The sequence below is a fragment of the Chryseobacterium sp. FG46 genome (assembly GCF_057809135.1).
The window spans coordinates 1-43769 of record NZ_JBMDJJ010000032.1 but is presented as its reverse complement, the minus strand read 5'-3'; the positions used below and the strand labels follow the sequence as shown (position 1 = coordinate 43769).

At 34.8% G+C, this 43769-nt stretch carries 35 protein-coding genes and 1 tRNA gene; 27 read left to right on the top strand and 9 right to left on the bottom strand.

The features are described from left to right. Nucleotides 1-282: 282 nt before the first annotated feature. From ACODR7_RS18755 to ACODR7_RS18680, 16 genes are all read left to right on the top strand, one after another. Nucleotides 283-2175 carry a polysaccharide biosynthesis protein gene (locus tag ACODR7_RS18755; RefSeq protein ID WP_488841452.1) on the top strand — a complete coding sequence of 631 codons (1893 nt, stop codon included), beginning with the start codon at nucleotides 283-285 and terminating at the stop codon, nucleotides 2173-2175. A 346-nt stretch (nucleotides 2176-2521) separates the two neighbouring features. Then, nucleotides 2522-3232, top strand: a complete 711-nt coding sequence (locus ACODR7_RS18750) for a polysaccharide biosynthesis/export family protein (RefSeq protein WP_488841450.1) — start codon at nucleotides 2522-2524, stop codon at nucleotides 3230-3232. Nucleotides 3233-3235: 3 nt separating this feature from the next. Then, nucleotides 3236-5566, top strand: a complete 2331-nt coding sequence (locus tag ACODR7_RS18745; RefSeq protein ID WP_488841448.1) for a GumC family protein — start codon at nucleotides 3236-3238, stop codon at nucleotides 5564-5566. Between the two features lie 59 nt (nucleotides 5567-5625). Further along, nucleotides 5626-6921 carry a nucleotide sugar dehydrogenase gene (locus tag ACODR7_RS18740; protein WP_488841446.1) on the top strand — a complete coding sequence of 432 codons (1296 nt, stop codon included), beginning with the start codon at nucleotides 5626-5628 and terminating at the stop codon, nucleotides 6919-6921. Between the two features lie 10 nt (nucleotides 6922-6931). Continuing rightward, complete coding sequence (locus ACODR7_RS18735) at nucleotides 6932-8098, top strand: nucleotide sugar dehydrogenase (protein ID WP_488841444.1); 1167 nt, start codon at nucleotides 6932-6934, stop codon at nucleotides 8096-8098. Between the two features lie 11 nt (nucleotides 8099-8109). Continuing rightward, nucleotides 8110-9630, top strand: coding sequence for an oligosaccharide flippase family protein (locus tag ACODR7_RS18730; RefSeq protein WP_488841442.1), 1521 nt, complete (start codon nucleotides 8110-8112; stop codon nucleotides 9628-9630). A gap of 2 nt (nucleotides 9631-9632) precedes the next feature. After that, the gene (locus tag ACODR7_RS18725) at nucleotides 9633-10697 is read left to right on the top strand and encodes a polysaccharide pyruvyl transferase family protein (protein ID WP_488841440.1); all 1065 of its coding nucleotides are present in this window, start codon (nucleotides 9633-9635) and stop codon (nucleotides 10695-10697) included. Then, nucleotides 10690-11676 carry a glycosyltransferase gene (locus ACODR7_RS18720; protein WP_488841438.1) on the top strand — a complete coding sequence of 329 codons (987 nt, stop codon included), beginning with the start codon at nucleotides 10690-10692 and terminating at the stop codon, nucleotides 11674-11676. Before ACODR7_RS18725 ends, ACODR7_RS18720 begins: the two co-directional genes overlap by 8 nt. After that, entirely contained in the window at nucleotides 11673-12875 is a 1203-nt protein-coding gene (locus ACODR7_RS18715) for an O-antigen ligase family protein (RefSeq protein ID WP_488841436.1), read from the top strand. The genes ACODR7_RS18720 and ACODR7_RS18715 overlap by 4 nt, the downstream gene beginning before the upstream one ends. Then, the gene (locus tag ACODR7_RS18710) at nucleotides 12865-13782 is read left to right on the top strand and encodes a glycosyltransferase (RefSeq protein ID WP_488841434.1); all 918 of its coding nucleotides are present in this window, start codon (nucleotides 12865-12867) and stop codon (nucleotides 13780-13782) included. The genes ACODR7_RS18715 and ACODR7_RS18710 overlap by 11 nt, the downstream gene beginning before the upstream one ends. Then, nucleotides 13766-14866: a hypothetical protein gene (locus ACODR7_RS18705; RefSeq protein ID WP_488841432.1), complete on the top strand. Its 1101-nt coding sequence runs from the start codon at nucleotides 13766-13768 to the stop codon at nucleotides 14864-14866. Before ACODR7_RS18710 ends, ACODR7_RS18705 begins: the two co-directional genes overlap by 17 nt. Further along, a complete protein-coding gene (locus tag ACODR7_RS18700; RefSeq protein WP_488841430.1) occupies nucleotides 14866-15975 on the top strand; it encodes a glycosyltransferase family 4 protein in 1110 nt (369 codons plus the stop codon). Before ACODR7_RS18705 ends, ACODR7_RS18700 begins: the two co-directional genes overlap by 1 nt. Further along, complete coding sequence (locus tag ACODR7_RS18695; protein ID WP_488841428.1) at nucleotides 15972-16508, top strand: CatB-related O-acetyltransferase; 537 nt, start codon at nucleotides 15972-15974, stop codon at nucleotides 16506-16508. The genes ACODR7_RS18700 and ACODR7_RS18695 overlap by 4 nt, the downstream gene beginning before the upstream one ends. A 5-nt stretch (nucleotides 16509-16513) precedes the next feature. Continuing rightward, nucleotides 16514-17701 (top strand): glycosyltransferase family 4 protein, encoded by a 1188-nt coding sequence (locus ACODR7_RS18690; protein WP_488841426.1) that lies wholly within the window; start codon nucleotides 16514-16516, stop codon nucleotides 17699-17701. A gap of 328 nt (nucleotides 17702-18029) precedes the next feature. Next, nucleotides 18030-18103: transfer RNA gene (locus ACODR7_RS18685), tRNA-Asp, on the top strand. A 203-nt stretch (nucleotides 18104-18306) separates the two neighbouring features. Next, the gene (locus ACODR7_RS18680) at nucleotides 18307-19335 is read left to right on the top strand and encodes a L,D-transpeptidase (RefSeq protein ID WP_488841424.1); all 1029 of its coding nucleotides are present in this window, start codon (nucleotides 18307-18309) and stop codon (nucleotides 19333-19335) included. Here the strand turns inward: ACODR7_RS18680 and ACODR7_RS18675 are convergent. The 3 genes from ACODR7_RS18675 to ACODR7_RS18665 form a co-directional block, all read right to left on the bottom strand. After that, nucleotides 19328-19855, bottom strand: coding sequence for a hypothetical protein (locus ACODR7_RS18675; protein ID WP_488841422.1), 528 nt, complete (start codon nucleotides 19853-19855; stop codon nucleotides 19328-19330). The genes ACODR7_RS18680 and ACODR7_RS18675 overlap by 8 nt on opposite strands. Before the next feature lie 4 nt (nucleotides 19856-19859). Then, nucleotides 19860-21179: a PDZ domain-containing protein gene (locus tag ACODR7_RS18670; RefSeq protein ID WP_488841420.1), complete on the bottom strand. Its 1320-nt coding sequence runs from the start codon at nucleotides 21177-21179 to the stop codon at nucleotides 19860-19862. A 119-nt stretch (nucleotides 21180-21298) separates the two neighbouring features. Further along, on the bottom strand, nucleotides 21299-21937 hold the full coding sequence (locus ACODR7_RS18665; RefSeq protein WP_488841418.1) for an alpha/beta hydrolase: 639 nt from the start codon (nucleotides 21935-21937) through the stop codon (nucleotides 21299-21301). A 245-nt stretch (nucleotides 21938-22182) separates the two neighbouring features. On the opposite strand from ACODR7_RS18665, the gene ACODR7_RS18660 reads away from it, so the two are divergent. Next, on the top strand, nucleotides 22183-22614 hold the full coding sequence (locus tag ACODR7_RS18660; protein WP_228402587.1) for a hypothetical protein: 432 nt from the start codon (nucleotides 22183-22185) through the stop codon (nucleotides 22612-22614). A 78-nt stretch (nucleotides 22615-22692) separates the two neighbouring features. Here ACODR7_RS18660 and tyrS read toward each other — a convergent pair whose 3' ends face one another. After that, on the bottom strand, nucleotides 22693-23988 hold the full coding sequence (gene tyrS, locus ACODR7_RS18655; RefSeq protein ID WP_488841416.1) for a tyrosine--tRNA ligase: 1296 nt from the start codon (nucleotides 23986-23988) through the stop codon (nucleotides 22693-22695). Nucleotides 23989-24183: 195 nt separating this feature from the next. On the opposite strand from tyrS, the gene ACODR7_RS18650 reads away from it, so the two are divergent. Together ACODR7_RS18650 and lipA are read left to right on the top strand one after the other, a co-directional pair. Continuing rightward, complete coding sequence (locus ACODR7_RS18650; protein ID WP_488841414.1) at nucleotides 24184-24744, top strand: RNA polymerase sigma factor; 561 nt, start codon at nucleotides 24184-24186, stop codon at nucleotides 24742-24744. Between the two features lie 271 nt (nucleotides 24745-25015). Continuing rightward, on the top strand, nucleotides 25016-25882 hold the full coding sequence (lipA, locus tag ACODR7_RS18645; protein WP_076596790.1) for a lipoyl synthase: 867 nt from the start codon (nucleotides 25016-25018) through the stop codon (nucleotides 25880-25882). Between the two features lie 268 nt (nucleotides 25883-26150). Here the strand turns inward: lipA and ACODR7_RS18640 are convergent, their stop codons facing one another. Further along, a complete protein-coding gene (locus ACODR7_RS18640) occupies nucleotides 26151-27044 on the bottom strand; it encodes an AraC family transcriptional regulator (RefSeq protein ID WP_488841412.1) in 894 nt (297 codons plus the stop codon). 184 nt (nucleotides 27045-27228) lie between these two features. On the opposite strand from ACODR7_RS18640, the gene ACODR7_RS18635 reads away from it, so the two are divergent. Continuing rightward, a complete protein-coding gene (locus ACODR7_RS18635; RefSeq protein ID WP_488841410.1) occupies nucleotides 27229-28431 on the top strand; it encodes an MFS transporter in 1203 nt (400 codons plus the stop codon). A gap of 67 nt (nucleotides 28432-28498) precedes the next feature. On the opposite strand, the gene ACODR7_RS18630 is transcribed toward ACODR7_RS18635, so the two are convergent. Next, a complete protein-coding gene (locus tag ACODR7_RS18630; protein ID WP_034692101.1) occupies nucleotides 28499-28879 on the bottom strand; it encodes a SpoIIAA family protein in 381 nt (126 codons plus the stop codon). Nucleotides 28880-28993: 114 nt separating this feature from the next. Between ACODR7_RS18630 and ACODR7_RS18625 the strand changes: the two genes are divergently transcribed. Next, nucleotides 28994-30199: an NAD(P)/FAD-dependent oxidoreductase gene (locus ACODR7_RS18625; RefSeq protein ID WP_488841407.1), complete on the top strand. Its 1206-nt coding sequence runs from the start codon at nucleotides 28994-28996 to the stop codon at nucleotides 30197-30199. A gap of 263 nt (nucleotides 30200-30462) precedes the next feature. Here ACODR7_RS18625 and ACODR7_RS18620 read toward each other — a convergent pair whose 3' ends face one another. Further along, on the bottom strand, nucleotides 30463-31650 hold the full coding sequence (locus ACODR7_RS18620) for a vWA domain-containing protein (RefSeq protein WP_488841405.1): 1188 nt from the start codon (nucleotides 31648-31650) through the stop codon (nucleotides 30463-30465). 204 nt (nucleotides 31651-31854) lie between these two features. Beyond that, nucleotides 31855-32529: an SIMPL domain-containing protein gene (locus ACODR7_RS18615; protein WP_488841403.1), complete on the bottom strand. Its 675-nt coding sequence runs from the start codon at nucleotides 32527-32529 to the stop codon at nucleotides 31855-31857. Between the two features lie 138 nt (nucleotides 32530-32667). Here ACODR7_RS18615 and ACODR7_RS18610 point away from each other — a divergent pair, with 138 nt between their 5' ends. The 3 genes from ACODR7_RS18610 to ACODR7_RS18600 all read left to right on the top strand — a co-directional run bounded on the left by ACODR7_RS18610 (nucleotide 32668) and on the right by ACODR7_RS18600 (nucleotide 35896). After that, a complete protein-coding gene (locus tag ACODR7_RS18610) occupies nucleotides 32668-34461 on the top strand; it encodes a tetratricopeptide repeat-containing sensor histidine kinase (RefSeq protein WP_488841401.1) in 1794 nt (597 codons plus the stop codon). Between the two features lie 85 nt (nucleotides 34462-34546). Next, the gene (locus ACODR7_RS18605; RefSeq protein WP_488841399.1) at nucleotides 34547-35281 is read left to right on the top strand and encodes a LytR/AlgR family response regulator transcription factor; all 735 of its coding nucleotides are present in this window, start codon (nucleotides 34547-34549) and stop codon (nucleotides 35279-35281) included. 75 nt (nucleotides 35282-35356) lie between these two features. Beyond that, entirely contained in the window at nucleotides 35357-35896 is a 540-nt protein-coding gene (locus tag ACODR7_RS18600; RefSeq protein WP_488841397.1) for a lipocalin family protein, read from the top strand. A 66-nt stretch (nucleotides 35897-35962) separates the two neighbouring features. Here ACODR7_RS18600 and ACODR7_RS18595 read toward each other — a convergent pair whose 3' ends face one another. Further along, the gene (locus ACODR7_RS18595) at nucleotides 35963-36436 is read right to left on the bottom strand and encodes a DUF7832 domain-containing protein (RefSeq protein ID WP_413928934.1); all 474 of its coding nucleotides are present in this window, start codon (nucleotides 36434-36436) and stop codon (nucleotides 35963-35965) included. A 113-nt stretch (nucleotides 36437-36549) separates the two neighbouring features. Here ACODR7_RS18595 and ACODR7_RS18590 point away from each other — a divergent pair, with 113 nt between their 5' ends. The 3 genes from ACODR7_RS18590 to ACODR7_RS18580 all read left to right on the top strand — a co-directional run bounded on the left by ACODR7_RS18590 (nucleotide 36550) and on the right by ACODR7_RS18580 (nucleotide 43526). Next, the gene (locus ACODR7_RS18590) at nucleotides 36550-37800 is read left to right on the top strand and encodes a CinA family nicotinamide mononucleotide deamidase-related protein (RefSeq protein WP_488841395.1); all 1251 of its coding nucleotides are present in this window, start codon (nucleotides 36550-36552) and stop codon (nucleotides 37798-37800) included. A gap of 89 nt (nucleotides 37801-37889) precedes the next feature. Beyond that, on the top strand, nucleotides 37890-41288 hold the full coding sequence (locus ACODR7_RS18585; RefSeq protein ID WP_488841393.1) for a trifunctional glycoside hydrolase family 18/polysaccharide deacetylase/glycosyltransferase family 2 protein: 3399 nt from the start codon (nucleotides 37890-37892) through the stop codon (nucleotides 41286-41288). 180 nt (nucleotides 41289-41468) lie between these two features. Then, nucleotides 41469-43526, top strand: a complete 2058-nt coding sequence (locus ACODR7_RS18580) for a M13 family metallopeptidase (protein WP_488841391.1) — start codon at nucleotides 41469-41471, stop codon at nucleotides 43524-43526. Nucleotides 43527-43769: the final 243 nt, after the last annotated feature.

Here is a 43769-nt window from a genome sequence, read left to right as displayed (position 1 = left end):
GAATGCCGCCCTGTCACGGCGGAGGTCGCGGGTTCGAGTCCCGTCCGGATCGCAACTACAATATCAAAGTAGTCAAAATACTGTAAAATGCATATTTTACAGTATTTTTTTTTGTGTACGCATGTAAATTAAATGTTAGAATATCTCAAAACGGAAGATTTGTATTTTGAATAAAAATTTACGTATGCTATTAAAAATATTAATAATAATTATTATCTTCGCTCGATAATAAAACCACCAAATGTTGAATTAATGAAAAAGATACTTTAGGTTTATTTGTGTATGGGGAATGTTTTTAAAATCAGGGAGGTAAGATATATACCCAGGTGGTCGGTTTTTCTTATTGATATTTCAGTCATTTTTTTTTCAGTTTTAGTTTCATATTTTCTTTTGAATAGTCTAGAAGTAAAACTTAACTTCATTAAGTATCAAAAGGAAAAGATATTTTCAGTGGTTCTTATTAATATTTTGTGTATAGTTATTTTCAAAACGTATGCAGGAATTATCAGACACTCTACTTTTTTTGATTTCTTTAAAATTGTATGGTCTTCAGGAAGTGCTCTTATTGTCTTGCTGGGGCTGAATTTCATATCGGAACTGATATTGGGTAAACCAGTATTTTTATACCCTGTTCTTTTTTTATTTTTCTTTATCTCAATTTTTCTGATGTTCTTTTTCAGAATGATAACAAAAGAACTTTTTGGTGTCTTAGATAGTAAGGGTACTCCATCCAAAGCCAGAATTGCTATTGTAGGGGTAGAGGATACTTCTGTGTCATTAGCAAAGGCTATTATTCATAATCCCGATCATCCATATCAGCTGGCAGGATTTCTTAGTGCAAGATCGGATTCTAAAAAAGCAATGTTGCTTGGTCATAAAATTTATAATAAAAAGAAATTTCTTAAGAGCGATAATCTTAAAGAACAGTTTGATGCGGTTTTAATCAAAGATGTGATGACTAAGCAAGAGATAGAAGAATGGACTAGCTTTGCATTGGATAAAGGATTGAAAGTATTAAAAGCACCGGTAACCAATATAATAAAAGAAAATCATAAAGTGGAAGACATTCGTCCTCTTCAGATTGAGGATTTACTGAACCGTCCGGCAATTAAAATAGAGAATGATGAAGTAAAATCTTATCATGTTAATAAAAATATTCTGGTAACCGGAGGAGCCGGATCTATAGGAAGCGAAATTGTAAGGCAGGTTGCTCAGCTAAATTCATCGCTTATTGTAGTCGTAGATCAGGCAGAATCTCCTTTATATGAGTTGCAGCTTGATTTACTAGAAAAATTCCCCAATCAAAGGTTTAAATTTATACTGGCGGATATTTCAAACTATTCCAGAATGGAAAAATTGTTTGATGACTATCAGTTTTCAATAGTGTATCATGCAGCAGCATACAAACACGTACCTTTAATAGAAGATAATCCGCATGAAGCTATTTTTGTAAATATCGGAGGAACTAAGAATGTAGCGCTATTATCAAAAAAATATGATGTCAATCGTTTCGTGATGATATCTACGGATAAAGCTGTAAATCCCACTAACGTAATGGGTGCTTCCAAAAGAGCTGCTGAACTTTTTGTGCAGTCTTTACAAAATTCTTCAGATAATGCAACAAAATTTATAACAACACGTTTTGGAAATGTATTAGGTTCCAATGGCTCTGTAATACCGCATTTCAAAAAACAAATTGAAAAAGGAGGTCCGGTAACAATTACTCATCCCGATATTATTCGTTATTTTATGACGATTCCGGAGGCTTGTGAATTGGTACTTCAGGCCGGAACAATGGGGCAGGGAGGTGAAATTTATGTTTTTGATATGGGGAAACCGGTTAAAATTCTGGATTTGGCGGAAAGAATGATAAAATTATCAGGATATACTCCGGGTATTGATATTAAAATTGATTTTATTGGTTTAAGACCTGGTGAAAAGCTGTATGAAGAACTTTTAACAGATAATGCTACAACAATTCCAACGCACCATGAGAAAATCATGATATCAAGAGATCCATTAATGAAGTTTGAAGATATAGAGAATTTGAGCACACAAATTATTCTGTCAGCAATGAATAAAGATAGTTTACAGATTGTGAGAATATTAAAAATTATTGTTCCTGAATTTATAAGCAATAATTCGGAGTTTGAAATTCTTGACTGCGTATCTTAGTAAAAGTGTATGACGGAAATTAAAGTATAAAATCCGTGAAAAAAATAATATAGAATAATAATTTAGCAATTTTAATTCCAAACGGAATGAAAATTGCTAGAGAATGAATTAATTTAAATATACAGATTAAAATACGCTTCACATAAGTAAATATCCTAATAAATATAGTAAATTATGTGTGGTTAGCTTTCTTACAATAATTATCTTAAATTTAACTCAGATAAATTTTAAATAATAACACAAGTAGACTTAGAATAAATAACATATGAATAAAAAGATTATTACATATATAACCCTTTTGTCGGTTATTTTATTATCATGCCGGCCGAAGCAGAATATGGTATATATGTCAAAAAATAATATGGAAGAGGAGGTTGCTAAAGCAAAATTTCAAGGCTTGCATATTCAGGAAGGGGATGTACTTTTAATTCTTGTTTCTGCACTTGATGAAATTGCTGTAAAACCTTTTAACTTAAATACTGCAAACAAGGTTGGCAGCGACGGTGGTAGGGGAATTAACCAATATGTAGAACCCAGTCAATATCTTGTCAATGAAGAAGGTTATATCTCTTTTCCGGTTTTAGGAAATGTGTATACCAAAGGAATGACACAGATACAATTGAAACAGGAACTTGAATCACGTCTTAAGAGATATCTGACAGATCCATTGGTAACTATAACCCTTAAAAACTTCAATGTAAGTGTTTTGGGAGAGGTGAAGGAACCGGGACAGAAAGAAAGTGTCTCTCAAAAAATCAATATTTTTCAGGCACTCGGACTTGCAGGTGATATGACGGATTTCGGAGACCGTACTCATGTTAAGCTTATTCGTACCGATGATAGCGGGACAGACCAGATTGTTAATATCGATCTTACAAGATCTGATATTGTGAGTTCGCCATACTACTATATGAAGCAAAATGACATATTATATGTACAGCCTGACAAAAACAAGCAGGTTCAGGCTAACTCGAATCCGAACAGAGCCCTTACATTCCAGATTATTGGTGCTTTACTGACAGCCGGTACACTTATTATTGCTTTAACTCGTAGATAAAATATGCAGCAGATAGAATTTCAGGAAAGTGAAGAATCGTTGGATTTAAGAAAGATCATTGGAAAGTATTTAGTCAAATGGCCTTGGTTTATAACATCTATCTTATTATTTGTTATTGTAGCCTTCATATATTTAAGATACACTGTACCTCAATATGAATCGATTACTACTTTAAAATTTGATAAGAAACAGTCTGATTTAACAGGCGCATTAATTGATCTTGATAACTTAGGACTTGGTATAGGAAATGCAGATGAACTTAAAAGTGAAGTGGCTGTAGTAAGCTCCAGACCTATTCTGATGAAAGTTGTTGAAAACCTGAATCTTAATATACAATATTATAATTCCGGCGAAATAAGAGATTCCGAATTATTTACCAAAGTTCCCATTGTTGCAAAAATTATTTCTTATAATAATACCAAAAAATTTGTTTCTTCCCAATACATGGTGAAAGAGGTAAACGGAAACGAATTTGTTTTAGAAGATAAGGAAAGCAAAAAAGTAAAGGGGGTTTTCGATAAAAATCTAGCACTTGATTTTGGAACTGTAGTTCTTCAAAAAGTTCCGGGTCTTACCTTTAAAGATAAATATAAAATTGTCTTTTGGAATCCTATAGAGAAGATAAAATCTTTGGAAAAAAAGATTCAGGTTGACCTTCCGGATCAGAAAGCTATGCTGATGGACATTAAGATTGTAGGAACTGTTCCCGAAAAATCAGAAGCCATTCTTAATGAAGTAACAAAACAGTATAATCTGGATGGGCTAAGAGATAAAAACTTACAAGCTCAAAATACGCAGGAATTTATCGATAAACGATTAGAAGTTATTTCACGGGATCTTTCCGGAGTGGAGAATCAGAAGGAAGATTTTCAGAACCGTAACCAAATCGTGGATTTGGAGGCTCAGGCTCAGCTGGCACTTCAAAATACAAATGAAAACACAAAGCAATTGCTTCAGCAGCAAACACAGCTGGATCTTCTTAACTCACTTCAAAATGAAGCTTCAAAAGGAGATAATCAGCTTATGCCTTCAAATTTAGGGCTTAATCCTGGTTTGGAACAGGCAATTTCACAATATAATACTCTTGTTATCACCAGAAATAAAACTTTGAAGCAGGCAACCAATGAAAACCCTGCTGTGATAGAAATGAATAAAGAAATTTCTTCACTAAAAGAAATTGTGAGAGATAATATCAGTCAACAAAAAGCAACGATTCAGGCTTCTATTGCGCAGATAAACAGCCAGATTTCCACGAGTACAGGAATGATTGAAAAAGTTCCTGGACAGTCGAAAATCTACAGAGGTATCGAACGCCAGCAGAATCTTAAAGAACAGCTTTTCCTTTTCCTTTTACAGAAAAGAGAAGAAAACGCGATCAATCTTTCTGTTAATGTTCCGAAAGCTAAAATTGTAAATCCTGCTTACACTGATGATATTCCGGTTTCGCCTAAGAAAAACATCATTCTTTTGGCTGCTGCTATATTAGGATTAATGATACCGCTTGTGGTGTTCTATCTTTTCTTTATGTGGGATGATAAAATCTACAACCGTACAGATATTTCAGAAAATTCATCTCTTGGGGTACTGGCAGATATTCCTGCTCTAAAAGATGATCAGCTTCACCTTGTACAAAAAAATGATTTCTCAGAATTGGCTGAAGCATTCAGAATATTGGTTTCCAATCTGAAATTTTTACTTCCTAAGAAAGATTCGGCGAAAGTCATATTGGTAACTTCTTCAGTGAAGGGAGAAGGAAAAACATTGGTTTCAGTGAATCTTGCTCTGACATTGGGAAGCAAAAACGGACGATCATTGCTAATTGGTTCGGATATTAGAAATCCGCAGATACAGAGATATGACGATGAACGTGTTAAGAATGCTGGTCTTACGGAATATTTATATGACGAAACGATAGATTTAGAAGATCTTATCTATACTTCAGATACCAATCCTGAGTGTGATGTAATTTATGCAGGATCCATTCCTCCAAATCCTCAGGAGCTTCTTTCCAACGGTCGTTATCAGAAGCTTATCAGTGAGATGTCGTCCCGTTACGAATATATTGTGATCGATTCTGCTCCGCTGATGCTTGTGTCAGATACATTGAGTATTTCTGATACAGCCGATGCTTCTTTATACGTACTGAGATCAGGAGTGTCAAGAAAAATATTACTAGATTTTGCAAATAAACTGGTTAAAGAATCAAAAATATCAAACGTCTCTTTCGTGATCAACGATGTTTCTAAAAATGTTGGTGGTTATGGCTATAACTATGGCTACGGTTACGGATATACAGCTGATAAGAAGAAAAGCTGGTGGCAAAAGCTTTTTTAATAAGTAATCAAATTATCTTCAAAAATAGACATAAAAATAAAGTAAGAACACCATAAAATATGAATATAGAAAATAAAATAGGGGTAATAGGTTTAGGTTATGTAGGGTTACCTCTGGCTCGTTTATTTGCAACAAAATATTCCGTAGTTGGTTTTGATATCAATCAGTCCAGAATTGTAGAATTGAATAACGGAAAAGATTCTACCCTGGAGGTAGAAGATGAAATATTGCAGCCGGTTTTAGTAAAGGAGAATCCATTTTCAAGTTCATCAAAAGGATTGCTTTGCACATCTGATATAGAAGATATTAAAGAGGCTAATATCTATATCGTAACTGTTCCTACACCGGTAGACAAACATAGTCGTCCGGATCTGACACCTTTATATAAAGCGTCTGAAACAGTAGGGACAGTACTGAAAAAAGGGGATGTTGTTATTTATGAATCTACTGTTTATCCCGGCGTTACAGAAGAAGAATGTATCCCTGTGCTTGAAAAAGTTTCGGGATTGAAGTTTAACAAAGATTTTTTTGCAGGATATTCTCCTGAAAGAATTAACCCGGGAGATAAAGAACGTACCGTAGAGAAGATTTTAAAAGTAACTTCAGGTTCTACACCGGAAATTGGTAAAAAAGTAGACGAATTATATAAATCTGTAATTGCAGCGGGTACACATTTGGCACCAACTATCAAAGTAGCTGAAGCATCAAAAGTGATCGAAAATTCACAACGTGATATCAATATTGCTTTTGTGAATGAGCTTGCAAAAATATTTAATCTCCTGGATATTGATACACATGCAGTTTTGGAAGCAGCAGGCACGAAATGGAATTTCCTGAAATTCAAGCCCGGACTGGTAGGAGGACACTGTATAGGGGTAGACCCTTTCTATCTTGCCCAGAAAGCGCAGGACGTTGGATATTATTCTGAGCTTATCCTTACAGCAAGAAGGCTGAATGATTCTATGGGACAGTTTGTAGCTTCTGAGGTGGTAAAAACAATGATTAAGAAAAGAATCAACATTACGGATGCCAAAGTGCTTAATCTTGGAATCACCTTTAAAGAAAACTGTCCGGATGTAAGAAATACGAAAGCCGCAGATGTTATCAATGCGCTGGAAGATTATTCTATCGAAGTTACAACGTACGATCCTTGGGCCAATCCAGAAGAAGTAATGCACGAATATGGTATTAGATCTGCCAATTCTCTGGAAGATGTGAAGGAAAAATTTGACGCAGTCGTTCTCACAGTTTCTCATGATGAATTCCTGAATATTGATCTTTCTCGTTATCTGAAAGAAGGAGGAGTTGTATATGATGTTAAAGGAATTTTAGATAAATACGATAATCGTTTATAAAAAATAGAGAATGAAAATAGCAGTCGTAGGAACAGGGTATGTAGGTTTGTCTAATGCTGTCTTATTGGCCCAACATAATGAAGTTGTAGCGTTAGATATTGTTCAGGAAAGAGTAGAATTGCTTAATTCTAAAAAATCTCCTATTGAAGATGAAGAGATCAGCACGTTTCTAAGTACTAAACCACTTAATTTTAAAGCCACTTTAGATAAAAAGGAAGCTTACGATAAAGCCGAATATATTATTGTTGCCACACCCACAGATTATGATCCCACCACTAACTATTTCGATACAAGCAGTGTCGAAAATGTAATAAAGGAAATTGCAGGGTATAATTCTGAAGCTGTAATTATTATTAAATCTACAGTTCCGGTGGGTTATACAGTAGAGTTAAAAAGCAGAATGCATTTAGATAATGTGGTATTTTCTCCTGAATTTTTGAGAGAAGGCAAAGCTTTATATGATAATTTATATCCTTCTCGAATTATTGTCGGGGAGCAGAGCGAGCGAGCAAGGGTTTTTTCAGAATTACTGAAAGAAGGTGCGGTAAAAAAGGATATTCCGGTTTTGTTTACTAATCCTACCGAAGCGGAAGCCATTAAATTGTTTTCAAATACTTACTTGGCATTGCGAGTAGCTTATTTTAATGAATTAGACAGCTATGCGCAGATCCATGAACTGAATACCCGCCAGATTGTAGAAGGTGTTGGGTTGGACCCAAGAATTGGTTCGCATTATAATAATCCGTCTTTTGGATACGGAGGATACTGCCTGCCTAAAGATACCAAACAACTTTTGGCAAATTATAACGCTGTTCCCAATAATATTATCCAGGCAATTGTAGATGCAAACAGGACCCGTAAGGATTTTATAGCAGATTCTGTACTCGCCAAAAAACCAAAAAAGGTAGGTGTTTACCGTCTTATCATGAAAGCCGGTTCAGACAATTTCAGAGCATCTGCCATACAGGGAGTAATGAAAAGGATTAAAGCTAAGGGAGTAGAAGTGGAAGTGTTTGAGCCGGCACTTAATGAAGAGTCTTTTTTCGGTTCCAGAGTAGTAAAAGATTTAGAACTTTTCAAGAAAGAATGCGATGTAATTATTTCTAACCGCAATGCATCGGAACTTGCTGATGTACAGGAAAAAGTGTATACAAGGGATCTATTTGGTAATGATTAAAAGTAAATAAATTGTCAAGTACAAAAAAGATCGCAAAAAATACAATATTACTCTACATAAGGATGATCATCAATATGGGGATCTCCTTATATACTTCACGGATCATTTTACAGAAGTTAGGAGTAGAGGATTTTGGAATATATAATTTAGTGGCTGGGGTAGTTGTATTATTTTCTTTTTTAAATAATGCTATGACAAGTGCTACGCAACGATTTTTAAATATTGAATTAGCTTCAAATAGTAAAGAAAAAGTTAATAGAGTTTTTTGTATGAGTCTCAATATTCATATAATTATCTCAATTATCGTATTGATTTTGTCGGAGACTATTGGATTGTGGTTTTTAAATTACAAATTAAATATTCCGGTTAATCGCCTTAATGCAGCGAATTTTGTATTTCAGTTTTCTATTATTACAACAATAATTAATATCATTAGAATACCTTTCAATGCTACCATACTCGCGAATGAAAGAATGTCTTTCTATGCCTATCTGGGTATAGTAGAGACTATACTAAAACTAGCTATTGTATTTTTATTATCTCTTTTTGTTGAATATGATCAGCTAATAGTTTATTCATTTTTACTATTATTGGTCAATCTTATAATTAATGTAATTTATAAAATTTATTGCTATACGAACTTTAAGGAAGAAACTGCTTACCATTATTTTTCTGACAAAAAACTATTCAGAGAATTATTATCTTTTTCTGGTTGGAGCTTATTCGGACAAGTGGCCGTTTTAAGCTCAACACAGGGATTGAATATGATTATGAATATATTCATCGGTGTAACTGTAAATGCAGCCTTAGGTATTGCGAATCAGGTAAACAGTGTTTTATATAGTTTTGTTTCCAATATGCAGGTAGCATTTAATCCACAAATTACGCAAAGTTATGCTTCGAATGATTTGGAAACACATAAAAGATTAGTACTAAATACTTCGAAATATTCAGTATTTCTATTTTTAGTTTTATCAATACCAATTTTATTACATACAGAATTTATTTTAAAATTATGGCTTGGTGTTAATTTACCTCAATATCTTGTAAGCTTCACTCAGATCGTTATCATGGGCTCTATCATTAATGCTATAGTTGGGCCATTTTGGATGTCTGCTAATGCAATTGGAAATATTAGAAATTATCAATTAGGTGTTTCATTGATATTATTGTTAAATCTTCCACTGGCATATATATTCTTGAAATTTGGTTTTTCTCCTGTATATATTATGAGTTTAAACGTTATTTTGAATTTATGCACATTCGTGTTTCGGTTTCTTTATGTTAACCATAAATTGAAATATGAACTGCCAGATGTACTACTGTATTTTAAACAAACCTTCCTGATTATTTTCTCTTGTTTTATTCTGGTATGGCTCATAAAAAAAGTAGATTTTAATAGCTACTTTTTTGCAATATCTTCAACCATTGGTGCTGAGATTATTTTGTTGGGATTAATTATTCTTATTGGTATTAAGCGGGAAGAGTATTTACAGGTTAAGAAAACAATCATAAAAAAAATAAAGAAATAAATATGGATTTATTTAACAGAATAAAAAATAAAGCAAATTCAATTATCAATAATATACAGAATAATGCCATAGTAGATAAAATTGCTGATGAGATTACTAATTGCAAGTCAAAGCGGTTATTTTTATTTCAAACTCCTACCCATACTAATATTGGAGATCATGCTATTGCTGAAGGACAGCTAAAATTTTTTCAGGAAAATTTACCCGGGCATCACATCTTTGAGATCAATCAGTCTCAAATGAAGTATTTTATAGAAAAGTACAGAAATACTATTCATCCTGATGATTTGATATTTGTTCATGGCGGTGGCAATTTTGGGAATGAATATATGAGGGAAGAAAATTTAAGGAGAATGGTAATTCAAAACTTTCCTGAAAATAAAATTATACTGTTTCCACAAACGATCTATTATTCAAATGATCAGATTGGTGAAACTGAATTAAAAAGAACACAGGATATTTTTGGAAAACATAAAAATTTGATTTTGACAGCCAGGGAGGAAAAATCATTTGAATTAATGCAAAAATATTTTCCAAAAAACAAAGTAATTCTGACTCCCGATATTGTTCTTTACACTGAATATAGTTTTGAAAATGAGCGGGAATATGCATTGGAAGTAATCAGAAATGATCAGGAATCAATATTAACAGCAGATGATAAAGATAAAATTACCCAAATCTTAAAAGAAAGATTTGACAAAATAATTAATTCTGATATGCATTGTGATAAAATAACAGATTTAGATATAAAATCTGTTAGAAAGAAAATATTGACTAATAAGCTATTACAATTTTCTAAGGCAAAGATAGTGGTCACTGACAGATTACACGGAATGGTTCTTTGCATCATCACAGGAACACCATGCGTGGTTTTTTCGAATTATAATCAGAAAGTTATAGGAACTTACAACTGGATTAAGTATTTAAAATATATCAAGTTTGTTAAAAATGTAGAGGAAGCAAACACAGCAATAGATGAGTTATTGAGTAATGATAACTATGAGAAATATAATCCTCAGGAGATAAGGAAGTTTTACCTACCATTAATAGAGAATCTAAATGAATGATGTTTTTTTATCAATAATTGTCCCAATATATAATGTTGAAAATTATATAGAGAAATGTATTGCCAGTATAGTACAAAATACTTCTGCTAATTTTGAACTGATCTTGGTAATTGATGGATCTCCAGACAATAGCATCAGTATTTGTAATAAATATAAAGAAACGGATAAAAGAATTGTCATCCTGGAAAAAGAAAACGGGGGGCTTTCTGATGCCAGAAATGCTGGATATAAAATAGCCAAAGGGGAATATATTTGGTTTGTTGATGGAGATGATTATATTGAAAGTGAGAGTATTGACATTTTTTTTAAAAAAATCAATAAAGAGACAGATATTTTCTTATTTAATTATCAGGAAATTTATGAAAATAAAATTGTCAAATTTGAAAAATTTGAAAATGAAAAAATGATCAGTGGCCACGATTTGCTGTTAAAATACAATAACTATGGTGTTCAGGCATGGACACAGATCTATTCAAAAAAATTCTTGGATCTTCATAAGATCATATTTGAAAAAGGGGCCATATATGAGGATGTATTATTTAATACTCAGGTTTATAGTAAAAACCCTTCAATGCAGGTTATTGACAATATCTTTGTAAATTATGTACAGAGGGGAGAGTCAATCATGAAAAAAAAACAGACTATAAAAAATGTAGAATCAGTTTTAAAACTTTTAGAACTCTATAATAAGAAAGATATAATAGATTTCTTTCCGGAAAAGTTTATCATAAACAGGCATCATTATTATTTTACATTGCTATTCAATTTTTTACATAAAAGTAATATGAAAAAATCTGAAATTATCAGTCTGTTGAATAATATCAGTAATAAGAATTTTTTCATCTTTACAAGGCAATATGATTCGTTTATTGTAAGATATATTAAAACAAAACTATTTCCTTCCAAATCGGTTTTTATTTATAAGAATTGGAATTTTATTTTCCTTCTGGTAAGATTCGATAATTTGATTAATAAATGAATTATTTAAAGAAAAATATAACCCCAATATTAATTATTTCACAAATATTTGGTTTATACGGTGGTATGTTACAAGCACCGAGAATTCTTGCTATCCTATTTTTACCCTTATTAATAAGGGATTTAAATAAAAAACTGATAAAAGGGAAGGAGTTTCTATTGTTTTTCTTTTCTTTTATTATGTATTGTGTATTATCAATGTTATTTTTAACATTTAATAATGACCAATCCTTAAAAGAGTTTGCATATGCATTAATAAATTTCATCATCTTCGTTGAAATACTAAATTTTAGCAAGTATTTAAGTTTAAATAAACTGATCAATGGCTGGGTTATATTTGTATTACTAAGTATTCCAATTGCACTTATAGAAATTAATTTCAATTTACACTTTTCCAATTCTAAGTTTGGAGATGATATGGTGTTAGGAGGACTGGGAACTATTAGAAAATACGCCGCTATTACTTTTGGAAATTATAATTTGTATAATCACCTTTTGGCAATTTCATTCCCTTTTATTTTAGCCAAACTTAAGTTTATTTCAAGCAAGTTTTTTAAAATACTTTATATCCTTTTTATTTTAGCAATCGTTTGGGTTGTACTGACTAATGCAAGCCGCGGAACGATGCTGTGCTTATTAATATCTACAATTATATATATAATTTTTTATTCCAGTAAGTCAATAAGCAAAACCATTATTTATACATTCATTTCGATAATAGCATCTTTTGCAGGTTATATATATGTAATGAATAATGCATCATTTTCTTACTTAAAGACGAGAATCGAACAAAAAGGACTGGAAGACAATTCCAGAAAGGAAATGATTAATGTTGGTATCGACATGTTTATAAACTCAAAATTTTTGGGTGTCGGAGCTGGGAATTTTTCTGAGACAGCTAGTAAAATGACGAAAAACCCTATCAGGGTACCCCATAATTTATTTATAGAATTACTTTCTCAATATGGGATTATTGTCTTTGTTGCATTTCTTTTATTGTTATTTAAAATTTTTAATCCCAAAAGGATTTTTAAAAAGCGGGAAATTCCAAACTATATTTTATTAGGATCATTACTCGTAATGCCATTGGCGTTTACAATTAATAGTGTTTATTTAAATAATCCTTACATGTGGATTTGGCTAGCAAGTCTTTATTGTATATCATCATTTTATAAAACGACAACTAAAAATGTTAATTGATTATATAGATAGAAAATATTCATCGTTAAGAAAAATTACTAGAGCTCAGTCTTTAGCGAGATTTTCTATAAGAAAGTTTTCAAATTTTGTCTTTCCGATATATCTTAAAAACACTAAAAAAGAAATAGTACTACCCGAAAAAACGTCGGAAAATATTGTCGTCTCATTAACAACATTTCCGGGAAGGATATCCAAATTATGGATGGTTATAGAATGTATGTTACGACAAAGTCTGATGCCGAACAAAATTGTATTGTATTTGGCAAAAGATCAATTTCCGAATGAGTTGAAAGATATACCGGATAATTTGATAGGCTACTATAAAAAGAAGCAATTAGAAATAAAATTTGTTGAGGAAGATCTCAGGTCTCATAAAAAATATTACTATGCCTTTAAGGAATATCAGAACGACGTTATCATAACAATAGACGATGATATTTTTTATCCGTCCAATATCATTAAAGATTTAATGGATTTACATAAAAAATTTCCTGATACAATTTGTTGTCATAGAGCACATAAAATTGTGAGAAATGATGATAATACAATAAGCAAATATTATAAATGGAAAAAAGTCTTCGGAAATTATGGACCGACATTTGATCTATTTCACACAAGTGGGGGAGGAACCTTATATAAGAGTAATTTTTTTAATGAAGAAGTTCTGAACAAAGAGGTATTTGTCAGCTTATGTTTTATGGCAGATGATGTCTGGCTGAATATGATGGCTCAGTTGAATAAGACAAAGACTGTGAAATCCAGTTATTTTTCAAACTTAATTCCCATTGAAAATAAAAATTCACTTTTTAAGTTAAGTCAGGAAAACGTTGCAGATGGAGGTAATGATAAGCAGTTACAGAATCTGATTCAAAATTATAATATTGATAATTATGAAATATTTAGGTGATTTTATAAAGCTTAGTGTAGTATTATTATTTAGCTTTTCGTTTGCTCAGCAAAATAGAGTAAGCAGATATAATGCAGATATGCAGACATCCAAAAGTTACGGTCTGCAGAAAATGGAATTGTTATCGGTCAGTAAAAATACTTACGATTTCATGGCATTGGGATATTTTATCAATGCCAATAACAATATGTATCTTAAAACAAAAGATAAAAAATATATTGATATTAATATTTCTGTTATAAAACCAATTCTGATTGATACCAATTCAAATACCTCATATCAAAAAAATGGTTGGGTGATGAATGTAAGAAAAGACAATCAGAATGCAAAAGTGAACGGACAGGAACATTTAATTTCAGAAGGATATTTTTTCAGATACATCGGTGAGTTTTTGGATATATTAGCCAAGAATAAATTGTATACAAATTATCAGCCGGTGATAGAAAGTGGTTTAAAATACTCTTTCGATAAATGGAAAGCCAGAAGCTTTAGCCAGTACGGAGATTATTCTTTATTTTTTCATCAGAGGCTTCATACAGGAGCCAATTGGGCAGTTGTTGCGTTATATCTTATGAAGTATGATGAATCTGATAAAAATTCATATTCTACATTTGTGAATCAGTTTGATAAGCAGCTAAAAAAAGCATTGGTTTTAAATAAAAGCGTAGGTAGTGTTTTGTATTATACATGGAACAGTACGTATCCGGATGCTTTTTGTAAGGCGTTGCAGAAAATTAAGAATTATAAGCCGGTTGTACAGGATGTGTCACATGGAAATCATGTCGTATTATATTTACTAAAGGCAAAAGAATTGGGAAATGCCAATTGGGCCGACTTTAATTTCACTTACCTCTGCAATACCCTGAAGCTTAAAATTCTGAAAGGAGACAGTATTGCCGATAATGTAGATGGTACTACAGATCCAAGTGTAAAGAATACAGGATGGAAAATATCCGATGGCTGGATAAAACTTATCTATTTTGATACAAGTTTATACCCATTAGTTGAAAAAAACCTTTCAAATTACAGTAATAGAATTAAAAATTCATCTTTAGAGCTGCAGTTTAATTCAATTTATCCATAATGATACTTCATATTACAAACGATTTTAATTTAACTAAAGTACATAAAGAATTGTACTCAAATTTGGATAAATTAAATATTAAACAAAAGATCTTTATACCATTAAGAAACAATAAACAGATAGGAAATAATCATTTTGATAATCAAGCTTCTGAATTTGTTTATTCAAAAAAAATAAACCTGCTTCATAGAGTATTGTTTCCCTATAAGATTTTATATCTATATAAGAGCTTATTAAAGAAAATAAACGTAAAAGAAATTGAATTAACGCATGCAACGACATTGTTTAGCGATGGAGCCATAGCTTTTAAGCTATATAAAGCACATAAAATACCATATATCGTCGCTGTAAGAAATACTGACATCAATTTTTATTTCCATAAAAGAAAAGAATTAATTCCAATAGGATTAGACATTTTAAAAAATGCTAAAAAAATAGTCTTTATAAGTGAGTCCAATAAAAATGCTTTTTTAGCCTTAAGACCAATACAGAAAATTAAGGATGATATATTACAAAAAATTATTGTCATCAATAATGGGATTAATGAATTTTGGCTCAATAGGAAGAAAAACTATAATCCTATTGAAAATAAGTATGATTTTTTATTCATTGGCAGATTTGATAAAAATAAAAATACTGAAACTTTAATTGAAGCTTTATCAGAAGTAAGAGAAAATAAAAAAATTCCTATACACCTGCATCTGGTTGGTGGCACGGGAGCTAGGCATCAAAATGTAATGGATAAAGTAAAATCATCAGACTGGATTATTTATCATGGGGAGATTTTTGATAATAAGAATCTTGAAGATATTTTTAATTCAGTAGATTATTTTTCAATGATTTCACATACTGAAACATTCGGCTTGGTCTTTATTGAGGCACTAAGTCAGGGAAAACCACTTTTATATACAAAAGGGCAGGGAGTAGATGAAATGTTCCCTTTTGAAATAGGAGAGAAGGTAGATTCAAATAGCATCACAAACGTAGTAAAGCAAATACAAAAACTTATTAATAGTCGATATGATGCTATTAATGCTATCGATTTTGATACATTTTTTTGGCCTACCATTGCTGAAAAATATAAACAACTATATAAAGAATTGCAATGAGAAAGTGTTATTTCTTCTTATTATATATTTTGAGATTACCTCTTAATTATATTAAAAATAATCATATTCATTCTACAACTAGAATTTCTAATAATAGTAAAATTTCAAATTCTAAAATTGGTAAATGTTGCTATATAGCATGTAATACAGTGATGAATAATGCCGATATAGGAAATTATTGCTCAATTGCTGCTGGTGTTCAAATTGGAGGAATGGAGCATGCTTTTTGGTGGCACTCTACATCAACTTTTTTGAGCAACAAAGCAATATCCAACAAAAAAACCAATATAGGTAATGATGTTTGGATTGCTGCAGGATCAATAATAAAACAAGGAGTTACAATTGGAGATGGCTCTGTAATAGGAGCAATGTCTTTTGTAAATAAAGATGTCCCTCCAAATACCATAGTTTTCGGAAATCCCGCAAAGGTATTTAAAGAAAGAATGAATCCTGAATTATTCAAAAAGTTGCAAGAATCTAAGTTTTGGCTCGAAGATCCAAATGAAGCAAAAAAACTACTAGAAAATATATAACAATAATGAATATATTATACATCCACCAATATTTCGTAACTCCTCAGGAACCAGGAGGAACTAGATCGTATTGGATGGCACAAGAACTTATTAAAAATGGGCATAAAGTGACCATGCTCACGTCATCATCCAAATTCTCAGAGAATATTAAAGTGGTAAAAGTTGACGGTATTGATGTCATTTACATAAAAGAAGACTATGACCAGAACATGAGTGTTTCAAGAAGATTAAAGGCTTTCTTAAAATTTATGTACAAATCGTCTGTAGTAGGATTGAAACAGAAAGATATCGATTTGGTAATCGCCACATCTACGCCTCTTACAATAGGTATTCCGGCACTTATATTAAAATGGTTTAAAAAGAAGCCTTTTGTTTTTGAAGTAAGGGATCTCTGGCCGGAGGTGCCTATACAGATGGGCGTCATAAAAAACAGTTGGACTATAAAAACAACCCGCCTGCTGGAAAAAACGATTTATAAAAATGCTTCCCGTGTTATTGCACTTTCTCCCGGTATGCAAGATGGAGTAGTAAAATATATTCCAAAAGAAAAAACATCAATGATTCCAAATATGGCTAAAATGGACGAATTCTGGCCCAGAGGAAAAAACGATCAACTAATGGAAAAGCTCGGGTTAAAAAAAAATTCCTTCAAAATAGTTCATTTTGGGTCTCTGGGATTGGCAAATGGAGCTCATTCAATTATTGAATCCGCCAAATTATTAAAAAATAGAGAAGATATAGAATTTCTGTTTGTAGGAGGAGGTTCCACCGAAAAAGCTTTGGTAGATGAAGTAGAAAAAAACAACCTTAAAAATGTGAAATTTCTCGGAAAATTCCCTATGAATGACGTCTCTGAGATTGTTAATTTTTCGGATGTTTCTATGATTTCTTTTTTGGATCTCCCGATTTTGTATACCAACTCTCCAAACAAATTGTTCGATTCATTGTCTGCAGGAAAACCGATTATGGTAAATTCTGCCGGATGGACTAAAGATATAGCTGAAAAATACCATTGCGGATATTATGTAAACCCAAACCGTCCGGAAGAGCTTGTACAAAAAGTACTCTATCTGAAAGACAACCCTGAATTGGTAAATGAAATGGGACAGAATGCAAGGAAACTGGCTGAAACGGTTTACGACAAATCTATTTTGTGCAAAAAATTTGTTGAAGTTATCGAACAAACAGAATGAATGATCAAGAGAGAACAGATTGCTATGTTCAAAAAAAATATTAAAAGTATTATACACGCGAAATCTCTAATTGAATGGTACAGAGAACTTACCATTTTAGAATTTAAGTAACAGGAATGTTGATCTTGTGTGTGCTTATAATCAACTTTCTTAAATTTTCTAAATAAAAAATAATAAAAAGGTATTTAATAGCAACTATATCTTATTTTTTTGTATTTGACAATCTGTACCTTAACAATTACTGTGAAAGAAAAGAAATAGGTTTCTTTGGAGAAGCTAAAAAAAGCTATATATTTGCACCAGTTAAAAAGCACGCTGCTTAAAAAATGATCCGGTAGTTCAGCTGGTTAGAATGCCGCCCTGTCACGGCGGAGGTCGCGGGTTCGAGTCCCGTCCGGATCGCAAAAAGTCTTCTAGAAATAGAAGACTTTTTATTTATTCCCCCAACTTTTGCGCTTGATCCACTATAACTCCTCATTTACAGTGATAAAGCCTCCGTTTTTTTACGGTATTTTTAAGAATGTCTTTTAGGATTCAAATTTAGGTCTGATATTTGTACTGGGTAGCCAAACTAAATGGCCGATTTATTTATGAAAAACATATCTGTGAAAAAATCCTTTTTTTATGTCTGCTTATGCGCTTTTTTGCTTGTTTCCTGTAAAAAGGAAATAGAAAAAATAAGTGATACTTTTAAGGATACCGTTTCTTCTTCAGAAGTTCCGGAGGTTGAAAAAGATTCTATAAAGAAAGATTCTGTTCCTGTAGTAAAAAAAGAATCCGTTCCACCTGTTATGCAGGAGAATGGTTTTTATAACGCTTTTGTTCTTCCCAAGGATAAAAAAATGCGTGATTCTATTTATGCAGAATTCAGTAAAAAATATAGTGTAGAGGAAAGAACTGCTATTTTAGCCTTAAACCGATTAGATTCTAAAAGTAAATGGAATGCCGACACATTGGTTGTTCCTGCGAAAATAGATACAACATTGATGGCATATTCACCGTTTCCCATGCAGCTGGATGTATTGAGCGGAGTGAAAAAGTTTGTCATCTTCTCATATCCTATACAGGCTTTTGCTGTATATTCTAATGGAAGTCTCGTGAAATGGGGACCTACAAGTATGGGTAAAAAAGCAGCTCAGACCACAAGGGGACTTACTTTTGCCAACTGGAAAAAGAAACTGGCTATTTCTACCGTGAGCAGTGAATGGAAACTTCCTTACAATTTTAATATTCACAATATAGGAGGGATCGGATGGCATGAATATACGCTTCCCGGATATCCTGCTTCGCACTCATGTTTACGATTGCTGAGAAAAGATGCCCAATGGCTGTATTCCTATGCAGATACCTGGATTCTGAATCCCGGAGGTGCTACCACCAAAGCCAGAGGTACAGCAGTAATGGTATTCGGAGATTATAAATGGGGTGGAAGAAAACCATGGAGAAATCTTTTGGACGATCCTAATGCCAACAATATTTCTGTTGAAGAACTTACAAAACTTTTAGAGCCGGATGTCCCGAAAATGCTTAAAGAACAAAGCAACAGAGAAAAAGTGGCGGATTCTATCAAAGCGGCAAAAGCATCAGCAGTACCTATTCAGAATGAAAAGCCTGTAGAATCTCTGTCTAATTAATTTTCTTTTCAAACTGTAAAGTAGATTCTTCTGCAAATTTTCTAAGATTAAGCATTTCCTCTTTACCTTTATATTGCCCGAATCTAGCAGCGATATAAGTAAGAAGAATAAAAAATAACATGATAAAAGAAGCGCTCAATGCCCAAGGGTATTCGGCGCTTTTTATTTGCTTTTCTACGTAATACATGGTGAAAAAGGTCATCCAGAGAATAGAAAAAGAAAAATAAAGGAACATAAAGAATGTCCACACTGCAGAACTTGGACCAAACACGCCTCGTATTACCGTATGCTCATCTTCCATTTCTATTCGTAAGGCAAGACGGGGTTTCCAGTAATTATCATATTCTGTTTTTACCCAGATGGTAGCCACTTCTTTATTGATGTTGCCAGAAAACTCATCTTTATGCACTTCCATATATTTTTTCAGATTTTCAGCATACTCTTCTTTGGTAAGGTGAGTAAACATTTTAAATCTGGGCCTCGTTCTTATTCTGTCTAAGGTGGTTTCTTCGGTATTCATATTTTTATTCTTGATAAGGAATAGGGTCTTGAAGGGTGAAACTTAATATGAGCTTTTCATTTTTCCTTTGAATAACCATAGTAATATTTCGGCCTTCATTAGATTTCATAAGCTCTACAATTTTCTCCAGTGTCATCTCAGAAGTAGGGTCTCCATTAATACTTAGAATTCTGTCTTCCTTTTTCAGGCCTGCTTCATATGCCGGAGAGTCTTTTCTTACTCCTGCAATAGAGAATATAGGCTTCAGACTGAATTTATAACGAAAAGCTTCTTTATAAACTTCATTAACTACTTTAGCTGATTTTTGAGTTTCAATATTTATTCTGTCTTGCTGCCATTCCAGCCCGTCCTGCTTGAAGTCCAATCCGCTCATATTAAAGTGAAAAGGATCCTTAAAGTATCTGTTTCTTTTCAAATATACCTTTTTATTGGGATAATCAAAAATTACTGTAAACCTGCGCATAATTTCATTGCCTACAGATCCTTTTCTGTTTTCTACTAAATTGACGTGTTGTATAGAAAATTCATCAGGCATAGAAGTAAGAGGTTTTTCAAACTTAAAATTTCCAAGGTAAAAATTATGGATACGACTTCTTTTACCATAAATATCTCCATTGAAACCGCGGCCAAGAAAATCATCAATATTAGGTCTGTTATAAACAAAATTTTTAATAAGCGTGGGGAAGAGCCATATAGCATCACTGTTTCCAAGATCAATCAGTAATTTTGAGTCTTTCTTTTCATTTGTCATTTCTACCCCTGCATACAGATAGGGCTTATCTCTTTCAATAGTAATGGGGAATTCTTCAAATTTTCTGATTTTCTTTTCTAAAAGAGAAGCATCTTCAAATACCGTTATTTTCTTGGAAGAATAGTCGATATAAATAGGATGGTTTTTGAAGAAATGATAGCCAATCACTCCATTTACGGGAATTCCTACGTGAGGCGAAATATTAAATTCTTCATCAATAATGATATAAAGAGACATAGAGGTATTGATTATCCCATCACCTATTCTGCCCAGATTACGTTCAGACTTCAGCCCATCAATACTTAAACTTCCCCCAAGTCCGGAAAATTTTACTTTTTCAACATTGCTTAGCTTCACTTCTTTATTTTCCAGGCTAAAAAGAATGGTTTCAGAAACTCCCGTATCCAGAAGAAAGGTAAGTTCTGCACCATTAATATTAATAGGAATAAAGATAAGATTGTTGATAAACTGAAATGGGATAACCGCTTTTTTAGTATTGATCAGTTCAAAAGTATTCTGGGCACTTACAAAAATGCTAAGCAATAATCCCAGTAAAAACAATCTAAATTTCATTTACTGAATTTAGTGAATTTATCTATATGATAATAAAAAAAACATTCCAAAACCTGAAATGTTTATATAAACTACAATAAAGTAGTGTTTTTTGTTGAATTTATTTTAAAGAAGTCTTTTTACTTTGAAAAGAAGTCCATCAAATCCATATAATTCTTCTGATTAACACCATGTCCGCTCATATACTCTCTGAATGTAAAGTAACAGCTGAGATCATAAAGCAGATCTGCTGCTTTTCTTCCCCATTCAAGTGGGATTACAGCATCATCCGTACCATGAGAAATGAAGAAACGAAGTCCTTCCAGTTTCTTTTTATCTTTTACAATACCGTCCAGAATTTTTTCTTCGGGATAGCTGCTCATACAGGCAACACGATTGAAAAGCTCAGGATGTTTTAAAGCCAAAGCATAACATAATATTCCTCCCTGGCTGAAGCCGCAAAGATGAGCTTTGCTTTCCGTAAGTCCATAGTGGTTGATAATCTTCAGCATACTTTCCAGAACAGCATGTAAAGATTCATTGGCCTGGGGAACATCAATGAAATTTTCGGGATCATTAAAATTGATATCATACCATGAATATCCTTCAAACTGAGTATCACGCGGAGCTCTGAAACTTACAATAATCCAGTCATTGGGTAGCGTTTCTCTAAAACTGAAAAGATCCTGCTCATTGCTGCCATAGCCATGAAGCATAAAAAGAATGGGAGTTTGGGAAGTCATATTTTCCGGCTCTCTTACTAGATAATCTAAATTCATGCAGCAAAGATAATTAATTTACCTACAGAATCTTAACTTTTGTTGTTCATACAATGAACTTCTGCTGCATGATGATTTATGTGTAATGATTAATTCTTTAGAGTATATTTTTGAATTTTCAGGAGAATTTTTATTTTTATTGATTTGATATTATTTGGAAATATTTATTGGAAAATTTTCATAAAAGTTATTTTTATATTAATAAAAAACTTATATTTGAAACATTAAAAAATCTATTTGGAGAAATGAAGCAATTTTACAATTCAAAAAGTTTACTTAGACTTTCTTTTTTATTCGTTTTATTATTTTCTGTAATCACCGTTGTCAATTCTTGTAAAAAAGATGATGATGAAGAATTTCAGGATCATGTGGTGCAGTTCGAAGTGAAGACAACTGCCGGAGGAAATATTATAAGTGTTGTAACACAGGTAGGTACAACTAAAACAGATATATTTAACACTCCGCAGTCTCCTGTAACTTCACCCTGGACAAGTGGAGAGTTCTTTGTGAATTCCAGCCAGGCACAGCTTAATCTTGATGCTAACGCTTCAATGCCGGATGATAATTCTGAATTGACAATCACTCTTTACATTGATGGTGAGGTAGCAAGAACAGTGAAGAAGAAAGGGAAAGGTGTATTGGTTGCTTCTATTGATTACAGTTTCTTAGAGCCTTAAATTACTTTAACATTATAAAAAGAATCCGTCTCACAACCAATTTGTGAGACGGATTCTTTTTATATGTTGTTTTTAAGATTAATCTACCTTTACAATGAAGTAGCTTTTCTTACCTTTTTGTAATAATAAGAACTTACCATCGATAAGGTCTGTTTCATTAGCTGTAAAAGTATCATTTACTTTTTGCTTGTTGACAGAGATTGAATTTCCTTTAATCTCTCTTTGAGCTTCACTCTTGGATTTTAAGAATCCCGATTTTTCAGAAAGAAGATCAATAATATTTATTCCCAAAACATCAGCTTTTGCCATTTCTTTTTGAGGAACCCCATCAAAAACTTCAAGGAAAGTTTCCTCATCAAGGCTTACAAGATCTTCAGCAGTAGAACGTCCGAAAAGAATTTCAGAAGCTTTCAGTGCCTTTTCATATTCTTCTCTTCCATGTACCCAAATGGTAACTTCTTCTGCAAGTTTCTTTTGTAATTTTCTTTCGTGTGGAGCTGTTTTGTGCTCTTCAATTAAACCCTCAATTTCTTCTTTTCCTAAGAATGTGTAGAACCTGATAAATCTTTCAGCATCTTCATCAGTAGCATTCAGCCAGAACTGGTAGAATTTGTAAGGAGAAGTTTTCTTTTTATCCAGCCAGTAATTTTCACCGCTTTCAGACTTCCCGAATTTGGAACCATCTGCTTTGGTAATCAAAGGAACTGTTAATGCAAACGCTTCACCCTGAGCTTTTCTACGGATCAATTCTGTTCCTGTAGTGATATTTCCCCACTGGTCAGAACCTCCCATCTGCAGCTTTACATTATTGTTTTGATATAAGTGAAGGAAATCATATCCCTGGATGAGCTGGTAAGTGAATTCTGTAAAACTCATTCCGTCTGCACCGGATTCTCCTGAGAATCTTTTCTTCACAGAATCTTTAGCCATCATATAGTTGACCGTGATATTCTTTCCGACATTTTTAGCAAAATCAAGGAAAGAAATATTCTTCATCCAGTCGTAGTTGTTCACAAGCTCAGCTTTGTTAGGCTCGTTTCCTTCAAAATTAAGGAACTTTGAAAGCTGATTCTTTAAACAGTCTACATAATGTAAAAGAGTTTCCTCATCCAGGAGATTTCTTTCAGCAGATTTTCCGGATGGATCACCGATCATTCCTGTTGCACCTCCTACCAGCGCAATCGGCTTGTGGCCATGCAGCTGAAAGTGCGCTAAAATTTTTATCTGGATAAGACTTCCGATATGTAAAGAATCGGCGGTAGGATCAAAACCAATATATGCAGTAGTTACCTCTTTATTCAGTTGTTCATCGGTTCCTGGCATCATATCGGCAAAAAGACCACGCCATTTCAGTTCTTCTATAAAGGAATTCATTGATTTTTAACTTTAAAATTTTAAGTTGCAAAGATAGTAAATTCAGAAGTATTAAGGATAAAAAAGCAAAAGGACGAAAGAGCAGAAATGTAAAATAAAAATATAACAAAACTTTTACCTCATTACTTTGCAAATAGAGGGGCTTTCCCTTTTATCGCTTTGTTTTTCGACCCAAATAATCTATATTTGTTATTAATGAACGACGAACAGCTATTCCTGCTCATCCAGAAGGCCAAAGATAAAGACCAGAAGGCCCAGACTAAGCTCATCAATGTTTTTTGGGTGGATGTCTTCTCCTTTGTCATGAAGAAAGTGAGAGATGAAAATGATGCCGATGAAATTACAGTAAACGTTTTTTCAAAAGTATTGTCGAAACTGGATATGTTCGATCCTCATTTCCAGTTCAAAACCTGGATATTGACCATTGCTCAAAATACGGTAATCGATTTTTGGAGAAAAAAGAACCGGGATAACGAAGACGCCGTTGAAAATCTTGATGAGGTCAAAAATCAATATGCCAAATCACCGGAAGAACTTCTCATTTCTGAAGAAGAACAAAAGAAAATTATCAAAACCATAGAATCTCTGGATGCGAACTACCAGGACATTATCAAGCTGAGGTTTTTTGAAGAAAAAAGCATCAAGGAAATTGCTGAAGAACTGGGAATTTCAGTTGCCAATACTAAGGTAAGGGTAATGCGTGCCAAAAAAGTCTTAGCCGAGCTATTGAAAAATAATGAGTTTGATGATCATTAAGCTCAGAAAAATCAATCCTATTCAATAGAAGCCCGTTTACTAACAATATAAATTCAAAATTGGGTTTAGCCAAAACTTAAATATCACAACTTTTATTTAGAAATAGACTTCCTCTTTTGTTTTCGGAAGAAAAAGAAGGAGGGATATTTTTCTTATAATAATATTTTGAAGAGATAATTATACAAATGAAATTTGAATGATCAATTTCATCAATAGATCCGGTTGATGGTTTCCATTAAAAAATCCTTAACTTTGAACTTCAATTTTAGAAATGGAAAATTCAGTTCAAGACACTACCGTTCAAAAACCAAAATGGATCCGCGTAAAACTTCCTACCGGAAAGAATTACAGAGAGCTGAGAACTTTGGTTGATAAATATAAATTAAATACCATTTGCCAAAGCGGAAGCTGCCCGAACATGGGAGAATGTTGGGGGGAAGGTACAGCTACTTTCATGATTTTAGGAAATATCTGTACAAGAAGCTGTGGATTCTGTGGCGTAAAAACAGGAAAACCGCTTGATGTAAACTGGGATGAGCCTGAAAAAGTAGCAAGATCCATCAAATTAATGAAGATCAAACATGCCGTTCTTACTTCTGTAGACCGCGATGATCTGAAAGATATGGGATCTATTCTTTGGGGAGAAACAGTGAATGCTGTAAGAAGAATTTCTCCGGGAACTACGATGGAAACACTTATTCCGGATTTCCAGGGAATTACAAAACACCTGGACAGATTGGTAGATGTAGCTCCTGAAGTGATCTCTCACAACATGGAAACCGTAAAACGTCTGACCAGAGAAGTAAGAATCCAGGCAAAATATGAAAGAAGCCTTGAAGTATTAAGATATCTGAAAGAGGCCGGCCAAAGAAGAACCAAAACAGGGGTTATGCTTGGATTAGGGGAAACTAAAGATGAGGTTTTCCAGACGATCGAAGATATCAGAAATGCGAATGTAGATGTAATCACCCTTGGACAATATCTGCAACCAACTAAAAAACATCTTCCGGTAAAGAAATTTATCACGCCTGAAGAATTTGATGAGTTCGGAGATTTTGCAAGAAGCTTAGGATTCAGACACGTTGAAAGTTCTCCTCTTGTAAGAAGTTCTTACCACGCAGAAAAACATATTCATTAAAATACAGACCGTTCAGTAATGAACGGTTTTTTGTTTTTTTAGGTAGCAGGGATCAGGTAGCAGATTATTGGTGATAGGTTGCAGGTATCAGGTATCAGGTATTACGGATTAGCTAATGAATGTGGCAATCTTTACAATAATGGCTGCCATCATTCCCATCCTTTGGAGGAGTGGCAAAAATTCAAAGAATTTTTGACGGGGTGGTTGATACAACACTCACAAAAGCATCCACAGCAGCGGACTTTAGTCCACTTTCATTAAAAATTACTTAACAAGTCGTATCCTTCTTAATCACTCCAATTCTTCCATTGATTTCAATCGGTCTGAAATGTTTCTTCTTAAATTCCGAAGGCGTTTCTCCTGTATGCTGCTTGAATAATTTATTAAAATAAGAAAGGCTTTCAAAACCCACCTGAAAACAAACTTCCGTCACAGACTGATCTTTCAGCAGGAATATTTTAGCCTGATTGATTCGGTAATTGTTAACAAAATCTGTAAAGGTCATATTCGTCTGCTTTTTAAAATACCGGCAGAAAGCAGGAGTGCTCAGGCTCACAACTTTAGCCACTTCATTCACATTGGGTTTTCGGTCGTAATTTTCATGAATGTAATCATAGATAGTTCCCATCCTGATTTTATCATTCAGAAACCATTTGATTCTTGTATCTTCTTTATTGAGTTCCTTTACTTCAGTAGAATCGGCGAGGATTTGCAGAATTTCAATTAACCCAACTAAAGATTCAAAAGAGTTTTTATCTTTAATAATCTGCAGTTTTTCAACAACTGTATTTTTCGTTTCTCCGGAAAATGATAGTCCGAGGTATGACCGTTCTAAAAGGGTTTTAATATTTTCAAATTCAGGAACAGGAAGAATAATATCCTGAAGAAAGCTTTCCCTCATCTGCAATACAAGCTGTTTACATTCGGTCTGAATACCGTAATCAAAATTAAGATGAGGTACATTGGAACCAATCAGTAAAAGATCACTGTCTGTAAAGCCTGAAATATTTTTTCCAACGTGACGGATTCCATTCATAGCTTCTACATATACCAGTTCAATTTCCGGATGATAATGCCAGAAAAAACAGTTTTTCAGAGAAGGAGCAAACAGCTTGAATGATTTCCCTTTTTCAAACTCAATAATTTCTTTCTGGATTTTCATTTTGTTCTGATTTGATTGTTTCTGAATTTAAATTTAAATAAAAAGGTTAATATGGAGCAAATTTTTATCATTCAAAGAGGTGTGAAATTCAAACTTTCTGTCGATTTTTGCACTTTCAAAATAAAGATAGCCAACCAGCCCTTTACTTTGAACGAAATTAATTCAGAAAAAAGATTTAGATACAATGAAGATTGATAAAAGAATAATACCACTGGCCATAGGTGGTTTAGGGATAGGAACTACAGAATTTACGGTCATGGGACTTTTGCCGGATATTGCCAAAACATTGCAGATCACCATTCCGCAAGCCGGACATTTGATTTCAGCGTATGCTATGGGTGTGGTTATCGGAGCTCCGATTTTGATTGGATATTCTGTGAAATTTCCACCCAAAAAAGTTCTGATGGCTTTCATGATCCTTTTTACATTATTTAATGGTCTTTCGGCTATTGCTCCTGGATACAATAGTATGCTGGTTATCCGTTTTATGTCCGGACTTCCTCATGGAGCATTCTTCGGAGTAGGAACAGTGGTGGCTTCAAGAATGGCAGGAAAAGGAAAAGAAGCCTTTTATATATCCATGATGTTTACAGGTCTTACGGTCGCCAATCTGGCAATGGTACCTCTGGTCACCTATATCGGACACACTTTCCACTGGAGACTGTACTTTGCTATTGTAGCAGTTATTGGACTTTTTGCTATCTTATTTTTAAAACTCTGGCTTCCCGCGATGGAATCCAACCAGAATACTCATTTCATGGAAGAGTTGAAATTCCTTAAAAATAAACAGTCTTGGCTGGTATTGGCAATTACAGCGATAGGATTTGGAGGATTGTTCACATGGTTAAGCTATATCACCCCTTTAATGACCATTGTTGCCGGAATCAAAAGCAGCCAGATGGCTTATGTAATGGTTCTTGCCGGAGCAGGAATGGTAGTAGGAAATCTGGTTGGAGGTATTGTTTCAGATAAATTGGGTCCGGAAAAAACCTGTGCTCTTTTGATCTTCCTGATGATGATTTCTCTTGGTGGTGTTTTCTTCCTTGCGGAATATAAAAATATTGCTCTGGTATTGACATTTATGTGTGGTGCTTTGTCCATGTCTATTGCATCGCCTATCAATATTATGATGATGAAAGCTGCCCCGAAAAGTGAAATGATGGCTGCCGCTTTTATGCAGGCAGGTTTTAATATTGCCAATGCAATGGGTGCTTTTCTTGGTGGTATTCCTTTGGAATATGGCTATTCATTCAATTATCCGTCATTGGTAGGAGTGGGAATGACATTGATTGGAGTGGTTATAAGTATAAGATATATGTACCTGTACGGTTCAAGAGCTCAAAATGAAGAAAAAGTAGATGCTGAATGCGTATCATGTGATAAATAAAGAGTTATAGTTAAAAATAAAATCGCCTGTTTCAGTGAGAAACAGGCGATTTTTTATAAGATAAGTTTTATGCCTCTACTTCATCTCCGTTTTTACACCAGTACAGGGCATTATATAAATTTTCTTTAGGAAAGGATTTAAATTCTCCCGGCATCAGAACACTGAAGATACTGGTAAAATCACGTATGCCTTCTTTGTCTGTTACAATGGCTGAACGATTCCAGTTCGTAAGATTTTTCAATCCCAACAGCAAATCTTCAAGCCATGCTCCTACGGTAAAATTATCCAGATCGGTATCCAAATACAATAAATAGTTGAGTTCACCGAATTGCTCTACCTTCTCTTTTACACGCGGAATTACCAGTCTTTCAAAATCCTCTTTCGTTACTTCTCCCGTTGCATTAAATGCTGCAACATTCTCCGGAGCTTCTGGAATAATTGTTATCATAATAAATATTTTTTGGTGGTTTATTTTAAAAAAACAACAATAATTACACCATTATTTGATGTATAATTGTTAAAAAAGGTATAAATGTTGATATTTTAAATGTAAAATATCAATATGGATTTAAAATCAAATGAACCTTTCTGGCTTTTAAAAAACGGATTATTAACATCTTACCCATCTTTAAAATCCAATGAAGAATGTGATGTTCTCATCGTGGGTGGAGGTATTACGGGAAGTCTGATTGCCCATCAGATGATAGAAGAGGGGTATAGTACGATTCTTATTGATAAGAGAGAACTTTGCAACGGAAGTACTTCAGCTACAACTTCAATGCTCCAGTACGAAATAGATGTTCCACTCTATGAACTGATAGAAAAAATAGGAGAAAAGGGCGCGATCTTAAGTTATAAAGCTTGTAGTGATGCTATTGATAAGATAGAAAAACTTTCAAAACTCACCAAGTCAAATGCAGGTTTCAAAAGAAAAAAATCCCTGTATTTTGCTTCGAAAAAGAAAGACCTCCAATGGCTGAAGAAAGAATACCAGGCCCGGAAACAAAACGGATTTGAAGTACAATGGCTGGAAGCAGAACAGGTTTTAGAACAATTTGAGTATGAAAATACCTATGGCGGAATTTTATCAAAACAAGGAGCAAGTATTGATGCTTTTCGGTTTGCTCATGAGTTATGTATACATAATGTAAAGAAAGGGCTGAAGATATTTGATAAAACTGAAATGGTAGCAGTAAAAGAACACAAAGGGTTTAATCTGGTTACCGTTGACAGTGGATTTGAGATCAAAGCAAAAAAAATCATTTACTGTATTGGTTACGAAAGTAAAAATCTGTTAAAAGAAAATTTTGTTAACCTGAAAAGTACCTATGCGGTAGTTTCCGAAATAAATAAAGACAAGTTTAAAAACATCAGCAGCACTTTAGTATGGAATACCGACGACCCGTATCTCTATATGAGAACGACTGATGACGGAAGGCTTTTGATTGGAGGAGGAGATGAAGATTTTTATGACGCAGAAAAGCGTGACGCCATACTCCATAAAAAAGAAAAAGAGATTCTGAAAAATCTAAAGAAAATAAAGCCGGATTACCACTTTTATCCTGATTTTGTATGGGCTGGTACTTTTGGTGAAACTAAAGATGGTTTACCTTACATCAGCGAACATGAGAAATTTAAGAACTCCTATTTTGTGCTAGGTTTCGGTGGAAATGGAATTACTTTTTCCGTAACGGGAATGGAGATGGCTTCTTTATTTATGAAAAACAAAAAGCATCCGTTATCAAGGTATTTTAAGTTTGGAAGATGATGCTTTATTTTACCACAATTTTTTAATAAGAATAAAGGTTATTTAGATTCCTAATCGGAATGATAAACTGCGTAGATAAATCGTTATTTCAATTGTGTCATTCCGTAGAAATTCTGCTTAAATCATTTGAAAAAATGTAGTAAAAAGATACTTTGACAAATAGCCCAATAGAAAGAGCTTAATTCCCCTCCTCCGGAGGGGTGTCGAAAATTCAAAGAATTTTTGACGGGGTGGTAAAAAAAGCGGGCCTCAACCCGCTTACACTACAAACTATACCCATTTTTCTTAGCCAGTTCAAGAATAGAACTCTCAATGGCTTTTCCCAAATCGTCAGAATCATCAGTACCCCGTTTTTTCATTTCGGAGTCAATGTACATCTGCCGCTTTTTAGAAAGTTCCTCTATTTCCTTTTGAATTTTTTCGCGTGCTGCTGATTTTATAGCAATTGTTTTTTGAATTTCCTCTTTGCTTTTTCCTTTCAACTCTGCAGGAAGTTCACTTTCCTTAACACTGGTAATAAATCCGGCATCTTTTTCAGCTTTATCCACAAGATCCCAGTGATCGTTTTTGTAGGCATTCTTTTTAGATTTGGCAACCGCTCTTTCCACTAAGTTGGATGCCGATTGGGCTTCTGCATTTTTATCCTGTGTGATCTGCTTAAGCCTGTATTCGGAGCCATGATTTCCGTAATAGATATACGTATCATTCAACTTTGCATTGCATTCAGAAATTCTGATGTCATAAGGTGTTTCAATATAGAGTACTTTTCTGTCGCTATCAATATTGAAATACTTTCCACCTCCTAATAAAGCTCCGTTTTGCCAGAAAGTCTGGATTCCTTCTTCCCGGCTTCCACAGAAAATGGTATTGGTGTAAATATTTTTACCTTTTGATTTTGAAACAACCTCTTTATAATTTATTTTTCCCTGATCAAATGATTCGTTACCAGCAATATAAATAAGTTTCATACTTTTTTCATTGCTATCCCAGTTGAGGTTGGCAGAGGCATCCCGAATCACCGCACCGCAATATTCACTGCCGCCATTGGTTCTTAATGCAAATAATTTTTCAGAAACCAGATCAAGATCCTGAGTGAGAGGAGTAACCTGGCGGATGTAATTTTCATCACGGATTCCGTCATTGCCATATTCATACAGTGCAATTTCGATCTCGGGAGCTTTTCCGTTGTATCTAAGAGTAGTCAACGTATTCACAATATTCCATAATCTGGATTTTGCCTGATCAATCAGTCCGTCCATACTATTGGAAGTATCCAGAAGAAGAGCAACCTGAATTTTGTTGTCTTTTACAGTAGAGGTTACCGGAATCAATGTCGTTTTTTCTACGGGTAATTTATTGTCAGTATTACTATTGGAGCGGTTATCCGGAATGTTGCCGGAGCTTAATAAAGCTGTGCCCGCTGCAAGTGCTAAGATTTTTAAAGTTGTCATATTGTTATTTTTTTATAAGTTGTCTGTTGTAATTGGGTGATAGCATTTCAACGTTTATTATTTTGAATTCCTAAAGTAAAATTATCCTTATTTAAGGCTGGAAATTGGTAAACTTGGTGAAGCAGCCGTTTGACTTGGTGAACTTGGAAACACGCAAAAAATAAAAACAGCTCCCTAAGGAACTGTCTTTTCAAATCTGTTATTTTAAAGGATTTCGTATTTTGTTTTGATGCTGTATTTCAGCTTGATGTTTTCAATATTATCAAATGAAAAATCTATCGGAGAATCTGCCATTTCCAACTGAATATTGCTTGCTCTTCCTTTGTAAGCTGCCGGCATAATCATATCGCTGGTGTAATCTTCTATTTCTACAATTTCAAGAGCATTTCCTGTCTTTTTACCCATGCTTTCCAATAAGTAGTCAGCTTTTTCTTTAGCTGCTTTTAAAGCATTGATCTTCACTGTTTTTCTGAAATCTGCAATTTTGGTATTCTTTACCTCTGCAATGTTCAGGCTGCTTACCCACTTTTGGTTCAGGTCTTCAAAGATTTTGCTAAGGCTTGATTTTGTACCGGCTTTAAACTGATAGTTCTTGGAAAACCTAGCTGTTTTAGAATAAATATTCTGGTACATGGATTTGAACTTGATATCCTCGTTCTTTACTCCTGCGTTTTTTAAAATATCAAATAGCTTCTTTTCATTATCTGCCAGATCGTTTTTATTATCAGCTTTGATCCCGATACTGAAGATAATTTCATCTGGTTCTACTTCCATTTCGGCAACGCCTGTTACTTCAATGGCGTTTTTCTTTACTTCCTGAGCATTTACAAAGCTTCCAAGGGTTAAAATTCCGATTAATAAAAAATGTTTCAATTTCATAATTTCCTGTTTTTAAATTTTTAATTCTGATGTAAAATTACTCAGATCAGAAACCGGAATCCGGGAGACTTGGTGAAATGGAGCTTTCACTTGGTGAATAGTTTTTGAGTACACTATATATATGTATATCTTTGCTTTATGAAAATGCTTACCCTCTTTATTCTCTTTTTACTGTTGCTTTGGGGAAATACAATATCTTCCCAAACCACCAATAACAGCAGTGCCGCTGTAGAAGAAGTACAGGTAGAAACGAAGAAGCTGAAAAAAGCAATGGACACTAAAAACGAACCTGCCCAGGCAGATTCTTATTATAATATCGGGGAAACATTTTTCAATGGCGGAAACTTTCCGAAAAGTGAAGAGTACTATACAAAAGCCAAAAAACTGTATGAAAAACTCAATGACAAACCCAATATTGAAAAAGCTACCCGAAGATTAGCCCAGTCACAGGAAAAACAGAATAAAATAACGCCTGCCATCAGCAATTACAGTATGGCTGCACAGATGAGTTACAGCGAAAAAAGTAAAGCTGTCAATTCTAATGATGTGGCAAGGCTTTCTTCTCCTACACCGGAGCTTAAAGCAGAGGCTATTCAGAATAATATCAATCTTACTAAAAAAGAAAATGAGCAAGGCGATCTTGCAGAAAGCTACAGTCAGCTGGCAGATGTTAATCTCAGACAGAAAGACGTATCCAGTGCTGAAGAAAACCTGAATACAGCCTATACAATTTCTAAAAAAGAAGCTCCTCAACAGGCGTTGGCAATCAATCAGAAACTGGCAGATCTTTATGTAGAAAACAAAAACTTTGAGAAAGCTATTGAAGCTAAAAAGAAAGTTCTGAAAGAAGATTTCGTGAAAGAAAACTCACAGGAAAAAGTCAATCAGATTCAGGAGCTGGCAGATATCTATATTAAGAAAAATGATCCGAAGGAAGCCGTAGATCTTTTGAAAAATGCCTACGGAATTGCTTTAGACAAAGGTCATACGCTGGAAGCACAGAGAAGTGTGAAAAAACTGGACAGCCTTTATGCCATTTCAGGAAATCTAGATGCTTCCGTTCAGCTGTACAGAGACTTTTTGGGAAAACTTCCGAATCTGGTTTCCAAAGACAGAAGTCTTGTTGATAATAAAATTCTCGAAGATACAGAACAGCGAATCTCACAACTGGAAAAAGAAAAAGAGCTTAAAGACGAATTGATCAGAAAGAAAAATGTTTTTAATTACGGACTGATCGGAGTTTTGATTTTACTGACAGGATTAATCATTTTTATTTTCATAACCCTGAAAAAGGTTCAGACGAAAAATAAGAAAATAGCGCTTCAGTCGCTGCGTCGTGAAATGAATCCTCACTTTATTTTTAACAGTTTAAATAGCGTTAACCATTTTATAGCCACCAATAATGAGCTGGAAGCGAATCAGTATCTTACAAAATTTTCCAAACTAATGCGCGGTGTAATGGAAAATTCTACTGAAGATTTTATTCCTTTTCAGCAGGAGCTGGACCTTCTTCAAAATTATCTTGCTCTGGAAAAAACACGTTTTGCAGATAAATTTGATTATGAAATTGAGGTAGATGAAAGTCTGAATATGCAAAACCTGCAGGTTCCGGGAATGCTGATACAGCCGTTTCTGGAAAATGCCGTCTGGCATGGACTTCGTTACAGAGCAGACAAGGGATTTCTAAAATTGAGCTTTGAGAAAAGTGAATCTCATCTGAAAATCATTATTGAAGACAACGGAATTGGGATTGAAGAAAGTAAGAAGCAGAAAACCCAGCACCAAAAGACCAGAGAGGGCAGAGGAATGAAAAATACACTGGAAAGAATCCAGCTGCTGAATGATCTGTACAAAAAAGAGATCACCTGCTCGGTAAAGGATAAGGAAAATAACAATGGTGTTTTGGTAACCATCCGGATGAATCTTGCCTAATCGGAATTAAGGCGGATTGTATGATTGGTTAAATATTCCTAATTTGCACCTGCAACCTATTATCGGCCACCTAAAATCTGTTCAAATGAAAATAAAAGCAGTCATTGTAGATGATGAACTTATAGCAAGGGAAGTTTTACGAAGCTATCTTACCAAATACTGTCCGCAGGTGGAAATTCTGGGTGAAGCTGAAAATATCAAAGAAGCTGTTCCGTTAATTGCTGAAAAACAGCCACAGCTGGTCTTTCTGGACGTAGAAATGCCTTTTGGAAATGCCTTTGACGTTTTGGAAGCCACCAGAGATTTCTCCTATGAAACCATTTTCATTACCGCCTTTTCACAATATTCTTTACAGGCTTTAAATAAATCGGCAAGTTATTATATTTTAAAACCTATCGATATTCAGGAACTGATTCTTGCAGTGAATAAAGTGGCGGAAAGCCTTGAGAAAAAAGATGAACTCAACCGGAATAAGATTCTTCTTGAAAACCTGAAATTAAAACCTGAAAAACAGCAATTGATTTTGCCAACTTTACAAGGATTTGACGTCGTAAAAACCGAAGATATTGTCAGGCTTCAGGCGGATGGAAACTTTACTCAGGTATATCTTACGGATGGCTCGAAGAAGATGGTATGCCGTTTTCTGAAACACTTTGATGACCTTCTGGAAAATCCGTTTGTAAGGGTTCACCGTTCTCATATTATCAATACATGTTTCGTAAAATCCTATCATAAAAGCGGTACGGTTATGTTGTCTGATGATACGGAAATTGAGGTTTCAGGAAGCTTTAAAGATAATTTCCTGAAGGTATTTTCATAGAATTTATTGTACCTTTAACAGACTTAAGGCATTATTTTTGACATTTTTATAACAACCACACAAAATATTTCTGTCATGAAAACTATTCATAAAATTATACTTCCCGTTTCGTTAGGAGCATTGGGGCTTATCGTTTTCAATTCCTATTCTGTAAGAATTCCAAGAGGAGCAGCTGCTGTAAAGAATTTTGACCTTAAAAAATATCTGGGAAGATGGTATGAGATCGCGCGTTTTGATTACAGGTTTGAGAAAAATATGGATAATGTTACTGCAGAGTATACAGAGAATCCGGATGGAACAGTTCAGGTCAGAAATAAAGGCTACGATTATAGTAAAAAAGTATGGAATGAATCTATCGGAGAAGCAAAATTTGTAAAAGATCCGACAGAAGCCCGTCTCAAAGTTTCATTTTTTAAACCAATATGGGCTGGTTATAATGTGATAGATATTGATGAAGACTATCAGTATGCGCTGGTAGCAGGAAGCAGCTTAAAATATTTATGGATACTTTCCCGTACCACCAGTATTCCGGAAAGTATCCGCCAGCGTTTCATTCAGAAAGCAAAAAAAATCGGCTACAATACCGAAGAACTGATCTGGGTGAAGCATAATTAATAAAAAACAAAATCGCAAAAGGGTCAATTTGTAAATCAGCCGTTTTGCGATTTTATCTTTTCAATATTAGCTATTAATGTATTCTTTCCATTCCTCAAAACGATGATCAATAACCTGTTTCATCAGATCATAGTTTTCGTAGGTATCCTCTATGTGATAGAATGTTTCGTATTCGTAGTCGCTTTCCTCTGCTTTGGCATCAAAAATATTCACGTAATCATCGGCAAATGAGCTGTATCGGTTACCGAAATCTGTATCGTCTGCATAATAGTCTTTGGCAAAAAGATTTCCCAGTTCATTCAGATCATATTCAGAAAATTTTCCGTCGCAGGAATCCATAACAAATTCTGCACCGGTAATTTCTCTTCGTTTTACCTTTTCTATTTCTTCTGCAGCATCTTCTTTCAGCTCATCAGAAATAAGATTGTTATGAATACACCAGTTCAGGAACATTCCCGTGTGTGTAGCTCCGTTTTTCTGAGGAAGTCCTTCCGGAAAATCACCGCCATAATGCCATGAAGCATCATCATATTTAGACATAATTCTTCTTGTAGTTTTAGATAATTTCGTCAAAAATAGAAAAAATCAATTTATATTGTCGCTGCCACAGAATTTTCCGTCATTTGCATAGAATTTTTTCAACAAAAAAACATATGGAAAAAGCTGTTCTGATTACTATCGGTGATGAAATCCTTTCCGGAAATACGGTAGATACCAATTCTAATTTTATTGCCACGGAACTTAAAAATATAGGAATAAAAGTTATTCAGATTCTTACGATCTCAGATGAAATTGAAACCATTAAAAATGCATTGAATGTTGCTTTTGAAGCAGGTGATTTAGTCATTACAACGGGTGGACTTGGGCCAACCAGAGATGATAAAACCAAAAAAGCCCTCGCAGAATATTTCAACGATGAAATAGCTCTGGATGAGGTAACCTTCAACCACCTGAAAGGTTATATGGAAAGACGAGGAAGAGCAGATATTCTCGAAAGAAACAGAGAACAGGCTTTTGTTCCTACCCAATCCATTGTTTTTCAAAACCATTACGGAACTGCTCCATGCATGATGATGGAACAGGACGGAAAATTGTGCTACAGCCTTCCGGGGGTTCCTTACGAGGTGAAACCACTTATTAAAGATCAGATTATCCCTTATTTACAGCAAAGATTCAGCCTTCGCTATATCTATACCAGAATTGTTTCTGTAGTAGGTATTCCTGAAAGTATTCTTGCAGACAAAATTGAAGACTGGGAACTGGCACTTCCGGAAAATATTGCACTGTCTTATCTTCCGGTGGGAACACGTGTAAAGCTTCGTCTGACGGCTTCCGGAGAAAATGAAGAAGATCTGAAACAGAGAACAGAAGAAGAAATCCAGAAATTGCTTCCTCTGGTAGAAGGTCATGTGATTGCAGTATATGAAGATAAAATTGAAAATATTCTGGCAGAAATGCTTACCGAAAGAAAGTTGACGATTTCAACCGCAGAAAGTTGTACCGGAGGTGAACTCGCAAAAATGATCACTTCAGTTTCCGGCAGTTCAAAATATTTTCTGGGTGGAATGGTAGCGTATGCCACAGAGAAAAAAATTAAAATTCTGAATGTCTCCAGAGAAACTGTTGATGAGTTCACTGTGGTGAGCGAACAGGTGGCACAGGAAATGGCCAAAGGCTGCCAGGAATTGTTTGAAACCCATATTTCCCTTTCTACAACAGGTGTTGCAGGACCGGGAAAAGGAGAAGACGGTAAAGATGTAGGAACGGTTTACTATACGATCAGAATCAATGATCAGGAAGTAACCTCAAAATTGTACATGCCCCATCTGGAAAGAGCAGACTTTATGCATTTTGTATCTCAAAAGGTGATTCAGGATTTGGTAAGTCTTCTTGTAAACAGTTAGATAGGGGTATATCCTTTTAATTTTTTTTTAATTAATTTTTATACAGTTTTTCACGCTTTTTGAAAGCCCTACAATAAATTTCAAAAATCGTGGAAAATTCCAAACAGATTTTTCAGACCAGCAGCAAAAAACGCTGGAAAAGTGTACAGTGGGGAAGCCGTGTTTTTATTTTTATAGGAATACTGCTTCTGCTTGCTTTAGGTTTGATGATGACTCTGGACAGAAGTCCTAAAATACCTTTTAAAGAAGATTATAAAGCGGTAATTACAGCCAATAAACCGTATCTTCAGGAGAATAAAATTTCCAAAGAATATAAAGGTTTCAGAAGTTTTATTTCTGAAAAAACAATTCATACCAGTCTCGACAAAATTGAGAAGGCAAGAGCCGAAAGATACAAGAATCAGAACCGAAACTGGACCCAGTTTCCGGGAGGAATCCGTTCTGCATTTTATGTGGCGTGGGATCCTCAGTCGCTGATGTCTCTGAAAAGAAATATCAGACACGTGAATCTTGTTTTCCCTGAATGGTTTTTCCTTGATCCCAAAACAGGTGACCTTAAAACCAATGTGGATCCGGAAGGCTGCAAAGTGATCAAAAGAACGGGTGTTGCAGCCATGCCAATGCTCAGTAACAACTCAGACAGAGAATTCCGTTCAGAAGGATTGGTGAAAGTTCTTAATGATCCTCAGAAAAGAACCCATCTGATTCAAAAAATTACCCAGCAATGTCAAAAATATCATTTCAAAGGAATTAATATTGACTTTGAAGATATGAACCTGAATTCTGATGACAATCTGATTGCCTTTATGAAAGAGCTTTCAGAAACCTTCAAAAAGAATCAGCTGCTGGTTACCATGGATATCATGACAGATAATGACGATTACAATATCCCAAGACTGAATCCTTATGTAGATTACTTTGTGCTGATGGCTTATGATGAATATTCTGCCGGAAGTGATGCCGGTCCGGTTTCTTCCCAAAAATGGATTGAAGAACAGACCGGGAAAATCGTAAAACAGGTTTCTCTGCAAAAAATCATTTTGGGCTTGGGAGCATACGGTTACGACTGGAGTTCTAATAAGGACGATAATACCTCTGTTACGTACATGCAGGCAATCACAAAAGCCAGTGCCAGTAAAGCCGTTATTGATTTTAATGACAATACGTTTAATTTAAATTATTCCTATACAGATTCTAAAAATCTTACCCATACCGTATTTTTCAATGATGCGGCTTCTATCTTCAATACAATGCGTTTCTCCTCAGAATATCCTTTGGCTGGAACCGCACTCTGGAGGCTCGGAAGTGAAGACAGCAGAGTCTGGAATTTCTATGATAAAGACCTCACGTTTGCCGGGCTTTCCAGACTGAATTTAAAAACACTGGAAAATGTAAAAGGACAGACGATGGTGGATTACATTGGAGACGGAGAAGTATTAGACGTTCTGAATACGCCTCATGACGGAAAAATTGCACTGGAAATTGATCCTAAAGAGAAAATTATCACAGACGAGAATTATATTACCTATCCAAGTTCTTATGAAGTAAAAAAATATGGAAGCGCTCCTCAGAAAGAGCTTGTCCTCACTTTTGATGACGGTCCGGATGAAACCTACACACCGCAGGTTTTGGATGTATTGTCCAGATATCATGTTCCGGCAGCCTTCTTTCTGGTAGGATTAAATGCAGAAAAAAACCTTCCGCTTGTGAAAAGGATTTATCGTGAAGGACATGAAATAGGAAATCACACATTTACCCACGAGAATGTAGCAAAAGTAAGTCCGGAAAGGGCTTTGCTGGAAATGAAGCTTACCCGTTTGCTCATAGAGTGTGTGACGGGACATAGTACAATCCTGTTCAGAGCACCATACAACGCAGACTCTGAACCTACCACTTCGGAAGAGATTATTCCGGTAGCTTTGGCAAGACAGCAGAATTATCTTGATATCGGGGAAAATATAGATCCTGAAGACTGGCAGCCGGGAATAAAAGCAGATGAAATTGTAAAACGTGTAATGGCCGGAATCAAACAGGAGAGAGGAAATATAATTCTTCTTCATGATGCAGGCGGAGATACCAGAGAAGAAACCGTAAAAGCTTTAAAAATTCTGATTCCGGCTCTTCAGAAACAAGGCTATCATTTTACCAACCTGACGAATATTCTGCACAAAAGCAGGAACGAACTGATGCCTGAAGTTCCTAAGACAAAGTCTTATTACATCATGCAGCTGAACCTTGTATTAGCAACTGTCATTTATGGTATAAGTCATTTTCTGGTTGCCTTGTTTACTATCTTTATTGTGTTAGGGCTGATCCGACTAATGCTGATGGCCTACTGGGCTTTTAAAGAAAGAAAAAAAGAGAAAAAACTGGGCGGATTTCCGGTTCTGGAATCCTACCCGAAGGTTTCAATTATTGTTCCTGCTTATAATGAAGAAGTGAATATCGTTTCTTCCCTGCAGAATTTGCTGAAACAGACTTACCCTAATTTTAATATTATTATGGTTGATGACGGAAGTAAGGATTCTACTTATGAAAAAGCATTGGAAGCATTCCCGGATCACCCGAAACTGAAAATTTTCACCAAAAGTAACGGTGGAAAAGCAACCGCTTTAAATTTCGGAATAGCACAGACGGATGCTGAATATGTAGTGTGTATTGACGCAGATACCAAATTACAGCAGGATGCAGTGAAATATATGATCGCAAGATTTTTAAATTCAGATCCGGAAGAAAGAATAGCAGCGGTAGCAGGAAATGTGAAAGTAGGAAACAGGGTCAACTGGCTCACCAAATGGCAGGCTGTAGAATATACAACAAGTCAGAATTTTGACAGGCTGGCATATGCTCACATTAATGCGATTACTGTAATTCCGGGAGCTATCGGCGCATTTAAAAGAGCTGTAATCATGGAAGCAGGAGGCTATTCATCTGATACCTTGGCAGAAGATTGTGATATTACCGTGAAAATATTAAAAGCAGGATATACGGTTGCTAATGAAAACAGAGCCGTTGCAGTCACTGAAGCACCGGAAACCGTGAAACAGTTTTTAAAACAACGTTTCCGATGGACCTACGGAATCATGCAGATGTTCTGGAAACAGAGACAGACTTTCCTTAACCCTAAATATAAAGGATTGGGTCTTTGGGCAATGCCGAATATTTTATTATTCCAATATATTATTCCATTTTTCTCACCATTGGCAGACGTGATAATGTTCTTTGGAATTCTGTCCGGAAACGGAGACAAAATATTCACCTATTATCTGATCTTCCTTTTGGTGGATGCTTCACTAGCTTTAATTGCATTCATCGTTCAGCGGGAAAAGCTGATTAATCTGCTGTATATTATTCCGCAGAGATTCGGATATCGCTGGCTGATGTATATTGTATTGTTTAAAAGTTTAAGAAAAGCATTGAAAGGTGAAATGCAGTCCTGGGGATTTCTGAAAAGAACCGGAAATGTAAAAGAGATAGCAACTTCATGATAACTGATAAAGGCTGGAAGCTGGAAGAATGAGGCTGGAAGTTCCGGATTTTCATAACTTCCAGTTTCCTGCTCCCAACTTCCCATTTATGATGCTTTCATGTTATTTATTTAAATTTGTTTTTACAATTAAGTAACAAATCCGAAATAAATCATACCTATTCTAAAAATTGTTATCATAATGAAAAAAATAACGCTTTCTTTGTTTTTAATAACAGGGATCTGTACTCAGACTACGATGAGTGCACAAGCTAAAGCTGCTAAAGTAGCAGTGAATAACACTGATAAAGGCTTAGACCTTAGCCTGATGGACACTTCAGTGCGTCCTCAGGATGATTTTTACAACTACGTAAGTGGAACCTGGATGAAAACTGCCAAAATTCCATCTGACAAACCAACTTGGGGTAGCTTCAACAAACTGGCTGAGGATACGGATAACAATTCCATGACTATCCTGAACTCTCTTCTGAAAGATAAATTTGCTGACGGAAGTGAAGGGAAGAAAATTCAGGATCTGTATGCTACTTACATGAACATGCAGAAGAGAAATGCAGACGGAATCAAACCTATCCAGGAAAACCTGAACAAGATTGATGCTATTAAAAACATGGCCGATCTTCAGAACTACCTTACTTCTGTAACGAAAGAAGGGGAAAACGTTTTCTACGGATGGGGAGTGGATGCAGACCTTAAAGATTCTAAAATGAATGCCGTTTACTTAGGAAACGCTTCTCTAGGTTTAGGAAGAGATTACTATCAGAAAGTAAACGAGAAAAATACAGAAGCAATTGCTGAATATCAGAAATATGTAGCTTCAATGCTAAAAGAATTAGGATACAAAAATGCTGATGAAGCAGCAAAAGGTATTGTTAATTATGAAAAAAGCATCGCAAATACTTACCTGACAAACGAGCAGAGCCGTGATAACACACTTCAGTACAATCCTAAGACGATGGCTGAACTTTCTGCTTTGGTAAAAAATGTTGACCTTCCAGGTTACCTTAAAAAAGTAGGCGTAAATTCTGACAAAGTAATTATCAGTGAATTAGGATTCTATAAGAACTTTGATAAATTGGTAAACGCTCAGAATCTTCCTGTGATCAAGGATTATCTGAAATTTCACATGATCCACGGAAGTGCTTCTTACTTAAGCGAAAACTTAGGAAACATGAAATTTGCTTTCTATGGTAAATACCTGAGAGGACAGCAGGAACAAAGAGCTCTTAACAAGAGAGGTTTTGAGCTGATCAATGGTTCTTTGGGACAAGCTTTCGGAAAACTATATGTTGAGAAATATTTCCCTGCTGAAGCAAAAGCTCAGATGGTAGAACTGATTGATTATTTAAAGAAAAGTTTCGCAGTTCATATCAATAACTTAGCATGGATGTCTTCTACCACTAAGGAAAAAGCAATGCAGAAACTGAACAAGTTCACTGTAAAAGTAGCTTATCCGGACAAATGGAAAGATTATTCAAAATTAAATATCGTTTCTGAAGCGAATGGTGGAAACCTTTACAAAAACCTTCAGAACATCGGAGAATGGCAGTATAACAAAGACTTAGCTAAAATTGGGAAGCCGGTAGATAAAACAGAATGGGGAATGACCCCACAAACTGTAAATGCATATTACAATCCGGTAAACAACGAGATTGTATTCCCTGCAGCCATCCTTCAGCCGCCATTTTTTAACCCTAAAGCTGATGCTGCGGTAAACTTTGGAGGAATCGGAGCCGTTATCGGTCACGAAATGAGCCACGGATTTGATGATTCAGGTGCACAGTTCGATGCAGATGGTAACCTGGTAGACTGGTGGACTCCGGAAGATAAAGCAAACTTCGAAAAAGCTACAAAAGCCCTTGCTTCTCAGTATGATAAATATGAGCCTGTAAAAGGAACTTTTGTAAACGGTACTTTCACAAACGGTGAAAATATCGCTGACTTAGGTGGTGTAAATATCGCTTATGACGCTCTTCAAATGTACCTGAAAGATAAAGGAAATCCAGGGAAGATCAGTGGATTCACCCAGGATCAGAGATTCTTCCTAAGCTGGGCAACGGTTTGGAGAACATTATCAAGTGAGAAATATATGGTGAATCAGGTGAAAACTGACCCGCACTCTCCAGGATATTTCAGAAGCTTTGGTCCGCTTATCAACGTTGATGCATTCTACAAAGCATTCGATGTGAAAAAAGGAGACAAATTATACAAAGCTCCGGAAGAAAGAATCAAAATCTGGTAACAATAACAACCGCTCAGCAATGGGCGGTTTTTTTTAGGTAGCAGGTGATAGATGTTAGGTAGCAGGTGGCAGATGATAGGTAGCAGGTGATAGGTAGCAGGTGATAGGGATTAGGGATTAGGGATTAGGGATTAGATATTAGAGATTAGGAGATCGGAAGACTTCTATTTGTAATAACGGCTTCCATCATTCCCCTCCCTCGGACTATCGTGTGGACACATCTTTAAAGATTTTGTAAGCTTT

Coding starts and splice junctions, on each gene's coding strand:
- ACODR7_RS18660 (WP_228402587.1), top strand. CDS start 22,183: ATGAAGCAATTTTACAATTCAAAAAGTTTACTTAGACTTTCTTTTTTA.
- ACODR7_RS18640 (WP_488841412.1), bottom strand. CDS start 27,044: ATGAAAATCCAGAAAGAAATTATTGAGTTTGAAAAAGGGAAATCATTC.
- lipA (WP_076596790.1), top strand. CDS start 25,016: ATGGAAAATTCAGTTCAAGACACTACCGTTCAAAAACCAAAATGGATC.
- ACODR7_RS18620 (WP_488841405.1), bottom strand. CDS start 31,650: ATGACAACTTTAAAAATCTTAGCACTTGCAGCGGGCACAGCTTTATTA.
- ACODR7_RS18630 (WP_034692101.1), bottom strand. CDS start 28,879: ATGATAACAATTATTCCAGAAGCTCCGGAGAATGTTGCAGCATTTAAT.
- ACODR7_RS18635 (WP_488841410.1), top strand. CDS start 27,229: ATGAAGATTGATAAAAGAATAATACCACTGGCCATAGGTGGTTTAGGG.
- ACODR7_RS18705 (WP_488841432.1), top strand. CDS start 13,766: ATGAAATATTTAGGTGATTTTATAAAGCTTAGTGTAGTATTATTATTT.
- ACODR7_RS18720 (WP_488841438.1), top strand. CDS start 10,690: ATGAATGATGTTTTTTTATCAATAATTGTCCCAATATATAATGTTGAA.
- ACODR7_RS18600 (WP_488841397.1), top strand. CDS start 35,357: ATGAAAACTATTCATAAAATTATACTTCCCGTTTCGTTAGGAGCATTG.
- ACODR7_RS18735 (WP_488841444.1), top strand. CDS start 6,932: ATGAAAATAGCAGTCGTAGGAACAGGGTATGTAGGTTTGTCTAATGCT.
- ACODR7_RS18750 (WP_488841450.1), top strand. CDS start 2,522: ATGTCAAAAAATAATATGGAAGAGGAGGTTGCTAAAGCAAAATTTCAA.
- ACODR7_RS18725 (WP_488841440.1), top strand. CDS start 9,633: ATGGATTTATTTAACAGAATAAAAAATAAAGCAAATTCAATTATCAAT.
- ACODR7_RS18715 (WP_488841436.1), top strand. CDS start 11,673: ATGAATTATTTAAAGAAAAATATAACCCCAATATTAATTATTTCACAA.
- ACODR7_RS18690 (WP_488841426.1), top strand. CDS start 16,514: ATGAATATATTATACATCCACCAATATTTCGTAACTCCTCAGGAACCA.
- ACODR7_RS18745 (WP_488841448.1), top strand. CDS start 3,236: ATGCAGCAGATAGAATTTCAGGAAAGTGAAGAATCGTTGGATTTAAGA.
- ACODR7_RS18610 (WP_488841401.1), top strand. CDS start 32,668: ATGAAAATGCTTACCCTCTTTATTCTCTTTTTACTGTTGCTTTGGGGA.
- ACODR7_RS18710 (WP_488841434.1), top strand. CDS start 12,865: ATGTTAATTGATTATATAGATAGAAAATATTCATCGTTAAGAAAAATT.
- ACODR7_RS18670 (WP_488841420.1), bottom strand. CDS start 21,179: ATGAAATTTAGATTGTTTTTACTGGGATTATTGCTTAGCATTTTTGTA.
- ACODR7_RS18665 (WP_488841418.1), bottom strand. CDS start 21,937: ATGAATTTAGATTATCTAGTAAGAGAGCCGGAAAATATGACTTCCCAA.
- ACODR7_RS18700 (WP_488841430.1), top strand. CDS start 14,866: ATGATACTTCATATTACAAACGATTTTAATTTAACTAAAGTACATAAA.
- ACODR7_RS18580 (WP_488841391.1), top strand. CDS start 41,469: ATGAAAAAAATAACGCTTTCTTTGTTTTTAATAACAGGGATCTGTACT.
- ACODR7_RS18675 (WP_488841422.1), bottom strand. CDS start 19,855: ATGAATACCGAAGAAACCACCTTAGACAGAATAAGAACGAGGCCCAGA.
- ACODR7_RS18615 (WP_488841403.1), bottom strand. CDS start 32,529: ATGAAATTGAAACATTTTTTATTAATCGGAATTTTAACCCTTGGAAGC.
- ACODR7_RS18625 (WP_488841407.1), top strand. CDS start 28,994: ATGGATTTAAAATCAAATGAACCTTTCTGGCTTTTAAAAAACGGATTA.
- ACODR7_RS18590 (WP_488841395.1), top strand. CDS start 36,550: ATGGAAAAAGCTGTTCTGATTACTATCGGTGATGAAATCCTTTCCGGA.
- ACODR7_RS18650 (WP_488841414.1), top strand. CDS start 24,184: ATGAACGACGAACAGCTATTCCTGCTCATCCAGAAGGCCAAAGATAAA.
- ACODR7_RS18695 (WP_488841428.1), top strand. CDS start 15,972: ATGAGAAAGTGTTATTTCTTCTTATTATATATTTTGAGATTACCTCTT.
- tyrS (WP_488841416.1), bottom strand. CDS start 23,988: ATGAATTCCTTTATAGAAGAACTGAAATGGCGTGGTCTTTTTGCCGAT.
- ACODR7_RS18595 (WP_413928934.1), bottom strand. CDS start 36,436: ATGTCTAAATATGATGATGCTTCATGGCATTATGGCGGTGATTTTCCG.
- ACODR7_RS18605 (WP_488841399.1), top strand. CDS start 34,547: ATGAAAATAAAAGCAGTCATTGTAGATGATGAACTTATAGCAAGGGAA.
- ACODR7_RS18755 (WP_488841452.1), top strand. CDS start 283: ATGGGGAATGTTTTTAAAATCAGGGAGGTAAGATATATACCCAGGTGG.
- ACODR7_RS18740 (WP_488841446.1), top strand. CDS start 5,626: ATGAATATAGAAAATAAAATAGGGGTAATAGGTTTAGGTTATGTAGGG.